The 57,671-nt window shown below is 58.4% G+C and carries 48 protein-coding genes and 3 tRNA genes (1 of these 51 running past the window's edge); 37 read left to right on the top strand and 14 right to left on the bottom strand.

The features are described from left to right. From ACQ4OE_RS24510 to ACQ4OE_RS24490, 5 genes are all read right to left on the bottom strand, one after another. Positions 1 to 1,898 carry the 5' portion of an FAD-binding and (Fe-S)-binding domain-containing protein gene (locus tag ACQ4OE_RS24510; protein ID WP_430948196.1) on the bottom strand. 913 nt of this gene lie to the left of the window's left edge, so 1,898 of the gene's 2,811 nt are visible here — the first part of the coding sequence; its start codon is at positions 1,896 to 1,898; its stop codon lies off the left edge, out of view. Further along, positions 1,895 to 2,566 (bottom strand): LutC/YkgG family protein, encoded by a 672-nt coding sequence (locus tag ACQ4OE_RS24505; RefSeq protein ID WP_430948195.1) that lies wholly within the window; start codon positions 2,564 to 2,566, stop codon positions 1,895 to 1,897. Before ACQ4OE_RS24505 ends, ACQ4OE_RS24510 begins: the two co-directional genes overlap by 4 nt. Continuing rightward, entirely contained in the window at positions 2,566 to 4,020 is a 1,455-nt protein-coding gene (locus ACQ4OE_RS24500; protein ID WP_430948194.1) for a LutB/LldF family L-lactate oxidation iron-sulfur protein, read from the bottom strand. Before ACQ4OE_RS24500 ends, ACQ4OE_RS24505 begins: the two co-directional genes overlap by 1 nt. Beyond that, positions 4,017 to 4,841: a (Fe-S)-binding protein gene (locus ACQ4OE_RS24495; protein ID WP_430948193.1), complete on the bottom strand. Its 825-nt coding sequence runs from the start codon at positions 4,839 to 4,841 to the stop codon at positions 4,017 to 4,019. The genes ACQ4OE_RS24500 and ACQ4OE_RS24495 overlap by 4 nt, the downstream gene beginning before the upstream one ends. Before the next feature lie 144 nt (positions 4,842 to 4,985). After that, positions 4,986 to 6,680, bottom strand: a complete 1,695-nt coding sequence (locus ACQ4OE_RS24490; RefSeq protein WP_122595216.1) for a lactate permease LctP family transporter — start codon at positions 6,678 to 6,680, stop codon at positions 4,986 to 4,988. Positions 6,681 to 6,942: 262 nt separating this feature from the next. On the opposite strand from ACQ4OE_RS24490, the gene ACQ4OE_RS24485 reads away from it, so the two are divergent. After that, positions 6,943 to 7,710, top strand: a complete 768-nt coding sequence (locus ACQ4OE_RS24485; RefSeq protein ID WP_414926682.1) for an FCD domain-containing protein — start codon at positions 6,943 to 6,945, stop codon at positions 7,708 to 7,710. A gap of 110 nt (positions 7,711 to 7,820) precedes the next feature. Here ACQ4OE_RS24485 and smpB read toward each other — a convergent pair whose 3' ends face one another. After that, positions 7,821 to 8,303, bottom strand: a complete 483-nt coding sequence (gene smpB, locus ACQ4OE_RS24480; protein ID WP_008088297.1) for an SsrA-binding protein SmpB — start codon at positions 8,301 to 8,303, stop codon at positions 7,821 to 7,823. 119 nt (positions 8,304 to 8,422) lie between these two features. Here smpB and ACQ4OE_RS24475 point away from each other — a divergent pair, with 119 nt between their 5' ends. The 3 genes from ACQ4OE_RS24475 to ACQ4OE_RS24465 are packed head-to-tail and all read left to right on the top strand — an operon-like array spanning position 8,423 to position 10,575. Beyond that, positions 8,423 to 9,826, top strand: a complete 1,404-nt coding sequence (locus ACQ4OE_RS24475; RefSeq protein WP_430948192.1) for a sodium-dependent transporter — start codon at positions 8,423 to 8,425, stop codon at positions 9,824 to 9,826. A gap of 7 nt (positions 9,827 to 9,833) precedes the next feature. Next, entirely contained in the window at positions 9,834 to 10,268 is a 435-nt protein-coding gene (locus ACQ4OE_RS24470; protein ID WP_016986510.1) for a type II toxin-antitoxin system RatA family toxin, read from the top strand. Continuing rightward, positions 10,261 to 10,575, top strand: coding sequence for an RnfH family protein (locus ACQ4OE_RS24465; protein ID WP_122595213.1), 315 nt, complete (start codon positions 10,261 to 10,263; stop codon positions 10,573 to 10,575). Before ACQ4OE_RS24470 ends, ACQ4OE_RS24465 begins: the two co-directional genes overlap by 8 nt. Positions 10,576 to 10,633: 58 nt before the next feature. Here ACQ4OE_RS24465 and ACQ4OE_RS24460 read toward each other — a convergent pair whose 3' ends face one another. Then, positions 10,634 to 11,161: an outer membrane protein assembly factor BamE gene (locus tag ACQ4OE_RS24460; protein WP_095191072.1), complete on the bottom strand. Its 528-nt coding sequence runs from the start codon at positions 11,159 to 11,161 to the stop codon at positions 10,634 to 10,636. A gap of 97 nt (positions 11,162 to 11,258) precedes the next feature. Between ACQ4OE_RS24460 and fur the strand changes: the two genes are divergently transcribed. Continuing rightward, a complete protein-coding gene (gene fur / locus ACQ4OE_RS24455) occupies positions 11,259 to 11,663 on the top strand; it encodes a ferric iron uptake transcriptional regulator (RefSeq protein ID WP_008088309.1) in 405 nt (134 codons plus the stop codon). A gap of 81 nt (positions 11,664 to 11,744) precedes the next feature. Here fur and recN read toward each other — a convergent pair whose 3' ends face one another. Then, on the bottom strand, positions 11,745 to 13,418 hold the full coding sequence (gene recN, locus ACQ4OE_RS24450) for a DNA repair protein RecN (protein ID WP_430948191.1): 1,674 nt from the start codon (positions 13,416 to 13,418) through the stop codon (positions 11,745 to 11,747). Between the two features lie 240 nt (positions 13,419 to 13,658). On the opposite strand from recN, the gene grpE reads away from it, so the two are divergent. The 8 genes from grpE to ACQ4OE_RS24410 all read left to right on the top strand — a co-directional run bounded on the left by grpE (position 13,659) and on the right by ACQ4OE_RS24410 (position 24,136). Beyond that, entirely contained in the window at positions 13,659 to 14,225 is a 567-nt protein-coding gene (gene grpE, locus ACQ4OE_RS24445) for a nucleotide exchange factor GrpE (RefSeq protein WP_122595211.1), read from the top strand. 102 nt (positions 14,226 to 14,327) lie between these two features. After that, the gene (gene dnaK / locus ACQ4OE_RS24440) at positions 14,328 to 16,244 is read left to right on the top strand and encodes a molecular chaperone DnaK (RefSeq protein ID WP_122595210.1); all 1,917 of its coding nucleotides are present in this window, start codon (positions 14,328 to 14,330) and stop codon (positions 16,242 to 16,244) included. Positions 16,245 to 16,541: 297 nt separating this feature from the next. Next, complete coding sequence (gene dnaJ, locus ACQ4OE_RS24435) at positions 16,542 to 17,666, top strand: molecular chaperone DnaJ (protein WP_038357478.1); 1,125 nt, start codon at positions 16,542 to 16,544, stop codon at positions 17,664 to 17,666. A gap of 9 nt (positions 17,667 to 17,675) precedes the next feature. Next, positions 17,676 to 18,482: a 4-hydroxy-tetrahydrodipicolinate reductase gene (dapB, locus tag ACQ4OE_RS24430; RefSeq protein WP_008088318.1), complete on the top strand. Its 807-nt coding sequence runs from the start codon at positions 17,676 to 17,678 to the stop codon at positions 18,480 to 18,482. A gap of 257 nt (positions 18,483 to 18,739) precedes the next feature. After that, positions 18,740 to 19,876 (top strand): glutamine-hydrolyzing carbamoyl-phosphate synthase small subunit, encoded by a 1,137-nt coding sequence (gene carA / locus ACQ4OE_RS24425; protein ID WP_122595209.1) that lies wholly within the window; start codon positions 18,740 to 18,742, stop codon positions 19,874 to 19,876. A 126-nt stretch (positions 19,877 to 20,002) separates the two neighbouring features. Further along, complete coding sequence (gene carB / locus ACQ4OE_RS24420; protein WP_007915231.1) at positions 20,003 to 23,224, top strand: carbamoyl-phosphate synthase large subunit; 3,222 nt, start codon at positions 20,003 to 20,005, stop codon at positions 23,222 to 23,224. A gap of 2 nt (positions 23,225 to 23,226) precedes the next feature. Continuing rightward, a complete protein-coding gene (gene greA, locus ACQ4OE_RS24415) occupies positions 23,227 to 23,703 on the top strand; it encodes a transcription elongation factor GreA (protein WP_122595307.1) in 477 nt (158 codons plus the stop codon). Between the two features lie 28 nt (positions 23,704 to 23,731). Then, the gene (locus ACQ4OE_RS24410) at positions 23,732 to 24,136 is read left to right on the top strand and encodes an MFS transporter (protein WP_122595208.1); all 405 of its coding nucleotides are present in this window, start codon (positions 23,732 to 23,734) and stop codon (positions 24,134 to 24,136) included. Between the two features lie 9 nt (positions 24,137 to 24,145). On the opposite strand, the gene ACQ4OE_RS24405 is transcribed toward ACQ4OE_RS24410, so the two are convergent. Continuing rightward, entirely contained in the window at positions 24,146 to 24,454 is a 309-nt protein-coding gene (locus tag ACQ4OE_RS24405) for a YhbY family RNA-binding protein (RefSeq protein ID WP_122595207.1), read from the bottom strand. A gap of 101 nt (positions 24,455 to 24,555) precedes the next feature. On the opposite strand from ACQ4OE_RS24405, the gene rlmE reads away from it, so the two are divergent. The 16 genes from rlmE to ACQ4OE_RS24325 all read left to right on the top strand — a co-directional run bounded on the left by rlmE (position 24,556) and on the right by ACQ4OE_RS24325 (position 40,088). Further along, positions 24,556 to 25,185: a 23S rRNA (uridine(2552)-2'-O)-methyltransferase RlmE gene (gene rlmE, locus ACQ4OE_RS24400; RefSeq protein ID WP_008088328.1), complete on the top strand. Its 630-nt coding sequence runs from the start codon at positions 24,556 to 24,558 to the stop codon at positions 25,183 to 25,185. A 202-nt stretch (positions 25,186 to 25,387) separates the two neighbouring features. After that, a complete protein-coding gene (ftsH, locus tag ACQ4OE_RS24395) occupies positions 25,388 to 27,295 on the top strand; it encodes an ATP-dependent zinc metalloprotease FtsH (protein WP_016986501.1) in 1,908 nt (635 codons plus the stop codon). A gap of 8 nt (positions 27,296 to 27,303) precedes the next feature. Then, a complete protein-coding gene (gene folP, locus ACQ4OE_RS24390) occupies positions 27,304 to 28,155 on the top strand; it encodes a dihydropteroate synthase (RefSeq protein WP_430948190.1) in 852 nt (283 codons plus the stop codon). Between the two features lie 16 nt (positions 28,156 to 28,171). Then, positions 28,172 to 29,509 carry a phosphoglucosamine mutase gene (glmM, locus tag ACQ4OE_RS24385; RefSeq protein WP_430948189.1) on the top strand — a complete coding sequence of 446 codons (1,338 nt, stop codon included), beginning with the start codon at positions 28,172 to 28,174 and terminating at the stop codon, positions 29,507 to 29,509. Positions 29,510 to 29,574: 65 nt separating this feature from the next. After that, entirely contained in the window at positions 29,575 to 30,330 is a 756-nt protein-coding gene (tpiA, locus tag ACQ4OE_RS24380; protein WP_008088336.1) for a triose-phosphate isomerase, read from the top strand. A 4-nt stretch (positions 30,331 to 30,334) separates the two neighbouring features. Then, entirely contained in the window at positions 30,335 to 30,721 is a 387-nt protein-coding gene (secG, locus tag ACQ4OE_RS24375) for a preprotein translocase subunit SecG (RefSeq protein WP_016986497.1), read from the top strand. 22 nt (positions 30,722 to 30,743) lie between these two features. Then, positions 30,744 to 30,829, top strand: a tRNA-Leu gene (locus ACQ4OE_RS24370). 97 nt (positions 30,830 to 30,926) lie between these two features. Then, a tRNA-Met gene (locus tag ACQ4OE_RS24365) sits at positions 30,927 to 31,003 on the top strand. A gap of 139 nt (positions 31,004 to 31,142) precedes the next feature. Then, positions 31,143 to 31,601 carry a ribosome maturation factor RimP gene (rimP, locus tag ACQ4OE_RS24360; RefSeq protein ID WP_064387885.1) on the top strand — a complete coding sequence of 153 codons (459 nt, stop codon included), beginning with the start codon at positions 31,143 to 31,145 and terminating at the stop codon, positions 31,599 to 31,601. Positions 31,602 to 31,648: 47 nt separating this feature from the next. Next, on the top strand, positions 31,649 to 33,130 hold the full coding sequence (nusA, locus tag ACQ4OE_RS24355) for a transcription termination factor NusA (protein WP_122595204.1): 1,482 nt from the start codon (positions 31,649 to 31,651) through the stop codon (positions 33,128 to 33,130). Between the two features lie 27 nt (positions 33,131 to 33,157). Further along, on the top strand, positions 33,158 to 35,689 hold the full coding sequence (gene infB, locus ACQ4OE_RS24350; RefSeq protein WP_430948188.1) for a translation initiation factor IF-2: 2,532 nt from the start codon (positions 33,158 to 33,160) through the stop codon (positions 35,687 to 35,689). A 160-nt stretch (positions 35,690 to 35,849) separates the two neighbouring features. Then, entirely contained in the window at positions 35,850 to 36,251 is a 402-nt protein-coding gene (gene rbfA / locus ACQ4OE_RS24345) for a 30S ribosome-binding factor RbfA (protein ID WP_122595202.1), read from the top strand. 4 nt (positions 36,252 to 36,255) lie between these two features. Next, on the top strand, positions 36,256 to 37,173 hold the full coding sequence (gene truB, locus ACQ4OE_RS24340) for a tRNA pseudouridine(55) synthase TruB (protein WP_122595201.1): 918 nt from the start codon (positions 36,256 to 36,258) through the stop codon (positions 37,171 to 37,173). A gap of 141 nt (positions 37,174 to 37,314) precedes the next feature. Continuing rightward, entirely contained in the window at positions 37,315 to 37,584 is a 270-nt protein-coding gene (gene rpsO / locus ACQ4OE_RS24335; RefSeq protein WP_003197723.1) for a 30S ribosomal protein S15, read from the top strand. Between the two features lie 193 nt (positions 37,585 to 37,777). Further along, a complete protein-coding gene (pnp, locus tag ACQ4OE_RS24330; RefSeq protein ID WP_122595200.1) occupies positions 37,778 to 39,883 on the top strand; it encodes a polyribonucleotide nucleotidyltransferase in 2,106 nt (701 codons plus the stop codon). A gap of 129 nt (positions 39,884 to 40,012) precedes the next feature. Next, positions 40,013 to 40,088, top strand: a tRNA-Thr gene (locus ACQ4OE_RS24325). Between the two features lie 59 nt (positions 40,089 to 40,147). Here the strand turns inward: ACQ4OE_RS24325 and ACQ4OE_RS24320 are convergent. Both ACQ4OE_RS24320 and ACQ4OE_RS24315 read right to left on the bottom strand, forming a co-directional pair. Continuing rightward, positions 40,148 to 41,623 carry a hypothetical protein gene (locus ACQ4OE_RS24320; RefSeq protein ID WP_430948187.1) on the bottom strand — a complete coding sequence of 492 codons (1,476 nt, stop codon included), beginning with the start codon at positions 41,621 to 41,623 and terminating at the stop codon, positions 40,148 to 40,150. Positions 41,624 to 41,832: 209 nt separating this feature from the next. Beyond that, entirely contained in the window at positions 41,833 to 42,327 is a 495-nt protein-coding gene (locus ACQ4OE_RS24315; protein ID WP_430948186.1) for a hypothetical protein, read from the bottom strand. Positions 42,328 to 42,602: 275 nt separating this feature from the next. Between ACQ4OE_RS24315 and ACQ4OE_RS24310 the strand changes: the two genes are divergently transcribed. Continuing rightward, positions 42,603 to 42,902, top strand: a complete 300-nt coding sequence (locus tag ACQ4OE_RS24310; protein WP_034154593.1) for a DUF6388 family protein — start codon at positions 42,603 to 42,605, stop codon at positions 42,900 to 42,902. 82 nt (positions 42,903 to 42,984) lie between these two features. Here the strand turns inward: ACQ4OE_RS24310 and nadC are convergent, their stop codons facing one another. Continuing rightward, positions 42,985 to 43,833, bottom strand: coding sequence for a carboxylating nicotinate-nucleotide diphosphorylase (gene nadC / locus ACQ4OE_RS24305; protein ID WP_430948185.1), 849 nt, complete (start codon positions 43,831 to 43,833; stop codon positions 42,985 to 42,987). 255 nt (positions 43,834 to 44,088) lie between these two features. Here nadC and ACQ4OE_RS24300 point away from each other — a divergent pair, with 255 nt between their 5' ends. The 4 genes from ACQ4OE_RS24300 (at position 44,089) to ACQ4OE_RS24285 (ending at position 49,925) form a co-directional block, all read left to right on the top strand. Next, positions 44,089 to 46,269, top strand: coding sequence for a DUF1631 domain-containing protein (locus ACQ4OE_RS24300; protein ID WP_430948184.1), 2,181 nt, complete (start codon positions 44,089 to 44,091; stop codon positions 46,267 to 46,269). Between the two features lie 64 nt (positions 46,270 to 46,333). Beyond that, complete coding sequence (gene ampD / locus ACQ4OE_RS24295) at positions 46,334 to 46,894, top strand: 1,6-anhydro-N-acetylmuramyl-L-alanine amidase AmpD (RefSeq protein WP_430948183.1); 561 nt, start codon at positions 46,334 to 46,336, stop codon at positions 46,892 to 46,894. Further along, on the top strand, positions 46,891 to 47,730 hold the full coding sequence (gene ampE / locus ACQ4OE_RS24290; protein WP_122595195.1) for a regulatory signaling modulator protein AmpE: 840 nt from the start codon (positions 46,891 to 46,893) through the stop codon (positions 47,728 to 47,730). The genes ampD and ampE overlap by 4 nt, the downstream gene beginning before the upstream one ends. A gap of 164 nt (positions 47,731 to 47,894) precedes the next feature. Beyond that, positions 47,895 to 49,925, top strand: coding sequence for a methyl-accepting chemotaxis protein (locus ACQ4OE_RS24285; protein WP_430948182.1), 2,031 nt, complete (start codon positions 47,895 to 47,897; stop codon positions 49,923 to 49,925). 100 nt (positions 49,926 to 50,025) lie between these two features. On the opposite strand, the gene ACQ4OE_RS24280 is transcribed toward ACQ4OE_RS24285, so the two are convergent. Both ACQ4OE_RS24280 and cra read right to left on the bottom strand, forming a co-directional pair. Beyond that, on the bottom strand, positions 50,026 to 50,802 hold the full coding sequence (locus ACQ4OE_RS24280; RefSeq protein WP_430948181.1) for a TatD family hydrolase: 777 nt from the start codon (positions 50,800 to 50,802) through the stop codon (positions 50,026 to 50,028). A 3-nt stretch (positions 50,803 to 50,805) separates the two neighbouring features. Then, on the bottom strand, positions 50,806 to 51,801 hold the full coding sequence (gene cra / locus ACQ4OE_RS24275) for a catabolite repressor/activator (RefSeq protein ID WP_122595192.1): 996 nt from the start codon (positions 51,799 to 51,801) through the stop codon (positions 50,806 to 50,808). A gap of 306 nt (positions 51,802 to 52,107) precedes the next feature. Between cra and ptsP the strand changes: the two genes are divergently transcribed. The 3 genes from ptsP to ACQ4OE_RS24260 are packed head-to-tail and all read left to right on the top strand — an operon-like array spanning position 52,108 to position 57,655. Next, complete coding sequence (ptsP, locus tag ACQ4OE_RS24270) at positions 52,108 to 54,969, top strand: phosphoenolpyruvate--protein phosphotransferase (protein WP_430948180.1); 2,862 nt, start codon at positions 52,108 to 52,110, stop codon at positions 54,967 to 54,969. Then, the gene (gene pfkB, locus ACQ4OE_RS24265; protein ID WP_430948179.1) at positions 54,969 to 55,910 is read left to right on the top strand and encodes a 1-phosphofructokinase; all 942 of its coding nucleotides are present in this window, start codon (positions 54,969 to 54,971) and stop codon (positions 55,908 to 55,910) included. The genes ptsP and pfkB overlap by 1 nt, the downstream gene beginning before the upstream one ends. A gap of 11 nt (positions 55,911 to 55,921) precedes the next feature. Then, the gene (locus ACQ4OE_RS24260; protein ID WP_430948178.1) at positions 55,922 to 57,655 is read left to right on the top strand and encodes a PTS fructose-like transporter subunit IIB; all 1,734 of its coding nucleotides are present in this window, start codon (positions 55,922 to 55,924) and stop codon (positions 57,653 to 57,655) included. Positions 57,656 to 57,671 lie beyond the last annotated feature (16 nt).

Raw genomic sequence — 57,671 nt, 5'->3', positions numbered from 1 at the left:
CCTTCGATCCAGTCAGCGGTTTTCTGATGCGTTGCGTGTCGGCCACGCAGCTTTTTCACCAGCTCGCCGGTATTGATGCCTACAGGGCACCGTTGCGCACACAGGCCGGTGGCAGCGCAGGTTTCGATGCCTTGGTATTCGTAAGCTTTTTCCAGCTCGGTGGTGTCAACGCCAGCACGTTTCTTCGCCTGAATATCGCGCCAGATCACGATGCGCTGGCGCGGGCTCAGTGTCAGACCTTTCGACGGACAGACCGGTTCGCAGAAGCCGCACTCGATGCACTTATCCACAATCTCATCCGCCGCCGGCAGCGGTTTCAGATGTTTGAGATGGATCTGCGGATCTTCGCTGAGCACCACGTCGGGATTGAGAATGCCGTTCGGGTCGAGCAGACGTTTGAGCTGCCACATCAGTTGGTAGGCGTCGCTGCCCCATTCCAGTTCCACGAACGGCGCCATGTTGCGCCCGGTGCCGTGTTCGGCTTTCAACGAGCCGCCAAACTCCACCGCGACCAATTGCGCGACGTCGTCCATGAACGCTTGATAGCGTGCGACTTCTTCCGGGCTGTTGAAGCCTTGGGTGAAGACGAAGTGCAGATTGCCTTCCAATGCGTGTCCGAAAAGGATCGCTTCGTCGTAGGAATGTTTGTCGAACAGTTCGATCAAGCGATTTACGCCGATGGCCAGTTGTTCGACCGGGAACGTCACGTCTTCGATGATCACCGTGGTGCCGGTTTTACGCACGGCGCCGACGGCGGGGAAGGTGTCTTTGCGGATCGCCCAGAGCTTGGCGTTTTCGGCAGGGTCTTCGGTGAAGTCGACCTGCTTCTCCACCGGGAAACCACTGAGCGACGCCATGATCTGCGCCAGTTGTTCCTGTAGCAAAGTGGAAGATGCGGCGCGGGATTCGATCAACAGTGCGCAGGCATTATTCGACAGTTGTTGTACGAAAGCCGGCATGCCCGGTTTGTCCTGCACTGAACGCAGACTGCGACGATCCAGCAGTTCCACCGCAGACACTGGTTGGCTTTTCAGCACAGTCACTGCGTTGCAGCAGATTTCCACATCCGGGAAGACGATCAGCGCCGAGGCCTTGCTCGGGTGATCGATCACGGTGTCGTAAGTCACCGCGCTGATGAAGCCGAGGGTGCCTTCGGAGCCGACCAGCAAGTGGCTCAAGATATCCACAGGCTCGTCGAAATCCACCAGGGCGTTGAGCGACAGGCCAGTGGTATTTTTCAGACGGTATTTGTGGCGGATTCGTGCAGCCAGTTCGGCGTTGGCGCGGGTCTCGCGGCCCAATGTCGCCAAGCGTTCGAGCAGATCGCCGTGACTGCTGCGAAACGCTGCGACACTCGCAGCGTCTTCGGTATCGAGGCGCGTGCCATCGGCCAGTACAAGACGAATCCCGGCCAGTGTGTGATAGGTGTTTTGCGCGGTGCCGCAGCACATGCCGCTGGCGTTGTTGGCGACGATGCCGCCGATCTTGCAGGCGTTGATCGACGCCGGATCCGGGCCGATCTTGCGCCCGAACGGTGCCAGCCATGCGTTGGCTTGAGCGCCGATCACGCCGGGTTGCAGACGAATCTGCGTACCTTGGCCGCGAATCTCGCGCGCGTTCCAGTTATCCCCAAGCACAATCAAAACGGAATCGCTGATCGCCTGTCCGGAAAGGCTCGTGCCTGCCGCACGGAAGGTCACCGGGACGTTATCGCGCTGGGCCAGTTTCAACAGCGCGACGACTTCATCTTCAGATTCAACGCGAATCACCAACTGAGGAATCAGCCGATAAAAACTCGCATCGGTGCCGAAGGCCAAAGTCGACAAGGGATCGTCGAATCGGCGATCCGCTGGGATCAGCTGTTGCGCATCACGCAGGAAATTCGCAGGAAGCGTCATTGGTCCTCCAGGATCAGAACCACCAGGTCTTTCGGGCCGTGTGCGCCGTAAGCCAGCACTTGCTCGATGTCAGCGGTTTTCGACGGGCCGGACACCAGCAACGCGTTGGTCGGCATGCCTTGCGCCCATTCGAACTCGTGTTGCACCTGATAGAAGTTGTCGCGGATTTCACTGGCCTTGAGCAGGGCGAAATGTACCGGCGGCACCAGGCTCATCAGCCGTGGTTCTTCGCGGGTTGGCCACATGATCAGACTGCCAGTGGCGGCAATCGCACCGAGGGTGCCGGTGAGGCTGGCCGGGGTGTCGTTGAACAGTTCGGCTTTCCACTCTTCCATCGGCCGGTCGTAGGATTTCAGCATCGGCAGATCAGGATTGTTCGCCCAGTGCTGTGTGATTTTTTGCCCGTGAGCAGTAGTCGGTGCAATCAACAGGCTCGGCAACTGACGATCGCGCAGCAATTGCGCGAGCAGGGCTGGCCATTCTTCGCCCGAAGTCAGGTGAATTTCGGTGTGCACCGCTTCCATCAATTTGCGCAGTTGCGAGATGCGTTGTTCGGCGCTGTAGGTGTAAGGCTGCGTCACCAGATCGACATCGAAGTCGTCGGCAATCGGCGTGGTTCCCGTCAGACTTTTCCGCAGTTTGCCGAGGATATTTTGCTTGGCGCTCATCAGCGATCTCCCTGTTTGGCCAGATGCTCGCGGGCCATGTCGTGCAGTGAGCGAGCGGCGGGTTTCGGCGCGCTGTGGTTTTGTGTCCACGGGCCGACGTTGCTCGGGGTCAGCGCACGCAGGCGCGTGGCGAAGAAACCGAACAATCGATACAAGGTTGGTGAGCTGTTGAGCCTGGCCCAGGCGTTCCAGATAAAGCGTTCCTTGCGCGAATACTTGCTGCCCTGACCGCGCATCACTTGATTCGGACTGTCCGGGGCTTTGACGTTTTCTTCGCGCAGGCGTCGCAGGATCGCCGGAATAGGAATTTTTACCGGGCAGACTTCACCGCAGGCACCGCACAGCGACGACGCACTCGGGTGATCCGGAACCTTAGCCAGTCCGACCATGTGCGGCGTGATGATTTTGCCGATCGGCCCCGGATACACTTCGCCGTAGGTGTGGCCACCGACGCGGGTGTAAACCGGGCAATGATTCATGCAGGCGCCGCAGCGGATGCAATTCAGGGTCTGGCGCAATTCGCTGTCGGCGAAAGCCTGGCTGCGACCGTTATCGAGCAGCACCAGATGCACTTCCTGCGGGCCGTCGAGTTCATGCGCCTTGCGCGGGCCGGAGATCATGTTGACGTAAGTGGTGATCGGAATCCCCAGCGCGGAACGGGTCAGCAATGACAGCAGCGGCACCACGTCACGCAGGTTTTCTACGACTTTTTCGATGCCGGTGACGGCGATGTGCACCGGCGGCACGGTGGTGGTCATGCGCCCGTTGCCTTCGTTTTCCACCAGCAGCAGGGTGCCGGTTTCGGCCACGGCGAAGTTGACACCGGAAACGCCGATGTCCGCTTCGAAGAATTTCTGCCGCAGGACTCTGCGACCTATCTGAATGAGTTGGTCAACGTCCTTGGTGTATTCCACGCCAAGTTTGTCGTGGAACAAGGACGCGACCTGACCGGCATTCTTGTGGATCGCCGGCATAATGATGTGTGAAGGCTTCTCGTGGTCGAGCTGGACGATGTATTCCCCCATATCGGACTCCAGACATTCAATGTCTTGAGCCTCGAGGAAATGGTTCATCTCCATCTCTTCGCTGACCATCGATTTGCCCTTGATCACTTGCCGCGCCTCGTGAGCGCGGATGATCGATAAGACGATGCCATTGGCTTCGTCCACCGTTTCCGCCCAATGCACTGTCACACCGTTGCGGGTCAGGTTCTGTTCCAGTTGCTCGAGCAGGTCGGGCAACTTGGAGAGCGCGCGGGCCTTGATCGAATTGCCCAGTGCGCGCAGATGTTCTCTTTCATGGGGATCACTGAAAGCGGCTGCCCGCTTGACCATCAATGAATCCATCGCCGTGCGGAAGTTGTTCCGCAGCTGCTGATCACCCAAGGCGTTGTGCGCCCGGGTGCGGAAATCTTCTTCTACGGCGACCGTAGGAATAATCGCGGAAGTGCTCATTCCGCACCTCCGGTTCGTTGCCACAAGAAGCTGGCGAGATGTTGCCCGCGTAGCGCTTCTTTTTGTTTCTCCAATGCGCCGTTGATGTTCATCAAACAGCCACAGTCGGCGCTCAAGACCTGATGCGCGCCGGATTCCTTCAGCGATCGGGTCTTGTCCGCCACCATCGCGCCGGAAATGTCTGGCATACGGACGCTGAATGTTCCGCCGAAGCCACAGCATTCGCTTTCGTGGTCGTGGTTGACCCGTTCCACGTTGCTCAACTGCGCCAACAACTCGCGTCCGTGCAGGTGGGTGTTCATTTCGCGGCGTGCCGAACACGAGGTGTGCAGCGCGACTTTCACCGGTTCGCCGCTGTCCTTGAGCTGTACCTTGCAGACGAACAGCAGAAACTCGGCCAGTTCATAGGTGCGGGCCGCAAGGGCAAGGACCTGTTTCAACGTTTCCGGCTCGTCCTTGAACAAGTCGGCGTAATGTTCGCGCAGCATGCCCGCGCAGGAACCCGACGGCACCACCACCGGGAAATCCTCGGCAAACAGCGCCAGTTGCGAGCGCGCCACGGTCCGCGCCTGCTCGGTGTAACCCGAGGTGTAGGCCGGTTGTCCGCAGCAACTCTGCCCTTGCGGGTACTCGACCCGAATCCCTTCGCGCTCCAGCAAGTGGATCGCGTCCATCCCGGCTTCGGGGTAGAACAGGTCGACCACGCACGTGCCGAACAGGTAGACCCGCGACGGTTTCTCGCTGGGGTATTGCCGAGGTTCGGGCAGTGGCGGTGCCACGCGGGTCGCGTTCGGCACAGCGTTGTAAAAAAGCTCGCTCATCAGGCGTGTCTCCGGGTGGGCCCGGTTATCCGTCTGTGGCGGCTGCTGAATATAAAGAGCGTTGCTTTCAGCAGCCTTACAGACTGGGTTGTGAATTGCTGACGCTGGCATCACGGACCGGCGTCGGTTTTATTTCTTATCGGTTTAATGCACCAGCATGCCGGTGAACCAGTAGGCCTGAGCCAAGGTGATCAGACCGACAATCGTTGCAAAGAATAGGCTGTGCTTGAGGGTGAAGCGGAACAGATCCGATTCCTTCCCCACCAGACCGGTCGCGGCGCAGGCCACGGCGATCGATTGTGGCGAGATCATTTTCCCGGTGACGCCGCCGCTGGTGTTCGCTGCGACTAGCAGGGTGTCGTTGACGCCGATCTGATGTGCGGTGGTTGCTTGTAACGAACTGAACAGCGCGTTGGATGAAGTATCCGAACCGGTCAGGAACACGCCGAGCCAGCCGAGGAACGGCGAGAAGAACGGGAATGCTGCGCCGGTCCCGGCCAATACCAGGGCCATGGTCGAAGACATGCCGGAGTAGTTGGTGACGAAGGCGAACGCCAACACCATGCCGATCGACAGGATTGGCCAGCGCAGTTCGTAGAAGGTCTCTTTCAGAGTGGTAAGACCAGTTTTGAAATTGATCTTCAACACCAGCATCGAAATCAGCGCGGAGAAGAAAATCGCCGTGCCGGTCGCGGAAATCGGATCGAGTTTGAACACGGCCGGAATGGCAGTCGGAGCAGCCACGATCGGTGCGGTTTTGATCACCAGTTGATCAAGGTGGGGGATCGCGAAGTTGAACACCCAGCTGTACATCGAGCCGCCAGCGGCGAACATCGCTTTGAAAGGCTTCAGCGTCCAGATGGTCACCAGCACGGTGAGGATCAGGAACGGCGACCAGGCTTTGAAAATTTCCCCGAGGCTGTAAGGCGACGCCACGGTAGTCCGCTTTTGCCCGAAACCGCCGACGCTGGCGGTTACCACCGAGGCGGACACGGCGCCGGCGATGTGTTGTCCGGCGGCGCGTTTCGGCTGCCAGACTTTCAAAAACAGGGTCAGCGATATCAGGCTGGCCAGGGCCGAGGTGATGTCCGGCAGCTCCGGTCCAATGAAGTTCGAGGTGAAGTATTGGGTGACGGCAAAGCTCAGGCCGGCAACCAGTGCGGCTGGCCAGGTTTCGCGCACGCCGCGCAGGCCGTCCATCATGAACACCAGCCAGAACGGTACGAACAGCGACAGCAGCGGCAGTTGCCGACCCGTCATGGCGCCGATCTTGAACGCGTCGATACCGGTGACTTGGCCGGCAACGATGATTGGAATCCCCAAGGCTCCGAACGCCACCGGTGCGGTGTTGGCGATCAGGCACAGGCCGGCGGCGTACAGCGGGTTAAAGCCCAGTCCTACAAGGAGTGCGGCGGTAATCGCCACGGGTGCGCCGAAACCGGCGGCACCCTCCAGGAACGCACCGAAGCAGAAACCGATCAGCAGCACTTGCAGGCGCTGGTCGTCAGTAATCGATAGAACCGAGCTGCGAATGACCTCGAACTGACCACTTTTCACCGTCAGTTTGTAGAGGAATACCGCCGCGACAATGATCCAGGCAATCGGCCACAGACCGTAGGCGAAGCCATAACCGGCGGCGGCGAAGGCCATGTCGACCGGCATCTGGAACGCGAAGATCGCCACGGCAATCGACAGGGCGAGGGTGATGCTCCCGGCCACGTGGCCCTTGAGGCGGAACACCGCCAGCGCGAGAAAAAAGAACACGATGGGAATGACTGCCGCGAGTGCGGACACGCCGAGACTGCCGAGCGGGCTGTAGAGCTGTTGCCAGGTTTGCATATGGGGTGGCCCCTAATTGTTGTTGGTCAGGCACTGTCAGCGTTCTTGGATAATTGGTAATACCAATTTACAATCGCTGTTGGCTAGGGTAAAAGCCTTGGTATCGGTGTGTCAATTTGCCGCGCTAAAACTTTTGTCGAACAAGCGGCGCAGATCGCATCTGATCCGGTTTGGGCAGATGGCGTGTGGTAGGTGTCGGCAAGGCGCCGATAGGCCAGAATAGAGAGCCCGGCGAGCGGTCGGGATCGTGGAGAAATGAGTTATGGGGTTTGATCAGATTCGGCAGCGCCGTTTGTCTGACGATATCGTCGAGCGACTCGAGGGGATGATCCTTGAGGGCACGCTGAAGTCCGGCGAGCGACTTCCGGCGGAGCGCACGCTGGCCGAACAATTTGGCGTGTCACGGCCGTCGCTGCGGGAGGCGATTCAGAAACTGGCGGCCAAGGGGCTGCTGATCAGTCGCCAAGGCGGTGGCAATTATGTGGTGGAAAGCCTCGGTTCGACCTTCAGCGATCCGCTGTTGCAGCTTCTCGAAAGCAATCCGGAAGCGCAGCGTGACTTGCTGGAGTTTCGCCACACTCTGGAGGCATCGTGCGCCTATTACGCAGCATTGCGCGCGACGGATGTCGATCGCGAGCGGCTGACAGCGGCGTTTGAAGAATTGCAGGATTGCTATTCACGCCATGACGAAGTCAGTCGAGCGGAGGAGGGCGCGGCGGACGCGAAATTCCATCTGGCGATTGCCGAAGCCAGTCATAACGCGGTGTTGCTGCACACCATTCGCGGGCTGTTCGATCTGCTCAAGCGCAACGTGGTGACCAACATTGGCGGCATGTACAAGCAGCGCACGGAAACCCGCGACATGCTGATCACTCAGCATCGGGAATTGTATCTGGCGATTATCGAAGGACGCGCCGAGCAGGCGCGGGAAGTCTCCAGCCGACACATTTTGTATGTGCAGGAAGTGCTGGAAGAGGTGCGGCAGGAGGTTCAGCGCATGGCTCGGGCGGAGCGGCGCAAGGGGATGTGATCAGTTATTTCTGCGTTGATGCGGCAATAGCTTTCGCGAGCAAGCTCGCTCCCACATTGAAATGCATTCCAAGGTGGGAGCGAGCTTGCTCGCGAATACAGCAGAAGAAATTAATCTTCCTTGCCCTTGTTGCGCACCGCACGCTGCAACTCACGACCGGCGTCGCGTTCGCGCTCGGTGTCACGCTTGTCGTATTCCTTCTTGCCCTTGCCCAGAGCGATCTCGCACTTGACCATGTGCTTGCTCCAGTACCAGGACAGGCAGACGCAGGCGTAACCCTTTTGCTGCACCATCGCGGCAAGCTTTTCCAGCTCGCGGCGGTTGAGCAGCAGTTTGCGCGTGCGCACCGGGTCAGCGATGACGTGGGTGCTTGCGGTCATCAGGGGCGTGATGTGGCTGCCAAGCAACCACGCTTCGCCATCCTTGAGCAGCACATAGCTGTCGACCAGCTGTAGCTTGCTTGCCCGCAGACTTTTTACTTCCCAGCCGGCCAGGACCAGACCAGCCTCGAACTTGTGCTCGATGAAGTAATCGTGTCGCGCCTTTTTGTTCTGCGCGATGGTCCCTGTTGGGTGTTTCTTCTGTTTAGCCATAGGGGCGGCATTATATGGAGATAAACGGCTGTCGGCTACGGTGATGCTGCGTGCTTGAGCAGGTTGAGTGAATCCCGGACAATGCGGCCTCTTTTTCTAACGCTTGGGCGTGATAAACGATGTCGACAGACAAGGTTTCTGTCCACGGCAGTTGGGCTAGCCGCTGGGTATTCATACTCGCCGCGACCGGTTCGGCCGTGGGACTGGGTAGTATCTGGAAGTTCCCCTACATGGTCGGGGTGTACGGCGGCGGCGCCTTTGTGCTGATGTTTCTGGCGTGCATCGCGCTGATCGGCATCCCGGTCATGCTGGCTGAAACCCTTATCGGCCGGCGCGCCCGGCAGAGTCCGGCGAATGCACTGAAGGTGCTGGCGCTCGAGGCCGGGCACTCGGGCAAGTGGTCGTGGGGCGCCTTTGCCGGGATGATCACGGCGTTATTGATCCTGTCTTTCTATAGTGTGGTCGGCGGCTGGTCGCTGGACTACATCGTCGACATGGGGCGCGGCGACTTCCAGGGCGCCACGGCCGATCAGGTCGGCGCCTACTTCGGTAATGTCATCTCCAATCCATGGCGTCTGACACTTTGGCACACGATTTTTATGCTGCTGTCAGCCTATGTGATCGCCAAAGGCGTGGTCGCCGGGCTTGAGCGGAGCCTGCGCATCATGATGCCGCTGCTGTTCGTGATGATTCTGGTGTTGCTCGGTTACAGCATGACTACCGGGCATTTCATGGAAGGCGTGCATTTCATGTTCGACTTCCACCCGGAAAAAGTCCTCGATGGCTTGTTGCCAGCGATGGGTCACGCATTCTTCTCGCTGAGTGTCGGTGTCGGCTCGATCATGATCTACGGCGCTTACATGCCGAAGAGCTCGTCGTTGTCCGGCACGGTGGTCGGCGTGGCACTGCTCGATACCTTTGTTTCGCTGGTTGCCGGTCTGGCGTTGTTCCCGATTGTCTTCGCCGGGGGATTGAACCCGAGCGAAGGGCCGGGCCTGATGTTTGTCAGCCTGCCATTTGCATTTGGTAATGTCGCGTTCGGGCAGTTGATGGGCGTGGTGTTCTTTGTTCTGGTGGCGATTGCTGCCTGGAGTTCGGCGATTTCCCTGCTGGAACCGATGGTTGCCTATCTGGTTGAGCGCACGAAAATCAGCCGCGCCTGGGTCACTTTCTGGCTGGCATTCATCTGCTGGTTCGTCGGTTTGGGCACGGTGTTCTCCTTCAATATCTGGAGGGAAGCCAAATTTTTCGTGAACGAAGGCGGGATGTTTCACCTCTACCAATGGGGTGCGCAGAGCGGTCTGGACTTCTTTGGCGTGATCGATTTCTTCACCTCGCGGATCATGTTGCCGCTCGGTGGCTTGTGTTTCGTGCTGTTCGCGGGATGGGTGATGGGGCGTGACGCGGTGCGCGACGAATTGTCGATCCGCAGCCCGGCACTGTTCGCCCTGTCCTTGTTCTTGATGCGCTACGTGGCGCCCATCGGCATTCTTGTAGTGTTTGCCGCTCAGCTCTGGAAGTAACGCTCACATGACGACACATATTCAACGATCGGCATTGCTGCCGTACCCGGCGCAATTTCTCTACGACCTGGTCAACGACGTGGCGCGTTACCCAGAATTTCTGCCGTGGTGCTCCTCCGCTGAAGTGCTGGAAAGCTCGCCTGAGCATATGCGTGCCAGCGTAGGGGTGGCGAAGGGCGGGCTCAGCCAGCATTTCGTCACGCGCAATACGCTGGTGCCGGGGCAGTCGATCGAAATGAATCTGGAAGAAGGCCCTTTCAACCAGTTGCATGGTGTTTGGGTCTTCAAGGTGTTGAACGAAAAGGCCTGCAAGATCAGTCTCGATCTGTCGTTCGATTATGCCGGGCCGCTGGTGCGCGCCACCTTGGGCCCGCTGTTCAATCAGGCCGCCAATACGCTGGTGGATGCGTTCTGCCAGCGCGCCAAGCAAATGCATGGTTGAGCCGGTGATCGAGATAGAGGTCGTTTACGCGGCTGTGGATCGTCAGGCTTTGCGCTCGGTCAGCGTGGCGCCGGGGATGACGGTTCGGGCAGCGGTGCTTGCATCGGGTATCGGTAGCGAGTTTCCTGAACTGAATCTGGCGGAGTGCCCGCTCGGAATCTTCGGCAAAGTGGTTGCTGATCCTGATGCGCGGGTGATTGAGGCGGGGGATCGTATCGAGATTTACCGTCCGTTGCTCGCCGATCCTAAAGAAGTTCGGCGCTTGCGTGCGGCCAAGGCTGCCGAAGCCAAGGCTCGGAATCTGTAAACCCAAATCGCAGACAATAAAAAACCCGGAATTTCCGGGTTTTTTATTGCGTCGCAAATTATTGCGGCGAGGTGTCCAGCGGCTCTGGTGTTGGAACCGGAACGGTTTCTACACCATCGACGTCCTTCTGGATCTGATCCAGCAAGGAACCTGGCTTGGCCGGTTTTTCCGGCTGTGGCTTCTCGGCGTTTTCAGCAGGAGCGGTCACTGTCGTGCCACTGTCCTTGCCGAGAATGGCTTCGTCACGGCTGACGCCCGGCATAAAGTCACCGGACAAGCTGACAAGCTGGTCGTTTGAGTTGAAAATAACGCTAATGCGTTCCTGTTGGCGTTCACCGCCACCCGGTTGCAGGCTGTACAGATAATCCCAGCGATCGGCATGGAACGTGTCGGCAAGCAGAGGGTTACCCATGATAAACCGTACTTGCGGCCGGGTCATTCCCGGGCGTAACTGGTCTATCATGTCCTGCGTGACGACATTGCCCTGCTGGATGTCGATTTTGTAAACCCCGGGGAATGAACAACCGGCGAGTGCGAGCAGTCCCACAAAGGTGAAACTGGTTAGCAAGAGCTTGGTGTTTTGCATCGGTGGGCGACTTCCACTATCTTGGCTGGGACAACGTAAACGCCGATCATACCCGCATTAAGAGAAGCTGCGAAGCAGCATCGCGAGAAAGCTGACCATGGTTGAAAATAGCGAACTACGCAAAGCCGGCCTCAAAGTGACCCTGCCACGGGTCAAGATCCTGCAAATGCTCGACTCTACCGAGCAGCGTCACATGAGTGCCGAGGACGTCTACAAGGCGTTGATGGAAGCTGGTGAGGACGTCGGTCTGGCCACGGTTTACCGTGTACTGACCCAGTTCGAAGCGGCTGGCCTCGTGGTCCGTCATAACTTCGACGGTGGCCACGCGGTATTCGAACTGGCTGACGGTGGCCACCACGACCATATGGTCAACGTGGAAACCGGTGAAGTGATCGAGTTCTTCGACGAAGAAATCGAAAAACTTCAGAAGTCGATCGTCGAGAAGCATGGCTTTGAGATGGTTGATCACAACCTGGTGCTGTACGTCCGCAAGAAAAAGTAAGCATGTCGCGCGAATTCCGGTTCGCGAAACGAGCGAAGGCGACCCAAGGGTCGCCTTCGTGCTTTCTATTGTTTCAAAATCTTATACTTTCGCGGTAACGACCATTTTTTTCGCGTGAGCCAACGATTCCTTGGTCAGATCGATGCCGCCGAGCATCCGCGCGACTTCTTCTATACGTTCGTTCTTGCTCAGTTTGGAGACGGCGGTGTGCGTGGCTTCCTCCCCTCGTACTTTATGCACAAACAGATGCTGGTGACCCTGCGCTGCCACTTGCGGCAAGTGCGTGACGGTCAGTACCTGTCCACGATCACCGAGGCGCCGCAGCAGTTGGCCAACAATTTCGGCCGTCGGGCCACCAATGCCCACGTCCACTTCGTCGAATACCAGCGTTGGAACGCGGGACGTCTGCGCGGTGATCACCTGAATAGCCAGGCTGATCCGTGACAGCTCACCACCGGAAGCGACTTTCGCCAGTGCCTTCAGCGGCTGGCCCGGGTTGGCACTGACCAGCAATTCGACCTGTTCGAGGCCATTGGGTAGCAACTCATCGCTGCTGTTGGCCTTTAACTCGATGGTGAATCGACCGCCCGGCATGCCCAGTCGCTGAATTTCCTGCTCAACCGCGCTGGCTAGACTGCCGGCAGCCTGATGACGCAAATCGCTCAGTTCCCGTGCCTTCTCTTGATAGTGGCGCGCGTAGGAGGCCAGCTCTTCACTCAAGCGCTCGATGGATTCGTCATTGGCGTTAAGGGTTTCGATTTCATCCAGCAGCTTCTGCTGCATTTCTCCGACTTCCGTCGGTTGAATCCGGTGTTTGCGCGCCAAGGTATAGATCGCGTCGAGACGTTCTTCCAGATACTGCAGGCGCGCGGGGTCGGCATCGAAGTTGTCGAGGAAGCGATTGAGTTCGCCGACCGCTTCTTCGACCTGAATCTGTGCACTGGTCAGCAGGCTGCTTGCTTCACCCAGTGCGCCCACCGAGTTATTCACACTCGACAGGCGATTAAGGCTCGCCGTCAGCGCGTTTAGCACATTGCCTGAATCACTTTCACTGCATTGCTCGACCACTTGCCGGCAGATGCCCAGCAGGGTTTCGGCGTTGGTCAGGTTTTTGTGTTCCTGCTCCAGTTGCTCGAGCTCGTTATCGCCGAGGCCGAGGTTTTCCAGTTCTTCGAGCTGATAACTGAGCAATTGGTGGCGGGCGCGTTGCTCGTCGCCGGAATTGGAGAGTCGCTCCAGTTCCTGGCGAGTCTGGCGCCAGCGCTGAGCGGCCAGCTGCACCTGACGGGCCAGATCAGTGGCGCCGGCATATTCGTCGAGCAAGCGGCGATGGGTATCGGTTTTAAGCAGGGACTGGTGTTCGTGCTGGCTGTGGATATCGATCAGCAATTCGCCAAGGGACTTGAGATCGCCAAGCGGGCAGGGCGTGCCATTGATATAGCCGCGCGAACGTCCTTCGCTGGTGATGACTCGACGCAGAATGCACGGGCCATCGGTCTCCAGATCACGCTCGGCCAGCCAGGCGCTGGCTTCGGGAATGTCGACCAGGTCAAAGGTCGCGAGGATATCGGCCTTGTCGGCACCGGGACGAACCACGCCACTGTCGGCGCGATCACCCAGCGTCAGGCCCAGAGCGTCGAGCATGATCGACTTGCCGGCGCCGGTTTCCCCTGTGATCACGCTCATCCCGCGATCGAGTTCGAGATCGAGATGTTCAACGATGGCGTAGTTATGTACGGACAGGTGCACCAGCATAAAGGCCGCTCCCAGGCTTAAGGTCTGGTTATTTATACAGTGTTTTGTTTCGCGCTGACAATGCCCTCCCTTAGGTCGATTTGCTTGAACTAAAAATTTCCTTAGCGCATTGAGGAATGACGATTCGACACTTTTTTGTAGGGTTAATGTTTGAAGGCCCTTGAAGCCTGATTTTGCGGCCCCATATATCGGGGCAGAAGCGCGAGTCAGGCTCGCGGACGTAATTGAAAGGAGAATTCTATGGCTGACGAACAGACAGTAGATACGCAAAACCCAGATGCCCCTCAGGCGCCGGAAGGTTCGAGTGATGACCTGGCGACCCGTGTGCAAGTGCTCGAAGAGCAATTGGCCGCAGCGCAAGATCAATCTCTGCGCGTAGCTGCCGATCTGCAGAACGTCCGCCGCCGTGCCGAACAGGACGTCGAGAAGGCGCACAAGTTTGCCCTCGAAAAATTTGCCGGCGACCTGCTGCCGATCGTCGACAGCCTGGAGCGCGGCCTCGAGCTGTCGAATCCGGACGACGAAAGTATCCGCCCGATGCGCGAAGGTATCGAGCTGACGCTGAAAATGTTCCACGACACCCTCAAGCGTTATCAGCTGGAAGCGATCGATCCGCATGGCGAACCGTTCAACGCCGTTCAGCATCAGGCGATGGCCATGCAAGAAAGCGCCGACGTAGAACCGAACAGCGTTCTGAAGGTGTTTCAGAAGGGCTACCAGCTCAACGGTCGCCTGCTGCGTCCGGCCATGGTTGTGGTCAGTAAGGCGCCTGCGCCAATTTCGCCTTCGATTGATGAGAAGGCTTGAAATTAGCCGGAAGGCCCCCATTTAGAAGTCAAGCGTTTAAGTATTACCGCAGTCAGCCACCACTGCTGCGGCAAAAAAATCCAAAGTTTCGGGAGAGTTAACATGGGCAAAATTATCGGTATCGACCTGGGGACTACCAACTCCTGCGTCTCCGTGCTGGAAAACGGCAAAGCAAAAGTTATTGAAAACGCTGAAGGCGCGCGTACCACGCCGTCGATCATCGCTTACGCCAACGATGGCGAAATCCTGGTAGGTCAGTCGGCCAAGCGTCAGGCTGTGACCAACCCGCACAACACTCTGTACGCCGTTAAGCGTCTGATCGGTCGTCGTTTCGACGAAGAAGTTGTGCAGAAAGACATCCAGATGGTCCCTTACAAGATCGTCAAGGCTGACAACAACGACGCTTGGGTTGAAGTGAACGGCCAGAAAATGGCGCCGCCACAAATCTCGGCTGAAATTCTGAAGAAAATGAAGAAGACCGCCGAAGACTACCTCGGCGAGCCAGTGACCGAAGCGGTGATCACCGTTCCGGCCTACTTCAACGACAGCCAGCGTCAGGCGACCAAAGATGCCGGCCGCATCGCCGGTCTGGACGTAAAACGTATCATCAACGAACCAACCGCAGCCGCTCTGGCTTACGGTATGGACAAGGCCAAGGGCGATCACACCGTGATCGTTTATGACCTGGGTGGCGGTACTTTCGACGTTTCCGTGATCGAGATCGCTGAAGTTGATGGCGAGCACCAGTTCGAAGTACTGGCTACCAACGGTGACACGTTCCTCGGCGGTGAAGACTTCGACATTCGTCTGATCGACTACCTCGTCGACGAATTCAAGAAAGAAAGCGGCATGAACCTCAAAGGTGATCCGCTGGCCATGCAGCGCCTGAAAGAAGCCGCTGAAAAAGCCAAGATCGAGCTGTCTTCCGCTCAGTCGACCGACGTCAACCTGCCGTACATCACTGCAGACGCGACCGGTCCTAAGCACTTGAACGTGAAGATCTCGCGCGCCAAGCTGGAAGCACTGGTTGAAGACCTGGTTCAGCGCACTATCGAACCTTGCCGCATCGCCATGAAAGACGCTGGTCTGGACGTTGGCGCGATCAACGACGTGATCCTCGTCGGTGGTCAGACCCGTATGCCGCTGGTGCAGAAGCTGGTTACTGATTTCTTCGGTAAAGAAGCTCGTAAAGACGTTAACCCGGACGAAGCTGTTGCCATGGGTGCCGCGATTCAGGGTGCTGTTCTGGCCGGTGACGTGAAAGACGTTCTGCTGCTCGACGTCAGCCCGCTGACCCTGGGTATCGAAACCATGGGTGGCGTGATGACCGCGCTGATCGAGAAAAACACCACGATTCCTACCAAGAAATCGCAAGTGTTCTCGACTGCCGACGACAACCAGGGCGCTGTGACCATTCACGTGCTGCAGGGTGAGCGTAAGCAAGCCACTCAGAACAAGTCCCTGGGCAAGTTCGACCTGGCCGACATTCCACCTGCTCCACGTGGCGTGCCGCAGATCGAAGTGACCTTCGACATCGACGCTAACGGCATTCTGCACGTTGGTGCGAAAGACAAGGCCACCGGCAAGACTCAGTCGATCGTGATCAAGGCCAACTCCGGTCTGTCCGACGAAGAAATCGAGCGCATGGTGCGTGACGCCGAAGCCAACGCTGAGGAAGATCGCAAGTTCGAAGAGCTGGCTGCTGCCCGTAACCAGGGCGACGCACTGGTTCACTCGACTCGCAAAATGATTTCCGACGCGGGCGACAAGGTCACCGCTGAAGAGAAGACTGCGATCGAAGCTGCTGTGGTCGCTCTTGAAGCCGCTGTCAAAGGCGACGACAAGGCTGCTATCGAAGCGAAGGTTGAAGAGCTCTCGAAAGTCTCCGCTCCGGTTGCTCAGAAGATGTATGCCGAACAGGCTCAGCCAGCTGATGGCGCAGCCCCGCAAGGCGAATCGGCTGAGAAGGCTGACGACGTTGTCGATGCAGAGTTCGAAGAAGTCAAAGACCAGAAGTAAGTTGTTGGTCGGCCGGTTGACTGCCTTCGGGCAGTGACTGGTAGGATGTCGCCGCGCGGGAGCTAGCTCCCGCGTTGGCGTATCTGGAATACGCGAATTTTTACAGCATGCGACAACGTTCGGATGTTGGCGGTATGGCTGAAGATGCTCCTGCTTTTCACGCCGAAAGTACCGCAAGAAACAAAGACCAGGATCGTTGAATTGACGTGAGTTGGGTCCGGGCCTGTATTGGGGCTCAACGAGTTTGGCCATCCTCAGGAGGGGTTTGCCGAACGTCCTCAAGAGTGCGGAAGACTTATGGCAAAGCGTGACTATTACGAAGTGTTGGGTGTTGAGCGTGGCTCAAGCGATGCAGACCTGAAGAAGGCCTATCGCCGTCTGGCGATGAAGCATCACCCGGACCGTAATCCCGATGACAAAGCGTCGGAAGAACTGTTCAAAGAGGCCAACGAGGCCTACGAAGTGCTGTCCGATTCCAGCAAACGTGCAGCTTACGACCAGTACGGTCATGCCGGTGTCGACCCGAGCATGGGTGGCGGCGGTGCCGGTTTTGGCGGTCAGAACTTCTCTGACATCTTTGGTGATGTCTTCAGTGACTTCTTCGGTGGCGGGCGCGGCGGTTCCCGTGGCGGCGCTCAGCGTGGCAGCGATTTGCGCTACACCCTGGAACTGAATCTGGAAGAAGCGGTGCGCGGCACCTCGGTGAATATCCGCGTTCCGACACTGGTCAATTGCAAGCCGTGCGACGGTTCGGGTGCCAAGAAAGGCTCCTCGCCTTCGACGTGCCCGACGTGCGGCGGCATCGGCCAGGTGCGTATGCAGCAAGGCTTCTTCTCCGTGCAGCAAACCTGCCCGCGTTGCCATGGCCAAGGCAAGATCATTTCCGATCCGTGCGATTCCTGCCACGGTGACGGACGCGTTGAAGAGTACAAAACCCTGTCGGTCAAAGTGCCGGCTGGCGTTGATACCGGCGACCGCATTCGTCTGTCCGGCGAAGGCGAGGCGGGTACGCAAGGTGGCCCGACGGGCGACCTGTATGTGGTCATCAATGTGCGCGAGCACGACATCTTCCAGCGCGATGGCAAGCATCTGTTCTGCGAGGTGCCGATCAGCTTCGTCGACGCAGCACTGGGTGGCGAACTGGAAATTCCGACACTAGATGGTCGCGTCAAACTGAAAATCCCTGAAGGCACCCAGACCGGCAAGCAATTCCGCGTCCGCGGCAAAGGTGTGGCGCCGGTGCGTGGCGGTGGTGCGGGCGACTTGATGTGCCGCGTCGCGGTCGAGACCCCGGTCAACCTGAACCGTCGTCAGCGCGAATTGCTGGAAGAATTCCGCAGCTCGCTGGCGGACGACAACAGCCACTCGCCGAAAACCACCGGTTGGTTCGACGGTGTGAAGCGTTTCTTCGGCGATCTGTAAGGAGTCGGCATGCGACGTATAGCTGTGATGGGCGCTGCTGGGCGCATGGGTAAAATTCTGGTCGAGGCCGTGCAGCAGCGCGCGCCGCTGACCGGGTTGACCGCTGCCGTGGTTCGTCCTGGCAGCACGCTGATCGGCGTCGATGCCGGCGAGCTTGCTTCGTTGGGTCGTATCGGCGTGCCGTTGTCCGGGCATATCGAGGCGGTGGCTGAAGAGTTCGACGTCTTGATCGACTTCACCCTGCCCGAAGTGATGCTGAAAAACCTGGCGTTCTGCCGCAAGGCAGGCAAGGCCATGGTCATCGGCACTACCGGGCTGGACGCTGCGCAGAAGCAGTTGCTGGTAGAGGCGGGCAAGGATATTCCGATCGTCTTCGCGGCCAACTTCAGCGTCGGCGTCAATCTGTCGCTGAAGTTGCTCGACATGGCAGCGCGGGTGCTGGGTGACGAGGCCGACATCGAGATCATCGAAGCCCATCACCGTCACAAGATCGATGCGCCGTCGGGTACGGCGTTGCGCATGGGTGAAGTGATTGCCAGTGCGCTGGATCGTGATCTGCAGAAAGTTGCGGTGTACGGTCGCGAAGGTCACACCGGCGCTCGCGAGCGCGAAACGATCGGTTTTGCCACTGTGCGCGGTGGTGATGTGGTGGGTGATCACACCGTGCTGTTTGCCTGCGAAGGTGAGCGTCTGGAGATCACGCACAAGGCGTCGAGTCGCATGACGTTCGCCAAGGGTGCGGTGCGCGCTGCACTGTGGCTGGACGGTCGTGAGCCAGGGCTGTACGACATGCAAGACGTGCTCGACCTGCGTTGATTCAATGCCGAATCCGGCGCAAACGCCCTGTTTGCGCTGGTTTTTCTTCGCTTGGTGACGTCCTGTCGCATTCTCCGCCCTATAAGGCACTTCAGCGGTAGACCAAAAAAGCCTTTTTCTGTAAGCTACAGCTTTAGTGTGTCCACTAAAAGCGCGCAGAATAATTCAGTGAAGAAGCGGGGTGACGTGTCCATACGTCACTCCGCTTTTTTACAACCTGCGATCGCCCTTTCATGCGTTATTTACGGGAGGTCTTCTTGACTAAGCCAGCCATACTTGCCCTTGCTGATGGCAGCATTTTTCGCGGCGAAGCCATTGGTGCCGACGGTCAAACCGTTGGTGAGGTGGTGTTCAACACCGCAATGACCGGCTATCAGGAAATCCTTACCGATCCTTCCTACGCCCAACAGATCGTGACCCTGACCTACCCGCACATCGGCAACACCGGCACTACGCCGGAAGATGCCGAGTCCGATCGTGTCTGGTCCGCCGGCCTGGTCATTCGTGATCTGCCGCTGGTAGCGAGCAACTGGCGTAACACGATGTCCCTGTCCGACTACCTGAAAGCCAACAACGTTGTGGCCATCGCCGGTATCGACACCCGTCGCCTGACCCGCATCCTGCGTGAAAAAGGCGCTCAGAACGGCTGCATCATGGCCGGCGACAACATTTCCGAAGAAGCGGCCATCGCCGCTGCGCAAGGCTTCCCGGGCCTGAAGGGCATGGATCTGGCGAAAGTCGTCAGCACCAAGAAGCAATACGAATGGCGCTCGACTGTCTGGGATCTGAAGACCGACAGCCACGCGACCATCGACGCTTCCGAACTGCCATACCACGTGGTTGCCTACGACTACGGCGTCAAGGTCAACATCCTGCGCATGCTGGTCGAGCGCGGCTGCCGCGTCACCGTGGTGCCGGCTCAGACTCCAGCGGCCGACGTGCTGGCGCTGAAACCGGATGGCGTGTTCCTGTCCAACGGCCCTGGTGACCCGGAGCCATGCGACTACGCGATCAAGGCGATCAAGGAAGTACTGGAAACCGAAATTCCGGTGTTCGGCATCTGCCTCGGTCACCAACTGCTGGCACTGGCCTCCGGCGCCAAGACCCTGAAAATGGGCCACGGCCACCACGGTGCCAACCACCCGGTGCAGGATCTGGACACTGGCGTTGTGATGATCACCAGCCAGAACCACGGTTTCGCGGTAGACGAAGAAACCCTGCCAGCCAACGTGCGTGCGATCCACAAATCGCTGTTCGACGGCACCCTGCAAGGCATCGAGCGCACCGACAAGAGCGCGTTCAGCTTCCAGGGCCACCCTGAAGCGAGCCCGGGCCCGAACGACGTCGCGCCACTGTTCGACCGCTTCATCAACGAGATGGCCAAGCGACGCTAAGCGTTCGCCTTGAGACTGTAGAGAGAAGCCCCTCGAGGGCGGCCCCGACACCGGTGGCCCCCTCGGGACTTCAGAAATCGATCAAGACGGCTTGCCGACTGACCTGCGGATTTGAGTGACAAACCCATGCCAAAACGTACAGACATTAAAAGCATCCTGATTCTCGGCGCTGGCCCGATCGTTATCGGCCAGGCCTGCGAATTCGACTACTCCGGCGCCCAGGCCTGCAAAGCCCTGCGCGAAGAGGGTTACCGCGTCATCCTGGTGAACTCCAACCCGGCCACCATCATGACCGATCCGGACATGGCCGACGCCACCTACATCGAGCCGATCAAGTGGCAGACCGTTGCCAAGATCATCGAAAAAGAACGTCCGGACGCGGTGCTGCCAACCATGGGCGGCCAGACTGCTCTGAACTGCGCCCTGGACCTGGAGCGCGAAGGCGTTCTGGAGAAGTTCGGCGTAGAAATGATCGGCGCTAACGCCGACACCATCGACAAGGCTGAAGACCGTTCGCGTTTCGACAAGGCGATGAAATCCATCGGCCTGGCGTGCCCGCGCTCCGGTATCGCCCACAGCATGGAAGAAGCCAACGCGGTCCTCGAAACCCTGGGCTTCCCGTGCATCATTCGTCCGTCCTTCACCATGGGCGGCACCGGTGGCGGTATCGCTTACAACCGTGAAGAGTTCGAAGAAATCTGCGCCCGTGGTCTGGATCTGTCGCCGACCAAAGAGCTGCTGATCGACGAATCGCTGATCGGCTGGAAAGAATATGAAATGGAAGTTGTCCGCGACAAAAAGGACAACTGCATCATCGTCTGCTCGATCGAAAACTTTGACCCGATGGGCGTGCACACCGGTGACTCGATCACCGTGGCTCCAGCACAGACCCTGACCGACAAGGAATACCAGATCCTGCGTAACGCCTCGCTGGCGGTACTGCGCGAGATCGGCGTCGAGACTGGCGGTTCCAACGTTCAATTCGGTATCTGCCCGAACACTGGCCGCATGGTCGTGATCGAAATGAACCCGCGTGTATCGCGTTCCTCGGCCCTGGCTTCGAAAGCCACCGGTTTCCCGATCGCCAAAGTCGCGGCCAAGCTGGCTGTGGGTTACACCCTCGACGAACTGTCGAACGACATCACTGGCGGCAAGACCCCGGCGTCTTTCGAGCCGTCGATCGACTACGTCGTGACCAAGCTGCCACGTTTCGCCTTCGAGAAATTCGCCAAGGCTGACGCACGCCTGACCACTCAAATGAAGTCGGTTGGCGAAGTCATGGCCATCGGCCGTACCTTCCAGGAATCCCTGCAGAAAGCCCTGCGCGGTCTGGAAGTGGGCGTTTGCGGTCTGGACGAGAAACTCGACCTGAGCAACCCGGAAAGCATGAGCGTGCTCAAGCGCGAACTGACCGTGCCGGGCGCCGAGCGTATCTGGTACGTGGCGGACGCTTTCCGCGCTGGCCTGTCGGTCGAAGACATCTTCGGCATGAACATGATCGACCCGTGGTTCCTGGTGCAGATCGAAGATCTGATCAAGGAAGAAGAGAAGGTCAAGACCCTGGGTCTGTCCGCTATCGACCGCGATCTGATGTTCAAGCTCAAGCGTAAAGGCTTCTCCGATCAGCGTCTGGCCAAGCTGCTGGGCGTGACCGAGAAGAACCTTCGCACCCACCGCCAGAAGCTGGAAGTGTTCCCGGTTTACAAGCGCGTTGACACCTGCGCCGCCGAGTTCGCCACTGACACCGCCTACCTCTACTCGACTTACGAGGAAGAGTGCGAAGCCGCGCCGTCGGGTCGCGACAAGATCATGATTCTGGGTGGCGGTCCGAACCGTATCGGCCAGGGTATCGAGTTCGACTACTGCTGCGTTCACGCTGCTCTCGCTCTGCGCGAAGACGGCTACGAAACCATCATGGTCAACTGCAACCCGGAAACCGTTTCCACCGACTACGACACTTCCGACCGTCTGTACTTTGAGCCGGTAACCCTGGAAGACGTACTGGAAATCTGCCGCGTCGAGAAGCCGAAAGGCGTGATCGTCCAGTACGGCGGCCAGACTCCGCTGAAACTGGCTCGCGCTCTGGAAGCCGCAGGCGTGCCAATCATCGGCACCAGCCCTGACGCCATCGACCGCGCTGAAGACCGTGAGCGCTTCCAGCAAATGGTTGAGCGTCTGAACCTGCGTCAGCCGCCAAACGCCACCGTGCGCAGCGAAGACGAAGCTGTTCGTGCTGCCGCGAAAATCGGTTATCCGCTGGTGGTGCGTCCGTCCTATGTACTGGGCGGCCGTGCGATGGAAATCGTTTACAAAGAAGACGAGCTCAAGCGTTACCTGCGTGACGCGGTGCAAGTGTCCAACGACAGCCCGGTGCTGCTTGACCACTTCCTCAACTGCGCCATCGAAATGGACGTGGATGCGGTTTGCGACGGCAAAGACGTGGTGATCGGCGCGATCATGCAGCACATCGAACAGGCGGGCGTTCACTCCGGTGACTCCGCGTGCTCGCTGCCGCCGTACTCGCTGCCGGCGCACATCCAGGACGAGATGCGCGAACAGGTCAAGAAAATGGCCCTGGAACTGGGCGTTGTCGGCCTGATGAACGTGCAGTTGGCGCTGCAAGGCGAAGACATCTACGTCATCGAAGTCAACCCGCGCGCCTCGCGTACCGTACCGTTCGTATCGAAGTGCATCGGTGTTTCCCTGGCGATGATCGCTGCCCGCGTGATGGCCGGTAAGACCCTGAAGGAAATCGGCTTCACCAAAGAAATCATTCCGAACTTCTACAGCGTGAAAGAGGCGGTCTTCCCGTTCGCCAAATTCCCTGGCGTTGACCCGATCCTCGGCCCAGAGATGAAGTCGACCGGTGAAGTGATGGGCGTCGGCGACACCTTCGGTGAAGCATTCGCCAAAGCCCAGATGGGCGCGAGCGAAGTCCTGCCGACCGGCGGTACTGCGTTCATCAGCGTGCGCGACGACGACAAGCCGCTGGTTGCAGGCGTGGCCCGTGATCTGATCAACTTGGGTTTCGAAGTGGTTGCGACTGCCGGCACTGCCAAGCTGATCGAAGCCGCAGGCCTGAAAGTGCGCCGTGTGAACAAGGTGACCGAGGGTCGTCCGCACGTGGTCGACATGATCAAGAATGACGAAGTCACCTTGATCATCAATACCACCGAGGGTCGTCAGTCGATCGCTGATTCGTACTCCATTCGTCGTAATGCCTTGCAGCACAAGATTTACTGCACCACCACCATTGCTGCTGGCGAAGCTATCTGTGAAGCGCTGAAGTTCGGTCCGGAAAAGACCGTGCGCCGCTTGCAGGATCTACACGCAGGATTGAAGGCATGAGCATAACCAAGTACCCAATGACTGTTCAGGGCGCTCGCGCCCTGGAAGAAGAACACACTCACTTGACCAAGGTCGTCCGTCCGAAGCTCAGCCAGGACATCGGTACGGCCCGCGAGTTGGGTGACTTGAAAGAAAACGCTGAATATCATGCCGCCCGCGAACAGCAAGGCATGGTCGAGGCGCGGATTCGTGACATCGAAGGCCGGATTCAGAATCAGGTCATCATTGATGTCACCTCGATTCCGCATACCGGCAAAGTGATCTTCGGTACCACCGTCGAAATCGCCAACGTCGAGACTGATGAAAGCGTCACTTACCACATCGTGGGTGAGGATGAGGCTGACTTCAAACTCGGCAAGATTTCCGTCGGCTCGCCTTTGGCCCGTGCCTTGATCGGCAAGGAAGAGGGCGATGTGGTCGCCGTGAAAACGCCTGGTGGCGTGATCGAGTATGAGATTGTCGAAGTCCGTCACATCTGAAAAAGGGCGCCCGCTGCATGCGGGCGCCATGCTTTGGCAGCTGACCCAGATGCTTTGGGTCGGTGGCCTATGGCTGATTCATCTCGGTTTGCAGCCGGCGTTGGGCAAAATCGGCCTGGCGCCACTGCTGATCGATGAAGTCGCCAGTGCATTTGAAGTGCTGGTGGTGGGGTTTGCCGCCGCGTGCGTTATTTTTCAGGCTTTGGTGCTGGTACAGGCCGAGGGCCTTGCCAGTCTATGGCGGGATTTTCGTGGGCAGGTGCTGCTGATGGCGTTGTATGCGTGCGCGATGTTTGTCGCAGTGCGTGTCGGCTGGCCGGATGCGCAGCGCTGGCAGGTGTTCAGCTTTCTGATTCTGGGCTTTTCGGGGTTGGTGCTGGTGTTGCAGCCCGTGCCGGGATGGAGTGGCAGGGTGCGCGAAGCACACCCTTGACCCTTGTCATCACTTGAAGCGATGAATGTTCGACAGCTGCTTGTTGGCGCTGAAGTTTCTGCGGTAAACCAGTGCCATCTTGCCGATGACCTGTACCAGATCCGCTTTGCCGACTTTGCACAACTCTGCAATGTGCGCCAGGCGCGACTCGCGATCGAGGATGTTGAGCTTGATTTTGATCAGCTCGTGATCCGCCAACGCGCGCTCAAGTTCGGCTAAAACACCTTCAGTCAAACCGTTGTCAGCCACCGTCAACACCGGTTTCAGGTGATGACCAATGGATTTGTACTGTTTTTTCTGCTCTGGAGTGAGCGGCATAATCTGACCCTTTCGTCTGGATTCTGTAAAATGGCGGCCATTTTACCCGAGGGTTCGTGGATCCGCCCAATTAATCACGACCCTAATCATCGAGGTGCCCAATGGCGCGTTCCAAGACAAGCCTTGGTTGGCTGAAACGACATGTCAACGATCCCTATGTGAAGCAAGCGCAGAAGGATGGCTACCGCTCGCGTGCGAGTTACAAGCTTCTGGAAGTCCAGGAGAAATACAAGCTGATCCGCCCTGGCATGAGCGTCGTCGACCTGGGCGCAGCCCCGGGTGGCTGGTCGCAGGTCACCAGCCGATTGATCGGTGGTCAGGGTCGTTTGATCGCTTCGGACATCCTGGAAATGGACAGCATCCCTGACGTGACTTTCATCCAGGGCGACTTCACCGAAGATGCAGTGCTCGCGCAGATCCTGGAAGCCGTCGGTAATTCGCAGGTAGACCTTGTGATTTCCGATATGGCCCCCAATATGAGTGGTACGCCTGAAGTGGATATGCCCAAAGCCATGTTCCTGTGCGAACTGGCGCTCGATCTGGCGGAGCGGATCCTCAAGCCGGGCGGTAATTTCGTCATCAAGATCTTTCAGGGCGAAGGCTTTGATGTTTACCTGAAGGACGCTCGCAAGAAGTTCGACAAGATCCAGATGATCAAGCCGGACTCTTCTCGCGGCAGCTCCCGCGAGCAATATATGCTGGCTTGGGGTTATCGCGGGCGTAGCGAGTAAATCGAGGTTTTTGTGCGGGGTGATAGGTTTTTCGTATTTTGCCCTGAGCGTTTTAGCGAATATTGTGTAGAAAGTGTTTCACAAAGGGTTACAGACGGCGCCTGCCAGAGTCGTAGGTAATGTAGTAAGTTAGGCCGGTGAATATCATGCGAAGCGCGCGCCAGTAGCGGAGCTTGCTTCAGAGGGTAGTTAATTGAACGATATGGCAAAGAATCTGATCCTGTGGTTGATCATCGCAGCTGTCCTGGTGACGGTGATGAACAACTTCTCCAGCCCTAACGAGCCGCAGACCCTCAACTATTCCGACTTCATCCAGCAGGTCAAGGATGGCAAGGTCGAGCGCGTAGCCGTTGATGGTTATGTGATTACCGGTAAGCGTAACGATGGCGACAGCTTCAAGACCATTCGTCCGGCAATTCAGGACAATGGCCTGATCGGCGATCTGGTCGACAACCACGTTGTGGTTGAAGGCAAGCAGCCTGAGCAGCAAAGCATCTGGACCCAGCTTCTGGTGGCCAGCTTCCCGATCCTGGTGATCATCGCGGTGTTCATGTTCTTCATGCGCCAGATGCAGGGCGGTGCGGGTGGCAAGGGCGGACCAATGAGCTTTGGCAAGAGCAAGGCGCGCCTGCTCTCCGAAGATCAGGTCAAGACCACTTTGGCTGACGTTGCTGGTTGCGACGAAGCCAAAGAAGAAGTCGGCGAGCTCGTCGAGTTCCTGCGTGATCCGGGCAAGTTCCAGCGTCTGGGCGGCCGCATTCCTCGCGGTGTGCTGATGGTGGGTCCTCCGGGTACCGGTAAGACCTTGCTGGCCAAGGCTATCGCTGGCGAAGCCAAAGTGCCTTTCTTCACCATTTCCGGTTCTGACTTCGTCGAGATGTTCGTTGGTGTTGGTGCCAGCCGTGTTCGCGACATGTTCGAGCAGGCGAAGAAACACGCGCCTTGCATCATCTTCATCGACGAAATCGACGCCGTCGGTCGCCACCGTGGCGCCGGCATGGGCGGTGGTCACGACGAGCGTGAGCAGACTCTCAACCAATTGCTGGTTGAGATGGACGGCTTCGAAATGAACGACGGCATCATTGTTATCGCTGCAACCAACCGTCCTGACGTTCTCGACCCCGCTCTGTTGCGTCCGGGCCGTTTCGACCGTCAAGTTGTGGTTGGTCTGCCGGATATCCGTGGTCGTGAGCAGATCCTCAAAGTTCACATGCGCAAAGTGCCAATGGGTGACGACGTTGCACCTGCCGTTATCGCACGTGGTACTCCGGGTTTTTCGGGTGCTGACCTGGCCAACCTGGTCAACGAAGCGTCGTTGTTCGCTGCCCGCAGCGGCAAGCGCATCGTCGAGATGAAAGAGTTTGAACTGGCGAAAGACAAAATCATGATGGGCGCTGAGCGCAAATCCATGGTGATGTCCGAGAAAGAAAAACAGAACACTGCTTATCATGAAGCTGGCCACGCCATCGTTGGTCGCGTCGTGCCTGAGCATGATCCGGTTTACAAAGTGTCGATCATTCCGCGCGGTCGTGCGCTGGGTGTGACGATGTTCCTGCCGGAAGAAGATCGTTACAGCCTGTCCAAGCGTGCGCTGATCAGCCAGATCTGCTCGCTGTATGGCGGCCGTATTGCTGAAGAGATGACGCTCGGCTTTGATGGCGTGACTACCGGCGCCTCCAACGACATCATGCGTGCCAGCCAGATTGCGCGGAACATGGTGACCAAGTGGGGTCTGTCGGAAAAACTCGGTCCGTTGATGTATGCCGAAGAAGAGGGTGAAGTATTCCTCGGTCGCGGCGGTGGCGGTCAGGCAGCCAGCTTCTCTGGCGAGACAGCCAAGCTGATCGACTCTGAAGTGCGCAGCATCATTGATCAGTGCTATGGCACGGCCAAGCAGATCCTCACGGATAACCGTGACAAGCTCGATGCGATGGCTGATGCGCTGATGAAATACGAAACGATTGATGCTGAGCAGATCGACGACATCATGGCAGGTCGCACGCCTCGCGAGCCGCGTGACTGGTCGGGTGGTACGGGTACGCCGCCACCTCCGGTAGTTCGTGACGAGCGTCCGGAAACACCGATTGGCGGTCCGGCTGCTGACGTTTAAGGTTTGAAATGACTTCTGTTCAGTCCCTGACCCGGTTGCCTTGCGGCAACCGGGTTCTTGATTTGGCCCATACGCATGTTATGGGCATTCTCAATGTAACCCCCGATTCCTTCTCCGATGGCGGCCGATACAGCCAGCTCAATGCAGCCTTGCGCCATGCGCAAGCGATGGTGGCAGCCGGGGCGACGCTGATTGATGTCGGTGGCGAGTCCACTCGGCCTGGTGCGCGTGCGGTATCGCCGCTCGAAGAACTCGAGCGCGTGGCGCCAATCGTTGAGCTGATCAATCGCGAGCTGGATGTAATCATCTCTGTCGATACTTCGACGCCAGCCGTCATGCGCGAAACCGCAAGGCTGGGTGCCGGGTTGATCAACGATGTCCGATCGCTTCAGCGCGATGGTGCGCTGGATGCGGCGGCGGCGACAGGTTTGCCGGTCTGTCTTATGCACATGCTGGGAGAGCCCGGCGATATGCAGGACGACCCGCAATATCAGGATGTCACCCGGGAAGTGGCAGAGTTTCTTGCCGAGCGCATGACTAAATGCGCGCAGGCGGGAATTCCTGCCGAGCGCATCATCCTTGACCCTGGCTTCGGCTTCGCCAAAACCCTGCAGCACAATCTAAGCTTGTTCAAGCATATGGAAGCCTTGCACGCGCTGGGTCGGCCTCTACTGGTGGGCGTCTCCCGAAAAAGCATGATCGGCCATGCGTTGAATCGCCCGGTGGGTGAGCGCTTGCATGGTGGTCTGGCTTTGGCGGCACTGGCATCTGTCAAGGGTGCGCGTATATTGCGCGTCCATGATGTGGCAGAAACAGTAGACGTGGTGCGGATGATCGCGGCCGTGGAATCAGCTGAATAAGAATGATGGAGCACTTATGAGCAAAAAATATTTTGGTACCGACGGCATTCGCGGTCGTGTCGGCGTATACCCGATTACTCCTGACTTCATGCTGAAGCTCGGCTGGGCCGCCGGTATGGCGTTCCGCAAGATGGGCGCCTGCAAAGTCCTCGTCGGCAAAGACACGCGTATTTCTGGCTATATGTTCGAATCGGCGCTTGAGGCCGGCCTCACGTCTGCAGGCGCAGACGTGATGTTGCTTGGCCCGATGCCGACACCGGCCATTGCCTATTTGTCGCGCACGTTTCAAGCCGAAGCCGGCATCGTCATCAGTGCGTCGCACAACCCGCATGATGATAACGGCATCAAATTCTTCTCCGGGAAGGGCACCAAGCTCCCAGATGAGCTGGAGTTGATGATCGAGGAATTGCTGGATGCGCCGATGACGGTGGTGGAGTCGAGCAAGATCGGCAAAGTGTCGCGTATCAACGACGCCTCCGGTCGCTACATTGAGTTTTGTAAGAGTAGCGTCCCAACCGGTACCAATTTTAATGGCCTCAAGGTCGTTATCGATTGCGCGCACGGTGCGACCTATAAGGTGGCGCCGAGCGTTTTCCGTGAGTTGGGCGCAGAAGTTGTCGTGCTGTCGGCCCAGCCCAATGGCCTGAACATCAATGATAATTGCGGCTCGACCCATATGGATCAGCTGCAGGCTGCGGTGCTGGCTGAGCACGCCGATCTGGGTATTGCTTTCGACGGCGATGGTGATCGGGTGCTGATGGTTGACCACACCGGCGCCATTGTTGATGGTGACGAACTGTTGTTCATCATTGCCCGTGACCTGCATGAGCGAGGCAAGCTGCAAGGGGGGGTCGTCGGCACGCTGATGAGTAACCTTGGTCTTGAGCTGGCGCTGGCGGATCTGTCGATCCCGTTCATTCGTGCGAATGTCGGCGACCGCTATGTCATCGCCGAGTTGCTGGAGCGTAACTGGCTGGTGGGTGGTGAGAACTCGGGGCATATTGTTTGCTTCAACCACACCACGACCGGTGACGCGATCATCGCCGCCTTGCAAGTGTTGATGGCGCTGAAAACCCGTAATGAAGGCCTTGCGCAATCCCGTCAGGCGCTGCGCAAGTGCCCTCAGGTTCTGATCAACGTGCGATTTGGCGGTGGCGAAAGTCCGCTGGAGCATCCGGCTGTCAAGGAAGCGAGTGCCCGTGTCACCCAGGCAATGGCGGGTCGTGGGCGCGTGCTTTTGCGCAAGTCCGGGACAGAGCCTCTGGTGCGCGTCATGGTCGAAGGCGAGGACGAAACTCAGGTTCGCAGCTATGCCGAAGAACTGGCAAAACTGGTAACTGAAGTTTCTGCCTGATACGGCTTGCAAGCCATGATTGTGTTGGGTAACATCTGCGCCCACTTTGACCGACGAGGTACAGCATGCGTCGCCCTATGGTAGCTGGTAACTGGAAGATGCACGGTACCCGCGCCAGCGTCGCTGAGCTGATCAACGGCCTTCGTCATCTGGCCTTGCCAAGCGGTGTTGATGTCGCGGTATTCCCGCCTTGCTTGCATATCAATCAAGTGATTGATGGTTTGAAAGGTAAATCGATTTCGGTCGGTGCGCAGAATTCTGCGGTGGAATCCATGCAAGGTGCATTGACCGGTGAAATAGCGCCGAGTCAGTTGGTGGATGCAGGTTGTTCCCTGGTGCTTGTCGGGCACTCCGAACGCCGCCAGATAATGGGCGAGCGAGACGGAATGCTGAATCGCAAGTTCGCAGCGGCACAGGCATGTGGCTTGATTCCGGTGTTGTGCGTAGGGGAAACCCTCGAGCAGCGCGAAGCCGGGAAAACTCTTGAAGTTGTCGGGCGTCAGCTTGGCAGCATCATCGAGGAGCTGGGTGTTGGTGCTTTTGCCAAGGCAGTCATTGCTTACGAGCCAGTCTGGGCCATTGGCACCGGGCTGACTGCAACGCCGCAGCAGGCGCAGGATGTGCATAAAGCCATCCGCGAGCAGCTGGCGGCAGAGAATTCTGAAGTCGCACGAGGTGTGCGGCTTCTATACGGCGGCAGCGTGAAGGCGGCCAATGCGGTCGAACTGTTCGGCATGCCGGATATCGATGGGGGGCTCATTGGTGGAGCTTCCCTGAATGCAGATGAGTTCGGTGCGATCTGTCGCGCCGCGGGAAACTGAAAAAATGCTGGAAACAGTCGTAGTCGTTTTTCATCTGCTGGGTGCATTGGGCGTAGTTGCTCTGGTTTTGCTGCAGCAGGGTAAGGGTGCGGACGCTGGCGCGTCTTTCGGAGCAGGTGCTTCAAATACTGTGTTCGGAAGCCAAGGTTCCTCTACCTTTCTTAGTAAGTTTACTGCTATACTTGCCGCCGGTTTCTTCATAACCAGCTTGGGGTTAGGTTACTTTGCTAAAGAGAAGGCTCATCAGCTGACTCAAGCAGGTCTCCCAAATCCAGCAGTGTTGGAAGTACCTAAGCAACAACAACCGGCTTCTGATGATGTCCCGGTGCTTCAAGAGCAAAAGTCGGCTACTCCAGCGACTGACGTACCTCCAGCTCAAGAGCAGAAGTAAGAAGGGTTTCAAACGTAGTTTTGCCGAGGTGGTGGAATTGGTAGACACGCAACCTTGAGGTGGTTGTGCCCATAGGGTGTAGGGGTTCGAGTCCCCTTCTCGGTACCAATTAGTCAGGAGAGCCCGCTGTTGCGGGCTTTCTTGCAGGTGGAAGGTTACATTGACCCTATAAGGGATCGGTCGTATACTTCCGCCCCAGCTTTGTCGCGGGGTGGAGCAGTCTGGTAGCTCGTCGGGCTCATAACCCGAAGGTCGTCGGTTCAAATCCGGCCCCCGCAACCAGTTTAAGGAGCCCCTTTTAAGGGGCTTTTTGTTAGCTGGACACTTTCAACGCCGCTGTTCGACGGCGTTTCAAGGATGGGCGTTTCGCCCATTTTTTTATTTTGCAAAGCATGCACATATCATGCACTAGGGGGTTCAGGTGTCGAGCAAGCTAGAAGAGTTGCAGGCCTTGCTGGCCCCGGTGGTCGTGGCCCTGGGCTATGAATGCTGGGGTATCGAGTTTTCGGCTCAGGGTCGTCACTCGATGTTGCGCGTTTATATCGATAAAGAGGGTGGCGTGCTGGTGGACGATTGCGCCATTGTCAGCCGTCAGATCAGTGGTGTGCTGGATGTTGAAGATCCAATCACCGTTGAATACACCCTTGAAGTTTCCTCGCCTGGCATGGAGCGCCCACTGTTCACTCTTGAGCAGTTTGCAAAATTTGCCGGTGAACAAGTGAAGATCAAGCTGCGCTCGCCTTTTGAAGGTCGACGCAACTTTCAGGGCCTTCTGCGCGGTGTAGAAGAACAGGATGTCGTGGTGCAGGTTGAAGACCATGAGTTCCTGTTGCCGATCGATATGATCGACAAGGCCAACATTATTCCCAGTTTTGACTGAGACGCGGATCCCGCGGATCCAATGGCTTGCGAAAGGCGAGGCGTACGATGAGCAAAGAAGTACTGCTGGTTGTTGAGTCGGTATCCAATGAAAAGGGCGTACCGGCAAGCGTAATTTTTGAAGCGTTGGAGCTGGCTCTGGCCACTGCTACCAAAAAGCGTTTTGAAGACGAAGTAGACCTGCGTGTGGAAATTAACCGCCACACCGGTTCTTACGAAACTTTCCGTCGCTGGACGGTTGTCGAAGAGAATGATCTCGACGATCCGGCCATCGAAACCTGGCCGAGCAAGGTTGCGCTGACGCATCCGGGTGCCAACGTTGGCGACGTCGTCGAAGAAAAGATCGAATCCATCGAGTTCGGCCGCATTGCTGCACAGACTGCCAAGCAAGTCATCGTGCAGAAAGTGCGTGAAGCCGAGCGCGCTCAAGTGGTCGACGCTTATCGCGAGCGCCTGGGAGAAATCATCTCCGGCACCGTGAAAAAAGTCACCCGCGACAACGTGATCGTCGATCTGGGTAACAACGCTGAAGCGTTGCTGGCCCGTGAAGACATCATTTCTCGCGAAACCTTCCGTGTTGGCGTGCGTCTGCGTGCGCTGCTCAAGGAAATCCGCACCGAGAACCGCGGCCCGCAGCTGATCCTGTCGCGTACTGCGCCGGAAATGCTGATCGAGCTGTTCCGTATCGAAGTGCCGGAAATCGCTGAAGGCCTGATCGAAGTCATGGCTGCGTCCCGTGATCCGGGTTCGCGCGCCAAGATCGCCGTCCGCTCCAAGGACAAGCGCATCGACCCACAAGGTGCTTGCATCGGTATGCGCGGTTCGCGCGTCCAGGCAGTGTCGGGTGAGTTGGGCGGTGAGCGTGTTGATATCGTGCTGTGGGACGACAACCCGGCTCAGTTCGTGATCAACGCCATGTCCCCGGCCGAGGTTGCGGCAATTATCGTTGACGAAGATGCCCATGCAATGGACATCGCCGTTGGCGCAGACAATCTGGCTCAGGCCATCGGTCGCGGTGGTCAGAACGTGCGTCTGGCTAGCCAATTGACTGGCTGGACCCTGAACGTGATGACCGAATCGGACATCCAGGCTAAGCAGCAAGCAGAAACCGGCGACATCCTGCGCAATTTCATCGACGAGCTGGAAGTCGACGAAGACCTGGCACAGGTGCTGGTAGATGAAGGCTTCACCAGCCTGGAAGAGATTGCCTACGTACCGTTGGAAGAAATGCTCAACATCGACGGCTTTGACGAAGATACCGTCAACGAGCTTCGCGCTCGTGCCAAGGATCGTTTGTTGACCAAAGCCATCGCTACTGAGGAAAAGCTGGCAGACGCCCATCCGGCCGAAGACCTGCTCTCGCTTGAGGGTATGGACAAGGATTTGGCGATGGAACTGGCGGTGCGCGGCGTAATTACCCGCGAAGACCTGGCCGAGCAGTCTATTGACGATCTGCTCGACATCGACGGCATTGACGATGATCGTGCCGGCAAGTTGATCATGGCCGCCCGAGCCCACTGGTTCGAGTAATTAGGCGCGGCCTGAGGAGAGAAGTGCATGACGCAAGTCACGGTGAAACAACTGGCCGATGAGGTCAAAACACCGGTAGAGCGCCTGTTGCAGCAGATGCGTGAGGCAGGTCTGCCGCACACCGCCGCCGAAGAAAATGTGACTGACAGTGAGAAGCAGTCCCTGCTGACTCACTTGAAAAGCAGCCACAAGGCGAAAGTGGAAGAACCACGCAAGATCACGCTGCAGCGTAAAACCACCAGCACCCTGCGTGTGGCTGGTAGCAAGAGCATCAGCGTAGAAGTTCGCAAAAAGAAAGTTTTCGTACAGCGTAGCCCGGAAGAAATCGAAGCCGAGCGCAAGCGTGAACTGGATGAGCGTCGCGCAGTAGAAAATGCTGCCCGTCAAAAGGCTGAACAAGAAGCCAAGCAGCGCGCCGAAGAAGAAGCGCGTCGCCAGCCTGCTGCTCCGCAAACTGCTACCACCGACGCTGTTTCGGCGCCGGCTGCCGCTGCCGAACCAGTACGCGAAAGCGCGCCGGTAGTTGCCGCTGCTCCAGCGCCGTCTGCTGAAGTTCGCAACAAGCAGAACGAACAGCGCCGTCCGGACAAGCCACGTGCTGACGATAACAATCGTCGCAGCGGTGGCGGTGATGGCGAGCGCAAAAACGCTCCGCATCGCGCCTCGGTCAAAGAAAAAGCGCCGGCGCCACGTGTGGCGCCACGCACTACCGACGAAGAAAGCGATGGCTTCCGTCGTGGTGGTCGCGGCAAGGCCAAGCTGAAGAAGCGCAATGCACACGGTTTCCAGAGCCCAACCGGCCCTGTCGTGCGTGATGTGCAGATCGGCGAGACCATCACTGTTGGCGATCTCGCCAATCAGATGTCGGTCAAGGCTGCTGAAATCATCAAGTTCATGTTCAAACTCGGTACTCCAGCGACCATCAACCAGGTGCTTGATCAGGAAACTGCTCAACTGGTAGCCGAAGAACTGGGCCACAAAGTGACCCTGGTCAGCGACACCGCCCTGGAAGATTCCCTGGCCGAGTCCCTGAAGTTTGAAGGCGAGACGTTCTCCCGTGCTCCGGTCGTGACCGTAATGGGCCACGTTGACCACGGTAAAACCTCGCTGCTCGACTACATCCGTCGTGCCAAGGTAGCTGCTGGCGAAGCCGGTGGTATCACCCAGCACATCGGTGCGTACCACGTTGAAACCGAACGCGGCATGGTCACCTTCCTCGACACCCCGGGTCACGCCGCGTTTACCGCAATGCGTGCTCGTGGTGCCAAGGCGACCGACATCGTGATTCTGGTGGTTGCAGCGGACGACGGCGTGATGCCGCAGACCATTGAAGCTGTTCAGCACGCGGTCGCGGCTGGCGTTCCATTGGTTGTTGCAGTGAACAAAATCGACAAGCCGGGCGCCGATCTTGATCGCATCCGTAGCGAACTGTCGGTTCACGGCGTGACTTCCGAAGAGTGGGGCGGTGATACGCCGTTCGTACCGGTTTCGGCGAAAGTCGGTACTGGCGTGGACGAGTTGCTTGAAGCCGTTCTGCTGCAAGCTGAAGTTCTCGAACTGAAAGCGACTCCATCGGCTCCAGGCCGTGGTGTTGTGGTTGAATCGCGTCTCGACAAAGGTCGTGGCCCGGTTGCAACCGTTCTGGTTCAAGACGGTACCCTGCGCCAAGGCGACATGGTGCTGGTCGGTTCGAACTATGGCCGCGTGCGCGCCATGCTCGACGAGAACGGCAAGCCAATTAAAGAAGCCGGTCCATCCATCCCTGTCGAGATCCTCGGCCTGGACGGTACTCCGGACGCTGGCGACGAGATGAGCGTTGTTGCTGACGAGAAGAAAGCCCGTGAAGTGGCTCTGTTCCGTCAAGGCAAGTTCCGCGAAGTCAAACTGGCTCGCGCTCACGCCGGCAAGCTGGAAAACATCTTCGAAAACATGGGTCAGGCCGAGAAGAAGACGCTCAACATCGTCCTCAAATCCGACGTCCGTGGTTCCCTGGAAGCTCTGCAGGGCGCATTGAATGGCCTGGGCAACGACGAAGTGCAAGTGCGCGTAGTTGGTGGCGGTGTCGGTGGTATCACCGAATCCGACGCTAACCTGGCACTGGCTTCCAACGCTGTACTGTTCGGCTTCAACGTGCGTGCCGATGCTGGCGCACGGAAGATCGTCGAGCAGGAAGGTCTGGATATGCGTTACTACAACGTGATCTACGACATCATCGAAGACGTCAAGAAAGCCCTGACCGGTATGCTCGGCAGCGATGTTCGCGAGAACATCCTGGGTGTGGCCGAAGTGCGTGACGTGTTCCGTTCGCCGAAGTTTGGCGCGATCGCAGGCTGCATGGTGATCGAAGGTGTTGTGCACCGTAACCGTCCGATCCGCGTACTGCGCGAAGACATCGTTATCTTCGAAGGCGAGCTGGAATCCCTGCGCCGCTTCAAGGATGACGCTTCCGAAGTACGTGCTGGCATGGAATGCGGTATCGGCGTGAAGAGCTACAACGACGTCAAAGTCGGCGACAAGATCGAAGTCTTCGAGAAGGTTCAGGTTGCTCGCAGCCTCTAACTCGCGCACTTCAGGAGCCGTGATGGTCGGCCGCACTCAACGGTGCGGCGCATCACCCGGACTCTAAACGCAACGCCCGGTCTGGCTTTTGTCAGGCCGGGCGTTTGCCGCTTTCAGACCTTGCGGGTTTCACCGCAGGGCAGTAACAGGTAACAAAATCATGGCAAAAGAATACAGCCGTACCCAACGTATCGGCGATCAGATGCAGCGCGAGCTGGCTCAACTGATCCGTCGCGAAGTCAAAGATCCACGTGTTGGCCTGGTCACCATCACTGCAGTGGAAGTCAGCCGTGACGTCGGTCACGCGAAGATTTTCATCACCGTAATGGGGCAGGACAACGCTGAAGACATCGCGCAGAGCATCAAGGTGCTCAATGCCGCCGCAGGTTTCCTGCGCATGCAACTGGCCCGTGAAATGAAGCTGCGCAGCGTGCCGCAATTGCACTTCCACTACGACGAATCCGTCGTGCGTGGCGCGCACCTGTCGGCCCTGATCGAGCGTGCGGTCGCTGAAGACAATCAGCATCCGGTCGCTGCTGAACCTGAAGACGCCAAGGAGTAATTCGGTGGCTCAGGTCAAACGTATCCGTCGTAATGTCAGTGGCATCATCCTGCTCGACAAACCGTTGGGGTTCACCTCCAACGCCGCGTTGCAGAAGGTTCGCTGGCTGCTCAATGCCGAGAAGGCCGGTCACACCGGCAGCCTCGATCCGCTGGCCTCCGGCGTATTGCCGCTGTGCTTCGGTGAGGCGACCAAGTTCTCGCAATATCTGCTCGATTCCGACAAGGCTTATGAAACCCTGGCCCAGCTCGGCAAGACCACCACCACGGCAGACGCCGAGGGTGAGGTTTTGCAGGAACGCCCGGTGACCGTTGGTCGCGCCGATGTCGAAGCGGCTTTGCCGAAATTTCGTGGGCAAATCAGTCAGATACCGCCGATGTACTCGGCGCTCAAGCGTGATGGCCAGCCGCTGTACAAGCTGGCCCGTGCAGGCGAAGTAGTGGAGCGCGAACCGCGTTCTGTTACTATTGCGCGCTTGGAATTACTGGCGTTCGAGGGCGATACTGCGCGTCTTGCGGTGGACTGCAGCAAGGGCACCTATATTCGCACCCTGGTGGAGGATATCGGTGAGCAACTCGGTTGTGGTGCGTACGTCGCTGAACTGCGTCGTACCCAGGCCGGGCCTTTCACCCTGGCGCAGACCGTGACCCTCGAAGAGCTCGAAGCGGTACATGCCGAAGGCGGCAACGAAGCGGTTGATCGCTTCCTGATGCCATCGGACAGCGGCCTGCAGGATTGGCCGCTGCTGCACTTCTCGGAAGCGAGCGCGTTCTACTGGCTCAACGGCCAGCCGGTACGTGCCCCGGATGCTCCGAAGTTCGGCATGGTGCGGGTACAGGATCACAATGGTCGCTTCATCGGTATCGGTGAAGTGAGCGAAGACGGGCGCATCGCGCCGCGTCGACTGATTCGGTCAGAATGACCGGACCGGCCTGTGTAACAGCAGGTCGGCGAGTGTGGCTGTTAACAGGCACGGTCACTACTCATTTATAGATACAGGGATTTGTCCCTGGCCTGTTGAAGCTGTTTCCCTGAAACAGTTTCCTGATAAAAGGATTGCCTCATGGCTCTCGACGTTCAAGAAAAAGCTCAAATCGTTGCTGACTATCAGCAAGCTGTTGGTGACACTGGTTCGCCAGAAGTGCAAGTTGCACTGCTGACCCACAACATCAACAAACTGCAAGGTCACTTCAAGGCCAACGGTAAAGATCACCACTCCCGTCGTGGTCTGATCCGCATGGTAAACCAGCGTCGCAAGCTGCTGGACTACCTGAAAGGCAAGGACGTGAGCCGTTACAGCGCTCTGATCGCTCGCCTGGGTCTGCGTCGCTAATCAGCGATTGCGCTATGAGGTTGGTTGTCTGTCGGACGTCAGTGGTTTACCACTGGCGCCTTGCAGGCTCCCAGCCTCAAGTTTTATCTGGATACACGTTTTACCCTGGACAGGCGTTGGGCCGATTCCCGACATTGCCCAAGAATTCGCAAGAAACCGTTTCCCCCAAGAGCCACAAAGAAGGTAGGACACCGTGAACCCGGTAATCAAAAAATTCCAGTTCGGTCAATCGACCGTTACCCTCGAGACTGGCCGTATCGCCCGTCAGGCCTCCGGCGCAGTATTGGTCACCGTTGACGACGACGTCAGCGTGTTGGTGACTGTAGTCGGTGCAAAACAAGCCGATCCGGGCAAGGGCTTCTTCCCTCTGTCCGTTCACTACCAGGAAAAGACTTACGCTGCCGGTAAGATCCCTGGCGGTTTCTTCAAGCGTGAAGGCCGTCCTTCCGAGAAAGAAACCCTGACTTCCCGACTGATCGACCGTCCGATCCGTCCGCTGTTCCCAGAAGGCTTCATGAACGAAGTGCAGGTTGTCTGCACCGTCGTTTCCACCAGCAAGAAAACCGATCCGGACATCGCTGCGATGATCGGTACCTCGGCTGCCCTGGCTATCTCGGGTATCCCGTTCGACGGCCCGATCGGCGCCGCTCGCGTGGCATTCCACGAAAGCACCGGCTACCTGCTGAACCCGACTTACGAGCAGCAAGCTGCTTCGAGCCTGGACATGGTCGTTGCCGGTACTTCCGACGCCGTGCTGATGGTTGAATCGGAAGCCAAAGAGCTGACCGAAGACCAGATGCTGGGCGCGGTACTGTTCGCTCACGACGAATTCCAGGTTGTGATCAACGCTGTCAAGGAACTGGCCGCTGAAGCTGCCAAGCCAACCTGGAACTGGGCTCCGGCTCCAGAAGCCACCGAACTGCTGGGCGCTATCCGTGCCGAGTTCGGCGACGCGATCTCCCAGGCTTACACCATCACCATCAAGGCCGACCGTTATGCTCGCCTGGGTGAGCTGAAGGATCAGGTGGTTGCCAAGCTGTCCGGTGAAGAAGGCCAGCCTTCGTCCAGCGAAGTCAAAGCCGCTTTCGGCGAAATCGAATACCGCACCGTTCGCGAAAACATCGTAAACGGCAAGCCACGTATCGACGGCCGCGACACCAAAACCGTACGTCCGCTGAACATCGAAGTCGGCGTTCTGCCGAAGACTCACGGTTCGGCGCTGTTCACCCGTGGTGAAACCCAGGCTCTGGTAGTCGCAACTCTGGGCACCGCCCGTGACGCACAACTGCTGGACACCCTGGAAGGCGAGAAAAAAGACCCGTTCATGCTGCACTACAACTTCCCTCCGTTCTCGGTGGGCGAGTGTGGTCGCATGGGTGGCGCTGGTCGTCGTGAAATCGGTCACGGCCGTCTGGCCCGTCGCTCGGTTTCGGCCATGCTGCCTGCCGCTGACGTGTTCCCGTACACCATCCGCGTGGTTTCGGAAATCACCGAATCCAACGGTTCGAGCTCGATGGCTTCCGTTTGCGGCGCTTCCCTGGCCCTGATGGACGCTGGTGTGCCGATGAAGGCGCCAGTTGCCGGTATCGCCATGGGTCTGGTTAAAGAAGGCGAGAAGTTCGCCGTCCTGACCGACATCCTCGGTGACGAAGATCACTTGGGCGACATGGACTTCAAGGTAGCCGGTACCGCCAAAGGTGTGACCGCGCTGCAGATGGACATCAAGATCAAGGGCATCACCGAAGAGATCATGGAAATCGCTCTGGGCCAAGCCCTGGAAGCGCGCCTGAACATCCTCGGTCAGATGAACCAGATCATCGGCCAGTCGCGTACCGAACTGTCGGCCAACGCTCCGACCATGATCGCGATGAAAATCGACACTGACAAAATCCGTGACGTTATCGGTAAAGGTGGCGCGACCATCCGTGCGATCTGCGAAGAAACCAAGGCTTCGATCGACATCGAAGACGACGGTTCGATCAAGATCTTCGGCGAAACCAAGGATGCAGCAGAAGCGGCGCGTCAGCGCGTTCTGAGCATCACTGCAGAAGCTGAAATCGGCAAGATCTACGTCGGTAAGGTTGAGCGCATCGTCGACTTCGGCGCATTCGTCAACATCCTGCCGGGCAAGGACGGTCTGGTACACATCTCGATGCTGAGCGACGCTCGCGTAGAGAAAGTGACCGACATCCTGAAAGAAGGCCAGGAAGTGGAAGTGCTGGTACTGGACGTGGACAACCGCGGCCGTATCAAGCTGTCCATCAAAGACGTGGCAGCAGCCAAGGCTTCGGGCGTTTAATCACCCCCAAGCTTTAGCGCAATAAAAATGCCCCGCCGTGAAAACGGCGGGGCATTTTTTTGTCCGCGAAATAGCGAGACACGCTGTGAAGTTGCTGGAGCCCGAGACCGGTGCTAGGTTTAGCCCACCGCCCGTGTAGCTCAGCCGGTAGAGCAGCGCACTCGTAACGCGAAGGTCGCAGGTTCGATTCCTGTCTCGGGCACCAGATTCCCTTCGCGCTTGAGCCCGCTGAACACCTTCCCTGGCAAGCGGGCAGGAGGCTTTTTATTCTGGTTTTGTTTCAACTGCTTTGTGGCTTTCAAAAACAATGCTGGTTCTGCACAACATGGAAGCGTTTGTTGTCACTATCGAGTATGAGACCAGCGCCACGTATGCCAGCGCCAATAAGAGCGTCTTGGATGTTAAGAGGTTTTTGCTCGTCGGCAACGAGGTTTTAAAAGCGATGGCGCCGTAGCAAAGCGCTTGTAGCGGAAAGAAAAAACGTGTTTCGATGGCGCCAGGGATGATGGCTGCAACGGGAATGACCAGTACGATCAACCAGAAGAGCTTACTTAGCGTTTGGGGGCGGGCTGTGGAACACGACAGGGATGGCTTTAAAATTGTGCGCAAAAGAAGAAACAAGCCAAGAAAGAACACTGAAATGCTCATTGCGGATCTTAGGCTTTTTTGAATCGATGGAGACGTTGTATAAACGACATGATCGCGCACATCAATGCCATTGATAAAATGTCTAAGATAGATCTTGGAGAACACGATGGGTTCCGAAAGTGCCAAGCCGAGGTACCAAGGCACAGTTGCGGTTGTTTCACTCAATGCATGGCTCTTGAAGAACTCCTCGCCAACCGGATCAAAGTAATAGATGCCAGATGCTTTCTCGGTGCTTTTGTCTAGCAAGGTTTCATAACGCTGTATTGTGATGCCCCATTTTAACTGGGTCGCGAACAGTGAAGTCTCTCCTACGTTCGAGATAACCATTGGAGAGGGACTCTGGTAGTGCTCGAGATTGATCATTACTTGAGGGATGGAACCAGCGGCAGAGCCAATGGTGAAGATTAGTGTGGCCAGCATCTTTGTCGAAAGCGCGCGCGAGGAAAATATGATGAAAGATATGGCAATGGCTGAGGCAGCCAGACTGAATATGTAAATTGGCCGGGTGTTGTAAGCGCCATAGGCCAGTAATCCGGCAGCAAAGAGCAATGAATACATTCCGGCACGGGATGTTTTCTGCTCTGCGGATATCAGAAGATATATGCTTGATAGTGTGAGCGCGAATGCCGGGAGGTCACTGAGCGGGTACGATATAAGTCCCGGAAAAAAAATGGCAACCAGGCAGGGAATGATCAGCCGTCTGGAGAGTGTCGCGTGGCCACCAAATATTCTCAAAAACAGATTCGGAAGCAAGATGCTCAGAATGTAACTGTATGCAATGGCCTGGAGAATTCTTAAAGGGAGGAATCCAAGCTGTGGGAATGTTTCAGAAAGGTATTTTGCCGGAGAAAGGAGTAGCGGGAAAAAATACCCTCTTAGATTCTCCGGAAATGAAAAATTCAATATGTAAGAGCTGAGCTGCCAGTAGTTTCTCGCGTCACCTAAAAAGAATCGGGCATCAACATGTTTCTGAGCCAGATAAAAAACAAAGGCTGCTATAAAAAAAGCGATGATCTGCTGATTATTATTGAGGGCTTTCGCTATCTGATCCAGGCTTGATTTGTCGGTTGATGCTGAATCTAGGGTTAGCATGCTTGAATCATTGCTCCGTGACGTAAAGGCATTCTGTTTTCTTGAAGGAGCGAAATTCTACAACATTCTTAATCAACGGATGAGTCGAACAGGAAAACCCGCCATAGCGGGTTTTTTTCTGCCAAAACGGAAGCGTTCATTGCGCAGCTATCGCGGTAGGTTCTCCAGAGTGCTGGCAAAGAAGTCAGGCATTTTTGCCCTGCCTGCCCCTACTTCACCTTGCGGCTCAGATCCTCGACGGTACGTTTGAGCTGATCCATCGCCCGATCCTGATCGCTGATTTTCTGTTTCAGGCTGGAAATCTCGCTGCTGTTCGAATTGGAGCTGGAACCGTTGTTGCGCTTGAGCTCTTCAACCTGCCGACCGAGGGTTTCGAGCTTGCGATCCTGTTCCTTGACCTTGTTTTTCAGTTCCTCGATTTCCTTGCCGCTGGAACTGGAGCTCGAACCGCTGCTGCGTTTGAGTTCTTCGATCTGGCGTGATTGATCGCTGACGGTGTCGCGCATTTTTTTCAATTCATCGACGCTGAAATCGCTGCGGATTACCACTTCTTTGCCATAGTCGTTGTGAATCAGTGAAAACTTGTCCCCGTAGGATGGGCTGCTGGAGCTCAGTTCCAGTGCCATTGCGCTCGCGGGAAGAGCCATAGCAGCGATCAGAGCGGTGGTGGAGACAACAGCGGACATTTTCGAAAAGCTGCGCATCACTGGTTTTCCTTGTGAACAGCGAGATGAGTGCCGAAGTGGCACATCGCTATGACTCGAAATCCGCATTTATGTTCCGCAGGTCAACTTTTTGTGCGAGAGATGTAAAGAGCCGTGTAATTCGTCATGCAAACGTCCTATATTCGGTGCCTGCATGAGCATCGCTTAGCAGTTTTCAGATGATCCCGAATGGTTCCGAAGGCCGGACAATCCGCGTCAGAGAGATCCTTGATGATCCAGATCCATCCTCCATTCTTACGATCAACGAGAACGCCATGACCGAATTAACTCAAGAGCAACGTCACGAGCAAGCGCTGGAAAAGTACATTCTGGACGTACCGGACCTGAAAGAAGAGATCAAGGACCTGAGTCCTGATGATCAGAAAGATCAGATCCAGTGGGCGTTCGAAGACGAAGCCGAAGCTCAGGGCCTGCAGCCGTGGGAGTTGACGCTCAAGTACACGAGCACGCCGGAGGAGTTCGAGGCGCAGCGCCTCGTGCTGCACAAAGAGGCGGCCGAAGTGCTGGGTGTCGAGTGGGACGAGTACTGCGAGATGAACAATCTTGTCGTTTAAGAGCAGCTAGGAGCTACAAGTTTCAAGCTACAAGTCAAAGCAAAAGCGCTTTGGCTTGTAGCTCGCCTCTTGTCGCTGCTGTTTAAAGACTCAAACGCATCGACAGGTCGACGGCTTTGACATCCTTGGTCATCGCGCCGATCGAGATGTAATCCACCCCGGTTTCAGCAATTGGCAGCAGCGTGCTTTCGTTGATGCCGCCGCTGGCTTCCAGTTTTGCCTTGCCGCCGTTCAGGCGCACGGCTTCGCGCATGTCATCCAGGCTCAACTCATCGAGCATGATGATATCGGCCCCGGCTTCCAGCGCTTCCTTCAGTTCCTCGAGACTTTCCACTTCGATTTCCACCGGTTTGCCCGGGGCGATCTTGTGCGCGGCGGCGATGGCTTGCGGGATGCCACCGCTGGCGGCGATGTGGTTTTCCTTGATCAGGAAGGCGTCGTACAGACCGATGCGGTGGTTGTGGCAGCCGCCGCAGGTTACTGCGTATTTCTGCGCCAGACGCAGGCCGGGCAGCGTCTTGCGGGTATCGAGCAACTTGACGTCAGTAGCGCCGACGAAGTCTGCGAGGTACTGCGCGCGCGTGGCCACCCCGGAGAGCAGTTGCAGGAAGTTCAGCGCACTGCGTTCACCGGTCAGCAGCGACCGCGCCGGCCCTTCCAGATGAAACAGCGGCTGATTGGGTTTGACCCGCTCGCCGTCGACCACTTGCCAGTGCACGGCAACCCGCGGATCGAGCTGACGAAACACTGCATCGACCCATGCAGTGCCGCAGATGACGGCTTCGTCGCGAGTAATGATGGTGGCCTTGGCCAGACGTTCGGCCGGGATCAGTTGCGCGGTGATGTCGCCGCTGCCGATGTCTTCGAGCAACGCACGGCGCACGTTGGCTTCGATTTCGGCGGTCAAATCGGCGAGACGTAGATTCGGCATAACGGGCTCCACAAACAAAGTGGTTCGATTATAGGGGCATGGGATCGGCCAACCCAAGGCGAGAACGTGCGCGCTTGACTGCATCCGGTCGAATTTCTTTGAGCAAACCGCGTTGCACCGTGGTCTGTGGAAGGGTGGTGGCATAGGGGAAACCCTGACGGCTATAGCGCCGGAGACATCTTTTGCAAGATAATCCGCCTTGCATTTGACGTCATAGCTTTGACGTACGAAGTATCACCGTTCCAGGAGGCTTGGATGCACAACGACGGGAAAGTAGTGCCCTTACACAAGGGCGCTATCGATCAGGCGAATCACTCGCCGCTCGCCCGCCTGCCTGTGATTCTGCTTCAGGTGCGCGACAAGGCTGCGCAACAACTGCGCCACGGTTTGCAGGAACTGTTCGATAACGCCGACGACACGCTGTTTGAAATGGCCGATCGAGCGCGCAACGATGTCGAGCAGAACATCTTTTTCGAAGCCATGCGCGACCTGCGCCTTAAGCGTAAAAATATCGAGCGCGGCTTTCTCGAGCTGTTTTTCCAAGCCTTCGTCGGTCTCACTCAATACGATCCCACGCACAACACGCTGCCGCGCACGCTGCTGTTCGAAGACACGGCGCCGCGCACCGATGACATGGAGCGCAGCGTGGCGGTCGAGACCATGGTCGGTCGTGTTCTCAAGCGTGATGGCTTCGCCCTCGATCAACTGACCACGCGGCTCAATGCCTTGCTCGGCAATACCCTCGACGATCAACGCAACCCGCTGGGCCCGGCGATGCTCTGCGAGTTTTTCTTGCAGGCCGGGCGCAATCTCGGCGTGGAGATCAAGGTTAAGTTGATCCTGCTCAAACTGTTCGAGCGCTATGTGCTGGCCGACACCGAACAGCTTTACGCTGAAGCCAACCAACTCCTGCGCGCTACGGGTGTGCTGCCGACGTTGAAACCGGCGCCCGCGCGGCGCGCCCTTGATCGAGCGGCCGCCAGCGTCTACAGCGAAGAAAATCTCGAGCCGACACCCGCTGACGACAGCGTGCAGGAAGTCTTTGCCGCGTTGCAGGAGTTGCTCTCGCACGTGCGTGGCAGCGTGGCGCCGACCCTGGAAACGAGCAGCGCGAGCCAACCGATTACCACGCGCGACCTGCTGCGCCTGCTTTCGCATTTGCAACAATACGTGCCAGCGCTCGCCGCGCAGGACGACTTCGACCTACGCAATCAGCTCGAACAACTGCTGACGCGGGTCAGCGTCAAGAGTGGCAAGTCGCGGATCGTCGGCGGCGCGGACGAAGACGTGATCAACCTGATCGCCATGGTGTTCGAGTGCATTCTTGATGATCGCAATGTGCCGGATTCGCTCAAGGCGTTGATCGCCCGTTTGCAGATTCCGATGCTTAAAGTCGCCGTACTCGACAAGAGTTTTTTCAGCCGCAGCAGTCATCCCGCGCGGCGCCTGCTCAATGAAATTGCCGACGCAGCCATGGGCTGGGGCGATTGCGACAGTGCGGCGCGCGACAGTTTGTACGTGCGCATCGAACAAGTGGTGCAGCGCCTGCTGACTGACTTCGTCGATGACCCGGCGATTTTCTCCGAGCTGCTCGCCGACTTCCTCGCCTTTACCAGCGACGAACGCCGCCGCAGCGAACTGCTGGAACAGCGTTTGCGCGATGCCGAAGAAGGCCGCGCGAAAACCGAACTGGCCCGGCGCCGGGTCGAGCAGGCGTTGAATCAGGCGTTGCTCGGTAAAGTCCTGCCGCCATCGGTGGTCACCTTCGTCCAGAACGCGTGGAGCAAAGTCCTGCTGCTGACGCGTCTCAAACACGGCGATCAGTCTGCCGAGTGGCAGGCCGACGTGCAGACCATGGAGCTATTGATCTGGAGCGTGCAGCGGCATGATGATCCCGGGTTCGGGCTGCGTTTATTGGCCGTTGTGCCGGGTTTGCTGAAATCCCTGCGCGACGGCCTTACCAGCACCGCGTTCGACCCGTTTGCCACCAGTGAGTTTTTCAGTGAGCTCGAAGCGCTGCACGTGAGGGTACTGGAGCGAACAACGGGCGCCGATGAAGAGACGGCGATGGTCGAGGTCTCGCAGCAGATCGTTTTACCGACCGCCGACGAGGGCTCGCTGGAGGTGACTTCCGTGCGGTTGCCCCATGACGACGCCGGTTTGCGCCAAGTCGAACAGTTGCGCATCGGCAGTTGGGTGGCGTTTGCCGAAGACGACGAGCACAGCTTGCGCTGCAAACTGGCGGCGATCGTCGAAGCCACGGGCAAGTACGTCTTCGTCGATCGCACCGGGATGAAAGTGCTCGAACGCAGTCGCACGAGCCTCGCACTGGAGTTTCGTCGCGGCGCCGTCCGTGCGCTGGACGACACCTTGCTGTTCGACCGGGCGCTGGAGTCGGTGCTGGGCAATCTGCGGCGACTCAATCGCGGCAAGTGATCGCGCGCCGGGGGTCGATCACGGCATACTGGGCGTCAACACAGTCGGCGTTGAAGGAATCGGTATGCAGTTGGATCCCGCTAGCGGGTGGTGTCACGGGATGCAGGTCTGCCCATCGCCCAACTTCAATGAACGGCCTGCGGGCGAAATCTCCCTGTTGGTCATCCACAACATCAGCCTGCCGCCGGCTCAATTCGCCACCGGCAAGGTGCAGGAATTTTTCCAGAACCGTCTGGATGTCACCGAACATCCCTATTTTGCAGGAATCGCCGACCTGCGTGTCTCCGCGCATTTCCTGATTGAGCGTGACGGCAAGGTCACCCAGTTTGTCTCCTGTCTTGAACGGGCGTGGCATGCTGGCGTGTCGATGTTCGAAGGCCGCGAAACCTGTAATGATTTTTCCGTGGGCATCGAACTTGAAGGCACCGATGATCTGCCGTTCACCGATGCGCAATATCACGCATTGACGGCGCTGACCCAGCAATTGCAAAAAGCATTTCCGGCCATCACCGGCGCCCGTATCTGCGGGCACAGCGACATTGCTCCCGGGCGCAAGACCGATCCTGGCCCGGGGTTCGACTGGGCGCGTTACCGCGCGGCCCTGGCACAAGAGGAAGGACAATGAGTTTTCTGGTGTTACTGCTGGCGCTCTGGATCGAGAAGTTCTCGGCCCTGCGCCATCGGCTTCAACGCGATGGCGGATGGATCCGCGAACTGAACAAACTCGAAAGCAGCCAGCGACTGGCGGACAAGCCGTGGCTGGTACTGACGATTCTGGTGTTGCTGCCCGTGGCGTTGCTCGGCTTGTTACTGCTGGTGCTGGAACCGGTGGCTTACGGCCTGCTGGCCTTGCCGGTGCATTTGCTGGTGGTGATTTACAGTCTGGGGCGCGGCGACTTGCTCGGCGGCCTCGGGCCTTTTCGCGATGCCTGGCGTCGTGAGGATCTGCAAGCCGCGGCCCACGTTGCCAAACGTGACCTGAATATCTGCGCCGACAGCGGCGAGCAATTACTGGATCGCGTGCAGGGGCATCTGCTGTGGGAGGCCTATCAGAGCTTCTTCGCGGTGATCTTCTGGTACTTCCTGCTCGGGCCGGTGGCGGCATTGGCCTATCGTTTGCTGGCGCTGGCCGAAGAACATGGCAAAAATCCCGCGCTGGTCGAGCGTGCCGGGCAACTGCGCCATGCCTTTGACTGGGTCCCGGTGCGTTTGCTGGCGGCCAGTCTGGCGCTGGTCGGCAACTTTGTTGCAGTGAGCCGGGTGATGCTGCACGAACTGCTCAACTGGAACATCAGCGCCGCACAGTTGATCAACAAGGTCGGTCTGGCAGCGGGGGAGATACCGCCGCCTGCGGTCGGCCCGGACGGCATCAACACCCTCGATTGCCTGTGGGAACTGCTGCTGCGTGCGGCGGTGCTGTGGTATGCCGGGTTTGCCTTGTGGACGGTTCTGGTTCATTGATCAATCGGGCCGAGGGAGCAAGTCCCTCGGCCCAGCTCGCCGTTAACCTTAAGTTACAAAACCTCCCGCCGATTTGAGCTATACAGACACAGCGCCCGATAGTGGCTATCTGCTGTCGCCCCGCGCCTGCCAATAAAAACAAGAAAAACCAAGGGAGACTTCCAGTGAAGAGCTTGCTCTATCCCGCCGTCTCGCTGATGAACCGTCTGAGCTTCGGCATGAAGTTCAGCTTGATCAGCGTGCTGTTCCTGGTGCCGATGCTGGTAACCAATTTCTATCTGGTGCGCGACTCGTATCGCGAATTCCAAGGCACCCGGGTCGAGTTGCAAAGCCTCGATCTGCTCGGCAGCAGCTTGGCCCTGCGCCGGGATCTGGAGACCCTGAACAATCTGGTGCAGATCAACGTCACCCTTGGCCAGTCCGGCAAGGCCGGTAACCTGGAAGCGGAAATCACCACGCTCGAACAAGCGGTGCTGACGCGTCTGCAAGGCCTGACGGCAACGACCGACGATCCCGAGCAGATCCAGATGTTCGACGGCAAGCGCGATGAAATGATTGCGGCGTTCAAGGCCCAGCAAGTCGAAAGCTCACTGCAAAGCAAAAGCGCGTTGATCGGCAAACTGGTGACCAGTGCGCAGATCTTCAGTCAAGTCATCACCAGTCAGGCCGGTATGAGCCGTGACAATCAGGGTGATATTCGTCAGCTCAGCGAACTGGTGACCCTGATCACGCCGGGCATTACCCAGACCCTCGGCGAAGGTCGGGCGATCGGCTCGTACTCGCTGGCCCAAGGGTTTCTCAACAGTGCCTCCAGTACGCGCTTCGATGAGCTGCTGGTGAAGATCGAAAAACTTCAGGCGGAATACGCCTTGAAACTGCAGGACGTCCTCGGTTCCAGCAAAGCCGCCCGCGAAACCCTCAGCGTTGAGGCCGACAACAGCAAGGCGTCGCTCAAGCAGGCGAGCGAGCTGTTCGAAGAACAAGTGGTGATGGCCGATACCCTCGACGCACCGTGGCAGGCGTTCTATGACCAGGCCACCGTGTTGATCGACACGACCTATGCGCTCAATGAAGCCTCGCTGAAATTCCTCGACAGCCAATTGCAGCAGCGTCTGGCGCAAAACCGCACGCACATGATCTTGCAAGCCACGGCGTTGTCGGTGGTGTTTGTGCTGATTTTCTATCTCTACGGTGGTTTCTACGCGTCGACCCGCACCACGCTCAAACGCCTCGGCGCGATGATGGACAAGGTGGCGGCAGGCGACATGACCGTCAACTTCAAGGCCAACAGCCGCGATGAACTCGGTGAGTTGGGCGAAGTGTTCAATGTCACGGTGAAGAAGATTCACGACTTGATCGAGCGTGTCGGCCAGACCGTCGGCGAAGTCGAGCGTCAGGCCGGTCAGGTCGAAAACGTCTCCGCGCAAAGCAATCAGGCAGTCGCCGGGCAACGCACGCAGATCGAGCAAGTGGCGACGGCGATGAATCAGATGTCAGCGACATCGCTTGAGGTCGCGCGCAGTGCTGCGGCGGCCGTGAGCAGCGCCCACAGCGTCAACGACGAGACCATCAGCGGTCGCGGTCTGGTGGAGTCGCAGCAGGGCAGCATTGCCGCGCTGGCCAGCGAGATCGATCAGTCGGTGCTGGTGATCAATCAGCTCGCCAGCGACAGCCAGTCGATCAGCCGCGTGCTGGAAGTGATCAAGAGCATCGCCGAACAGACCAACCTGCTGGCGCTCAACGCCGCCATCGAAGCGGCCCGCGCTGGCGAGCAGGGTCGCGGTTTTGCCGTGGTCGCAGACGAAGTGCGCACGCTGGCCAAACGTACCCAGCAATCGACCGAAGAAATTGAACAGATGATTGCCAAGTTGCACGGTGGTGTCGGCGCGGCGGTAAAAGCCATGGGCATCAGTCATCAAATGGCCAACGGCACGGTCGGGCAGTCGGAAAAGGTCCAGCAGGCGCTGGAAAACATCCTTGGCGCTGTGGGCATGATCGTTGATCAAAACCAGCAGATTGCCGCGGCGGTGGAACAGCAAACAGCGGTGGCCCACGACATCGACCAGAACATTGTCGAGATCAACCGCGCCGGCGAGCGCACGGCCCAGGGCGCGCATCAGACTGAAGACGCCAGCCGCGCACTATCCGCTCAGGTCGTGGAACTCAAACAACTGATCAGCGCCTTCCGCGTCTGAGGCACACGCGAAAAAACTGTGGGAGCGAGCCTGCTCGCGAATGCAATCTGCCAGTGACAACTTCGTCGTCTGACACACCGCTTTCGCGAGCAGGGGGCTTTTACCAGCCGAACACTTCGCAGCTGTTGGCGGTGCTGGCGCTTGCCAGTTGTTCCGGGCTGATCCTCATCAGCTCCGCCAGCGCCACGCAGATCGCCGGCAAGTGCGCCGGACTGTTGCGCACACCGGGAAACATCGCCGGGGCCATGTCCGGTGAGTCGGTTTCCAACACAATCGATTCCAGCGGCAGTTCCGCCAGCACGCGATGCATGCGCAACGCCTGCGGCCACGTCGGCGCGCCGCCCAACCCCAGTTTGAAACCGAGTTTGATGTACTCCCGCGCTTCCTCTCGACTGCCGGCGAAGGCGTGGATGATCCCGGCGCGTTTGAGCTTGAAGCGCTTGAGCGTAGCGATCACCGCCGCGTGGCTGCGGCGCACATGGATCAACGCCGGCAACTCAAAGTCCGCCGCCAATTGCAGTTGGGCTTCGAACAGCGCTCGTTGCCGCTCGCGGTCGAGGGTTTCGATGAAGTAATCCAGACCGATTTCGCCCACCGCGCACAGCTGCCGATGACCGCGCAAACGGGTCAGCCAATCGCCGAGTGCCAGCAAATCCTCAGGACGATGCTGATCGAGATACACCGGGTGCAAACCGAGCGCCGCATGCAAATCCGTATCGCTCTGCACCAGATCCCAGACCCGTTGCCAGTTACCTTCATAGACACCCAACACCACCATCCGCCGCACTCCGAGAGCGCGGCTTTCGGTGAGTAACGCCGAACGATCGGCATCGAAGTCGGGGAAGTCGAGGTGGGTGTGGCTGTCGATCAGCTCCACGATTCAGTCTCGGTGAATACGCTGCTTGAAGGTCCGCGCAATGGCTTGCACGCCAGGCTTGTATTCCGACTGCTCGACCGCCGCCAGCGCCAGTTCCAGTGCCTTGTCGGCGATCAACTGGTGCTGCTGGGCCATGGCGTTGACCGGCAGCGGCAGGAAGTCCAGCAACTGCGTATCACCGAAGGTACCGAGGCGCAGCGGCCGCGATTTCAGCGGGAAGTCATGCAGCGCATCGAACACGCCCTGCAGCAGCACGTAGGAAGTCGTTACCAAGGCGTCGGGCAAATGCCCCAGACGTTGCAGGAGTTCTTCCATCAACTGCTTGCCGCACTCGCGGCTGAAGGATTCGGCGTGCTCGACCAGCACTTCGCCTTTGAAGTCGACCAGCGCTTGCTTGAAACCGGCGGCACGTTCCTGGCTGATGCTCAGTTCAGGGCGGGCGCCGAGCAGCACGATCTGCTTGGGTTGCGGGTCTAGCAGGCTTTGCGTCAGGTGCTGACTGGCTTCACGGTCGTCACTGACCACCGAGCAAAAATGCTCGGGCTCCATGACCCGGTCGATGGCGATGATCGGCGTGCCCTTGGCCTGCAATTGCCGATAACTGTCATCACCCGCGGGCAGGCAACTGGCGACGATCAGCGCGTCGCACCGGCGCGCGCGGAACAGTTGCAGCAATTGCCGTTCGCTGTCGGGCGCATCGTCGGAACTGGCGATCAGCAGTTGATAGCCCCGCGCCCGCGCACCTTGCTCAAGCAGTTTGGCGATCCGCGCGTAACTGGGGTTTTCCAGGTCCGGCAGAATAAAGCCCAGCGTGCGGGTATGCCGACTGCGCAGCCCGGCCGCTTGAGGATTGGGCGTAAAGCCATGCAGTTCAACCACCGCCCGCACGCGCTCGACGGTCGCGGTGCTGATGCGCTGCTGTTCGGCCTTGCCGTTGATGACGTAGCTGGCGGTGGTCACGGACACTCCGGCCAATCGCGCGATATCACTGAGTTTCAACCCGGGATTTCCTTGTTTTTTCGAGCTTGCCGCCACATTTTCGCCAATCCTACCCGATTAGGGCAGGCGACTATTGTCGCAGCGCATCCGACAAGTTGGACTTCAAGGATGGGACATTATCGAGTAACGTGCCGATCAATCTAGATTAAACGTTTCAGCAAGCGTATTTTCTACGTTTTAGGCGCCTTTGGCCGGTTCTGCCGTGAAACCGCCAAATCTGCCGCTGAAAAGCAAAGCCGTAGAGCGCCTAAGCTGCAACCATTCAAAACAATACCTGGCCCCTTCATGGGCCAAAAAGGAGATCGCATGCTCGAGCTCACTATAGAGCAGATATCCATGGGCCAATCGGCTGTGGATAAACCCGCCGCCCTGCAATTGCTGGCCAATCATCTGGTCGCCGATGGTCTCGTCGCTGACGGCTACCTCGCCGGCTTGCAGGCCCGGGAAGCCCAGGGCTCGACCTTTCTCGGTCAAGGTATTGCCATCCCTCACGGAACCCCGGAAACCCGCGATCAGGTGTTCGCCACTGGCGTGCGCCTGATGCAGTTCCCGGAAGGCGTGGATTGGGGCGATGGCCAGATCGTGTATCTGGCCATCGGTATCGCCGCCAAATCCGACGAACACCTGCGCCTGTTGCAACTGCTGACCCGCGCCCTCGGCGAGACCGATCTGGGCCAGGCCCTGCGTCGCGCCAGCTCACCCGAAGCGCTGCTGAAACTGCTGCAAGGCGCGCCGCAGGAACTGGCGCTGGACGCACAGATGATCGGCCTCGGTGTCTCCGCCGATGATTTCGAAGAACTGGTCTGGCGTGGCGCGCGCCTGCTGCGCCAAGCCGATTGTGTGAGCAACGGTTTCTCTGCGGTGCTGCAACAAGTCGAAGCGTTGCCGCTGGGCGATGGCCTGTGGTGGCTGCACAGCGAGCAAACCGTGAAGCGTCCGGGGCTGGCGTTCGTCACCCCGGATAAACCGATGCGCTACCTCGGTCAGCCGCTCAGCGGTCTGTTTTGCCTGGCCAGCCTTGGCGAAGCGCATCAGGCGCTGCTCGAACGTCTGTGTGCATTGCTGATTGAAGGTCGCGGCCATGAATTGGGTCGCGCGACCAGCAGTCGTAAAGTTCTCGAAGTGCTCGGCGGTGAATTGCCCGCCGACTGGCCGAGCGCACGCATTGCGCTGGCCAATGCCCACGGTTTGCACGCGCGTCCGGCGAAGATTCTCGCGCAACTGGCGAAGAGTTTTGACGGCGAGATTCGCGTGCGCATCGTCGACGGTCAGGACAGCGCCGTGTCGGTGAAGAGTTTGAGCAAACTGCTCAGCCTCGGCGCCCGTCGCGGTCAGGTGCTGGAGCTGATCGCCGAGCCGAGCATTGCCGCCGATGCCCTACCGGCCTTGCTCGCTGCTATCGAGGAAGGTCTCGGCGAAGAAGTCGAGCCGTTGCCCGCCATTAGCGAACAACGCGAAGTCTTTGCCGACATCGCCGAAGTGCTGATTGCGCCGGCGTCCGGCGCGCAGCTGCAAGCGATCCCGGCAGCGCCCGGTATTGCCATTGGGCCTGCACATATTCAGGTTCAGCAAACCATCGATTATCCGCTGCGAGGCGAGTCCGCTGCCGTTGAGCGTGAGCGTCTCAAGCAAGCGCTCAGCGATGTGCGCAGCGACATTCAGGGCCTGATCGAACGCAGCAAAGCCAAAGCCATCCGCGAGATCTTCATCACCCATCAGGAAATGCTCGACGACCCGGAACTCACCGACGAAGTCGACACGCGCCTCAAGCAAGGCGAAAGCGCCGAAGCGGCGTGGATGGCGGTGATCGAAGCGGCGGCCAAGCAACAGGAAGCGCTGCAAGACGCGTTGCTCGCCGAGCGTGCGGCGGATCTGCGTGACATCGGTCGCCGCGTGTTGGCGCAACTGTGTGGCGTGCAGACCGCGAGCGAGCCCGAGCAACCGTACATTCTGGTGATGGACGAGGTCGGTCCGTCCGACGTTGCGCGGCTGGACCCGGCGCGCGTGGCGGGGATTCTCACCGCACGCGGCGGCGCCACCGCGCACAGTGCGATCGTTGCGCGAGCCCTCGGGATTCCGGCGCTGGTCGGTGCTGGCGCGGCGGTGCTGTTGCTGGCGCCGGGTACGCCGTTGCTGCTCGACGGCCAACGCGGTCGCCTGCATGTCGATGCGGATGCGGCGACTCTGCAACGTGCCACCGAAGAACGCGACACCCGCGAACAACGCCTGAAGATTGCTGCCGAACAACGTCATCAACCGGCGCACACCACCGACGGTCACGCCGTCGAAGTGTTCGCCAACATCGGTGAAAGCGCGGGCGTGATCAGCGCGATGGAGCAGGGCGCCGAAGGCATCGGTCTGCTGCGCACCGAACTGATTTTCATGGCCCATCCGCAAGCGCCGGACGAGGCCACGCAAGAAGCCGAATACCGTCGCGTCCTCGATGGTCTCGCCGGGCGGCCGTTGGTGGTGCGTACACTGGACGTCGGCGGCGACAAACCGCTGCCGTATTGGCCGATCGCCAAGGAAGAAAATCCGTTCCTCGGCGTGCGTGGCATTCGCCTGACTTTGCAGCGTCCGCAGATCATGGAAGCGCAATTGCGCGCTTTGCTGCGCTCGGCGGACAACCGTCCATTGCGCATCATGTTCCCGATGGTCGGCAGCGTTGAAGAGTGGCGTCAGGCCCGCGACATGACCGAGCGTCTGCGTCTGGAAATCCCGGTCGCCGATCTGCAACTGGGGATCATGATCGAAGTGCCGTCCGCCGCGTTGCTCGCGCCGGTGCTGGCCAAGGAAGTCGACTTCTTCAGCATCGGCACCAACGACCTCACGCAATACACCTTGGCCATCGACCGCGGCCACCCGACCCTGTCGGCGCAGGCGGACGGCTTGCACCCGGCGGTGCTGCAGCTGATCGATATCACCGTGCGCGCGGCTCATGCCCACGGCAAATGGGTGGGTGTCTGCGGCGAACTGGCGGCGGATCCGCTGGCGGTGCCGGTACTGGTCGGTCTCGGGGTCGATGAGCTCAGCGTCTCCGGTCGCAGCATTGCCGAAGTCAAAGCACGCATCCGCGAACTCAGCCTGACTCAGGCGCAAACCCTTGCTCAACACGCCCTGGCCGTGGGCAGCGCGAACGAAGTGCGCGCATTAGTGGAGGCCCTGTAATGGCCAAGATTCTTACCCTGACCCTCAACCCGGCGCTCGACCTCACCGTCGAGTTGCCACGGCTGGACGCCGGTCAGGTCAACCGCAGCGACGAGATGCACACCCACGCTGCCGGCAAAGGTGTGAACGTCGCGCAGGTGCTGGCTGACCTGGGCCACCAATTGACGGTCAGTGGCTTTCTCGGCGAAGACAATCTGCAAGCGTTCGAAACCTTGTTCGCCAAGCGTGGTTTTGTCGACGCGTTTATCCGTGTGCCGGGCGAGACGCGCAGCAACATCAAGGTCGCCGAACAGGATGGGCGCATCACCGACATCAACGGCCCGGGGCCGGTGGTCGGTGCGCTCGCGCAGCAGGCGTTGCTTGATCGTTTGGTGCAGATTGCACCAGGTCATGACGCGGTTGTAGTCGCCGGCAGTTTGCCGCGCGGTGTCACGGCGCAGTGGTTGCGTGAGTTGATCGAACGGCTCAATCAGCTCGGCCTGAAAGTCGCTCTCGATTCCAGCGGCGAAGCGTTGCGCGAAGCGTTGAAAGCCAGTCCATGGCTGATCAAACCGAACACCGAAGAACTCGCCGACGCGCTCGGTTGTGAGGTGGTTTCGCACGCGGCGGAAGCGCAAGCAGCGGCGCAATTGCACGCGCAAGGCATCGAGCACGTGGTGATCTCCCACGGTGCTGATGGCGTGAACTGGTTCAGCGTTGGTTCGGCGCTGCACGCCACGCCGCCGAAGGTCAGCGTCGCCAGCACGGTCGGTGCCGGTGATTCCTTGCTGGCCGGCATGCTTCACGGTTTGCTCAGCGCCGACACGCCTGAACAAACCCTGCGCACGGCCACCGCGATTGCGGCGATGGCGGTGACCCAGATCGGTTTCGGCATCAACGACCGTGCGCAACTGGCGCGGCTTGAACAGGGCGTACGCGTGCGTCCCCTGACAGAACAATAAGAGGGTTTGTCATGAAATTAGCCATTGTTACGGCTTGCCCGAACGGCATGGTCACCAGTGTGCTCTGCGCGCGTTTGCTTGATGCGGCGGCGCAGCGTCAGGGCTGGAGCACCAGCGTGGAAGTGGTCGATGCGGCGCACCCGGAGCGCGAATTGTCGGCAGCGACGATTGCAGCGGCGGAGTGGGTTTTGTTGGTGGCCACCGGCGCGGTCGACATGACGCGGTTTGTCGGTAAGCGGGTTTTCCAGATTGCCCCGGCGCAGGCGCTGCAAGACGTTGAAACGGTGCTGCGTCGTGGCGCTGAAGAGGCCGAGGTTTACGTTGCCAACGCGGCTGAGCCGGTTGCTGATGCAACGCGTGCGCCACGCATCGTCGCCATCACCGCGTGCCCGACCGGTGTTGCCCACACCTTCATGGCCGCCGAAGCTTTGCAGCAAACGGCCAAGCGTCTGGGCTATGAACTGCAGGTCGAAACCCAAGGCTCGGTGGGTGCGAAAACCCCGTTGAGCGCAGCGGCGATTGCCGAGGCTGACGTGGTGTTGCTGGCGGCGGATATCGAAGTCGCCACTGAGCGTTTTGCCGGCAAGAAAATCTACCGTTGTGGCACCGGGATTGCGCTTAAGCAGTCCGAAGCGACGCTGAAAAAAGCTTTGGCCGAAGGCAAGGTGGAAAGCGCTGCCAGTGACGGAAAACCTGCGACCAGGTCAGAAAAGACCGGTGTCTACAAACACCTGCTGACCGGTGTGTCTTTCATGCTGCCGATGGTGGTGGCGGGCGGTTTGATGATCGCGCTGTCGTTCGTGTTCGGCATCACCGCGTTCAAAGAGGAAGGCACGTTGGCGGCAGCGCTGATGCAGATCGGTGGCGAGACCGCGTTCAAACTGATGGTGCCGCTGCTGGCGGGTTACATCGCTTATTCGATTGCTGACCGTCCGGGCCTGGCGCCGGGGATGATTGGCGGCTTGCTCGCGAGTACGTTGGGCGCCGGGTTTATCGGTGGCATCGTCGCCGGTTTTATCGCCGGTTATGCGGCGAAGGCGATCAGCCGTTATGTCGCGTTGCCGCAGAGTTTGGAAGCGCTGAAACCGATTCTGATCATTCCGTTGTTCGCTAGTTTGTTTACCGGGCTGGTGATGATTTACGTGGTCGGCAAACCGGTCGCCGGGATGCTGTTGGCGCTGACGAGTTTTCTCGACAGCATGGGCACCACCAACGCGATCCTGCTCGGCGTGGTGCTTGGCGGCATGATGTGCGTCGACCTCGGCGGGCCGATCAACAAAGCCGCGTATGCGTTCTCGGTGGGGCTGCTGGCGTCGCAGAGTTATGCACCGATGGCCGCGACCATGGCGGCCGGCATGGTGCCGCCGATTGGCCTAGGCATCGCCACGTTTATTGCGCGGCGCAAGTTCGCCCAGACTGAACGCGAAGCCGGTAAAGCGGCGCTGGTGTTGGGGCTGTGCTTTATCTCCGAAGGAGCGATTCCGTTTGCTGCGAAAGACCCGTTGCGGGTGATTCCGGCGAGCATTGCCGGTGGTGCGTTGACCGGTGCGCTGTCGATGTATTTCGGCTGCAAACTAATGGCGCCGCATGGTGGTTTGTTCGTGTTGGCGATCCCTAATGCGATCAATCATGCGCTGCTGTATCTGCTAGCGATTGTCGCCGGTAGTTTGTTGACCGCCATCGTCTACGCAACGGTCAAACGCCCGGAAGCCGTCGAGTTGGCCCTGGAACCCGCCAAGGCCTGACTGACAATACAAAAAC

It is taken from the genome of Pseudomonas sp. WC2 (assembly GCF_050586545.1).
In the GTDB taxonomy this organism is placed as follows: Bacteria; Pseudomonadota; Gammaproteobacteria; order Pseudomonadales; family Pseudomonadaceae; genus Aquipseudomonas.
Note: the sequence above shows the minus strand (reverse complement) of the source record. Positions and strands in the feature narration are given on the sequence as shown.

Bases quoted from the DNA above. Each gene is read 5' to 3' on its own strand.
- ACQ4OE_RS24505 (WP_430948195.1), bottom strand. From the start codon at position 2,566: ATGAGCGCCAAGCAAAATATCCTCGGCAAACTGCGGAAAAGTCTGACG.
- ACQ4OE_RS24500 (WP_430948194.1), bottom strand. From the start codon at position 4,020: ATGAGCACTTCCGCGATTATTCCTACGGTCGCCGTAGAAGAAGATTTC.
- ACQ4OE_RS24495 (WP_430948193.1), bottom strand. From the start codon at position 4,841: ATGAGCGAGCTTTTTTACAACGCTGTGCCGAACGCGACCCGCGTGGCA.
- ACQ4OE_RS24490 (WP_122595216.1), bottom strand. From the start codon at position 6,680: ATGCAAACCTGGCAACAGCTCTACAGCCCGCTCGGCAGTCTCGGCGTG.
- ACQ4OE_RS24485 (WP_414926682.1), top strand. From the start codon at position 6,943: ATGGGGTTTGATCAGATTCGGCAGCGCCGTTTGTCTGACGATATCGTC.
- smpB (WP_008088297.1), bottom strand. From the start codon at position 8,303: ATGGCTAAACAGAAGAAACACCCAACAGGGACCATCGCGCAGAACAAA.
- ACQ4OE_RS24475 (WP_430948192.1), top strand. From the start codon at position 8,423: ATGTCGACAGACAAGGTTTCTGTCCACGGCAGTTGGGCTAGCCGCTGG.
- ACQ4OE_RS24470 (WP_016986510.1), top strand. From the start codon at position 9,834: ATGACGACACATATTCAACGATCGGCATTGCTGCCGTACCCGGCGCAA.
- ACQ4OE_RS24465 (WP_122595213.1), top strand. From the start codon at position 10,261: ATGGTTGAGCCGGTGATCGAGATAGAGGTCGTTTACGCGGCTGTGGAT.
- ACQ4OE_RS24460 (WP_095191072.1), bottom strand. From the start codon at position 11,161: ATGCAAAACACCAAGCTCTTGCTAACCAGTTTCACCTTTGTGGGACTG.
- fur (WP_008088309.1), top strand. From the start codon at position 11,259: ATGGTTGAAAATAGCGAACTACGCAAAGCCGGCCTCAAAGTGACCCTG.
- recN (WP_430948191.1), bottom strand. From the start codon at position 13,418: ATGCTGGTGCACCTGTCCGTACATAACTACGCCATCGTTGAACATCTC.
- grpE (WP_122595211.1), top strand. From the start codon at position 13,659: ATGGCTGACGAACAGACAGTAGATACGCAAAACCCAGATGCCCCTCAG.
- dnaK (WP_122595210.1), top strand. From the start codon at position 14,328: ATGGGCAAAATTATCGGTATCGACCTGGGGACTACCAACTCCTGCGTC.
- dnaJ (WP_038357478.1), top strand. From the start codon at position 16,542: ATGGCAAAGCGTGACTATTACGAAGTGTTGGGTGTTGAGCGTGGCTCA.
- dapB (WP_008088318.1), top strand. From the start codon at position 17,676: ATGCGACGTATAGCTGTGATGGGCGCTGCTGGGCGCATGGGTAAAATT.
- carB (WP_007915231.1), top strand. From the start codon at position 20,003: ATGCCAAAACGTACAGACATTAAAAGCATCCTGATTCTCGGCGCTGGC.
- ACQ4OE_RS24410 (WP_122595208.1), top strand. From the start codon at position 23,732: ATGCTTTGGCAGCTGACCCAGATGCTTTGGGTCGGTGGCCTATGGCTG.
- ACQ4OE_RS24405 (WP_122595207.1), bottom strand. From the start codon at position 24,454: ATGCCGCTCACTCCAGAGCAGAAAAAACAGTACAAATCCATTGGTCAT.
- rlmE (WP_008088328.1), top strand. From the start codon at position 24,556: ATGGCGCGTTCCAAGACAAGCCTTGGTTGGCTGAAACGACATGTCAAC.
- ftsH (WP_016986501.1), top strand. From the start codon at position 25,388: ATGGCAAAGAATCTGATCCTGTGGTTGATCATCGCAGCTGTCCTGGTG.
- folP (WP_430948190.1), top strand. From the start codon at position 27,304: ATGACTTCTGTTCAGTCCCTGACCCGGTTGCCTTGCGGCAACCGGGTT.
- glmM (WP_430948189.1), top strand. From the start codon at position 28,172: ATGAGCAAAAAATATTTTGGTACCGACGGCATTCGCGGTCGTGTCGGC.
- tpiA (WP_008088336.1), top strand. From the start codon at position 29,575: ATGCGTCGCCCTATGGTAGCTGGTAACTGGAAGATGCACGGTACCCGC.
- secG (WP_016986497.1), top strand. From the start codon at position 30,335: ATGCTGGAAACAGTCGTAGTCGTTTTTCATCTGCTGGGTGCATTGGGC.
- nusA (WP_122595204.1), top strand. From the start codon at position 31,649: ATGAGCAAAGAAGTACTGCTGGTTGTTGAGTCGGTATCCAATGAAAAG.
- infB (WP_430948188.1), top strand. From the start codon at position 33,158: ATGACGCAAGTCACGGTGAAACAACTGGCCGATGAGGTCAAAACACCG.
- rbfA (WP_122595202.1), top strand. From the start codon at position 35,850: ATGGCAAAAGAATACAGCCGTACCCAACGTATCGGCGATCAGATGCAG.
- rpsO (WP_003197723.1), top strand. From the start codon at position 37,315: ATGGCTCTCGACGTTCAAGAAAAAGCTCAAATCGTTGCTGACTATCAG.
- ACQ4OE_RS24320 (WP_430948187.1), bottom strand. From the start codon at position 41,623: ATGCTAACCCTAGATTCAGCATCAACCGACAAATCAAGCCTGGATCAG.
- ACQ4OE_RS24315 (WP_430948186.1), bottom strand. From the start codon at position 42,327: ATGCGCAGCTTTTCGAAAATGTCCGCTGTTGTCTCCACCACCGCTCTG.
- ACQ4OE_RS24310 (WP_034154593.1), top strand. From the start codon at position 42,603: ATGACCGAATTAACTCAAGAGCAACGTCACGAGCAAGCGCTGGAAAAG.
- nadC (WP_430948185.1), bottom strand. From the start codon at position 43,833: ATGCCGAATCTACGTCTCGCCGATTTGACCGCCGAAATCGAAGCCAAC.
- ACQ4OE_RS24300 (WP_430948184.1), top strand. From the start codon at position 44,089: ATGCACAACGACGGGAAAGTAGTGCCCTTACACAAGGGCGCTATCGAT.
- ampD (WP_430948183.1), top strand. From the start codon at position 46,334: ATGCAGTTGGATCCCGCTAGCGGGTGGTGTCACGGGATGCAGGTCTGC.
- ampE (WP_122595195.1), top strand. From the start codon at position 46,891: ATGAGTTTTCTGGTGTTACTGCTGGCGCTCTGGATCGAGAAGTTCTCG.
- ptsP (WP_430948180.1), top strand. From the start codon at position 52,108: ATGCTCGAGCTCACTATAGAGCAGATATCCATGGGCCAATCGGCTGTG.
- pfkB (WP_430948179.1), top strand. From the start codon at position 54,969: ATGGCCAAGATTCTTACCCTGACCCTCAACCCGGCGCTCGACCTCACC.
- ACQ4OE_RS24260 (WP_430948178.1), top strand. From the start codon at position 55,922: ATGAAATTAGCCATTGTTACGGCTTGCCCGAACGGCATGGTCACCAGT.